Here is a 57120-nt window from a genome sequence, read left to right on the forward strand (position 1 = left end):
GGGCCCAACTCTCGAGACTCTCAGGGGCTTCGCCCCGAACCCCCGGGGGCAATGTGGGGGGGGGGGGCCCCCCACCCCCCAGCACAATTGTGGAGGGGAGTCACTCGGCGGAGGTTGGGGTTTGGGGGGGGGGGGGGGGCGTGGTCCTTGTGGGGGTGGGTGGCGGCCTGCCCCCGCGCCGCCCCCCCCCCACGGCCCGGATCAGTGCGCGGAGTACCCGCCGTCGACGAGGATGCTCTCGCCAGTAACGAACGAGGATTCGTCACTGGCGAGGAACAGCGCGAGGTTGGCGACTTCCTCGGGCTGGGCGATTCGCTTCAGTGGAGTGGCGGCCTCGATGCTGGCGATGAGTTCGGCCGGCAGGTTCGGGGTCATTCCGGTGCTGATGACGCCCGGCAGGATGGCGTTGGCGCGGATGCCGCGGTCGGCGTATTCCACGGCCGCGGTCTTGGTCAGCATCATGATCCCGGCTTTGCTCGCGCAGTAGGCCGGCATGTTCGCGAATGCGACGGTGGCGGCCATCGAGGCGGTGCTGATGATCGATCCTCCGCCGGTGCGCAGCATAGCTGGGATACCGAAGCGCATGCCGAGGAAAACGCCCTTGAGGTTTACTGCCAGCACACGGTCCCATTCTTGTTCGGGATATTCGCCGGTCGGGGCCTGGTCGCCGTCGATTCCGGCGTTGTTGTACAGCACGTCGAGGCGGCCGAACCGGTCCAAGGTCAACTGCACGAGGGACTCGACGTCGGCCGCGTTCGCGACGTCGGTGTGCACGGCCAGGGAGTGTTCCTCGAGTTCGTCGGCGACGGCCTTCTCACTGCCGGATACATCGGCGACGACCACGGCTGCTCCTTCGCGGCGAAACAGCCGGGCTGTCGCCGCACCGATGCCGGAACCGGCGCCAGTGACGATGGCGACTTTGCCGTACAGACGTGTGCTCATTGGTTCTCGATTCTCTGAGTGGGGCTCGGGCTGTGCGCTGCGCGGGCCCCGTGGGCGTCTTGTAGATGTCAGGCGAGCACGAACATCGCTGTCAGGCAGGTGCCTACGACGAGGCACCAACCGCCGAAGAGCAGCCGCAGCGCGAGCGGGGCGTGCCGCAATTCCATGAAATGGTCGCCGATCAATTGGACTTTCACGACGCCGACGACGATTACGACGATCGCGGCGTTCTTGGTGCTGTTTCCGGCGCCGAGGTGCCACGACAGTAGCGTTGCGGCCATCAGGGCGGCCCAGACGAGCAGTAACGTTCGAGCCTGTGGCCCGAGCGAGCGCCCGCTACTGGTGGACAGGAACTCGGTCACGGGTCACCTCGCGAGGTAGAGGAGGGGGAACAGGATGATCCAGAGCAGATCGACGAGGTGCCAGTAGATCGCGCCGGATTCCAAGGTGGCGTGGTCCTTGAGCGTTGCGACGCGGCGGCGGACCAGGCGCCACATGATCGTCAGGACCACCAGCCCGAGTAACAGGTGCAGCAGGTGGATTCCGGTGAAGACGAAGTAGTACATGTAGAAGTCGTTGGTGCCCGGTGTGTGTCCGGTGCTGACCTCACTGTGATACTCGATCGCTTTGTTCGCGACGAAGGCGGTGCCGCAGAGCAGGGCCAGCGCGATGAGCCTGGCCGCCGGCCGATCCGCGTTCGCGCGCACTGCATGGACGGCGAGCGCGACGAACAGCGATCCGGTGAGCAGCAGCAGGGTGTTGGTGGCGCCGAGGCACAGGTTCAGCGTCGTCCTGGCCTGTTCGAAGACCTCGACCTGGCTGGACCTGCTGTAGGCGAAGACACCGAAGAACACCGAGAAGACGATCATGTCGCCGAGGACGAAGACCCACACTCCGACTTCGCCCGGTACGGGCGGCCCGGATGAGGAGCGGCGCGCCGCGCCGTGCAGCGCATTCCGCGTCGCTCCTCCGAAGGGGTCTGCGAACTCGGTCTCGAACGCGTCGATAGATCGAGCTGAGTTCACGACTGTGGTCCTCCGATCGTCATCGCTCCGCCGGGAGGTCCTGGCTGTGGACCAGACCGCGGCGAACGTTGCGCATCGACAAGTAGCTGAAGGTCACCACCCAGATGCCGAAGATGATGAACACCTCCCACAGCGCGATGATGCCGTTCCAGCCGAACGCGCCACCCTTGAAGAACCAGGCGCCCGAACCGGGGATGTAGAGGATTCCGGTCCAGATGCTGAGGTAGCCACTCCAGCGGGGGAAGGCGGGCTCGTTGGTCTTGTCCATGAGGATGGCCAGGCCGAGCGCGATCGCCCAGATCGTGAACGGCATCCACGTTCCCAGCAAGAGCATCCAACCGAGATCGTTGAGCGTCTGGGTGATCTCGGGCGAGATCTCACCGGGCCGGAAGGCGGCCGCCGCCCAGACGCCGGCCATCACGACGATCTGGGCTGTGCCGGTGGCCATGCCGGTCAGCTGGACGTAGGTCAGGACCGGGAAGGCGCCTTCCTTGCGCCTGGTCTGGACCGCCATCGCCACGCCCCAGGTGCCCATCAGCCCGTAGGCGCAGGCGGTGAAGATGAGGCCGATTCGGATGCGTGTTGTGTGCTTGACGTAGAAGTCGGCGACCGTCTGCGCCGAGTCGCCCGGCAGGATCTCGGGCGGGAAGTAGCGGGCGAGCCAGACGCTGCCGATGCCGAAGAAGAAGATCATCAGCGGCCCACCCCAGGCGCACAGCAGCTGAGCTGTGCGGTTCATGCTCTGCGCCTCTGGCGAGCGGGGAGCAGCCGTATCGGTGGCGGCGAGTGTTTCGGCGGAGCGGCCCGCCACGGATTCCCTGAGACTCATGACGTCTCCTCTTGGTCGAAAGGGGTTGGCTCCGAATGGGTTCGGAATCGTGAGCCAGGTCTCAAGTGTCGGGAATCGGCCTCGCTCACTCGTCGTACCGGCGGGGGATTTCTGTCCCTCGGAGGTCGTAGGTACACCGGACCACAGAAACGAACAAACGTTTGTCGACGGCATTTGGCATCGTTCGACTCGCTTTGTGATGTGATTCACGGTCATGTGTTCTGCCGGTGCATGTCGCGTCGGCTGGCGAGTGACCGGCAGAAGGGAGACGCACCTCGGGCGATCCGAACCGACCAAGGCAGCAGCGTGAAATCGCGTTGCCACAAGGATCGCCGGTCTGCTGGTGTTGATATCGAAATGCGCCATGCGAGGAGGACCGACAGGGCGCGGGCGCACAGGGTTTCGACCCTGCGGAAGCCGATTCCGGCCGGCAAACGGATCGTCTACATCAGTTGTGGTGCGTGTGCGTGCGAGTACACCGGCCAGGTGCTGACAGGGGCTTCGGCGAGGCTATTGTGCTGCGGCCGGATGCGTTGGGCTACAACGGTTTCTCGCGCGGGAATTCGTGAGGCAACTGGCCGAGCTCGACAGTCTCGGGGTCCCTGATTTGGCCCCGCACACCGTCGGCGGGCCGGGCACCGGGCTGACCTTCACATGCCTGGACTCCTCCCTTCGAGGTCCTCGTCGATGTCCGTCGGCCGATCTCGATCGGCGTAGGGACGTTCGGACTATCCGGTAGTGGCGGCGTATTCGACCGTGTTCAGCAAGATATCGCGGAAGACTGCCCGCAGTGTGAGATGTGATTCGCTCGCGATCGGACAAGCGCAGATGGGCATCGACCAGATCACGTTCCCGCTCAACGATTACCCCGACGTCGAGGCGCTCGTTCTCGGCCTCGACGTTCTCGCGATCGGACTGTCCGACCGACTCGCGGGTCTTGGCGGGGGACACGGTCGAGCGCTATACCTACACGCCTGCCGGGTCGGGGGTCGAGGCGCTTGCCCAGGGTGAGCGCGCCGCGTCGTTGCCGAGCCCGCACCGCAGGTGGGATCTCGCCGCCGCGATAGCTCCCGTGTTCGTCCCGGTCGCTCGCTACGAATCTCGCCGGAGGTGTTGCCGTGGACGATCTGGGCTCACGATATCGCCGTGGTGTTCCGGGCGTCGGAAGGCCGAGTCGTGGTTGTCGACGACCACCAGCGGCAGTTCGCCCAACTGTGCGGCCGGTGAGCCGCTTCCGACGAGTCAGGGGATCGGATGACAAGCGAGACCGGGGCAGTCGAGTCGGTCATTTCGACTGCCCCGGTTCTCGTCCCGCACCGGGCTGCGGTGCCTACTGGGCGGTGAGACCGCCGTCCACGATGTGCTCCATGCCGCTGATGTAGGAGGACTCGTCGCTGGCCAGGAACAGGACCAGTTGCGAAACCTCATCGGGGTCCGCCATCCGGCGCAGTGGCACGTTCGCGGAGATGCCTCCGCCGTCGGCGTCGGTGGCTGCGGCCATCATGGGCGTCTTGATGTAGCCCGGATGGACCGAGTTGACGCGAATGTTCTGCGGCCCGAATTCGGCAGCGGTGTGCTTGGTCATGCCGCGGATGGCGAACTTGCTGCCGACGTAGGCGAGGTTGGGGGCGCCGACGATGGACACGACGCCGGCAACCGAGGAGATGTTGACGATCGAGCCCCCGCCCGCAGCCTGCATGGAGGGAATGACCGCTTTCATACCGTAGAACTGCGAGTTCTGGTTCACGGCGATGACATCGAGGTAATCCTTCTCGTCGATGTCGAGGATCGAGCTTATGGGGCCCAGGATGCCGGCGTTGTTGACCAGGATGTCAATGCGCCCGAAACGGCTCTCGGTGTCGGCGACGACCCGCTGCCAGTCGGCGAAGGAGGTGACGTCGTGGCGGAGAAACAGCGCGTTATCGCCGAGTTCGGCCGCGACGATGCGGCCGCGGTCTTCGTTGAGGTCAGTCAGGACGACCTGGGCTCCCTCTGCGACGAATCGGCGGGCGTGCGCTTCGCCCATGCCCTGTGCTGCTCCGGTGATGATCGCGGTCTTCCCGCTCAGACGTCCCATGGTTTTTCACCTCTATGCCGAGTGCGCCGCGGGGCGCGGGCCCGGCGGCGCGATGGTTGTAACGAGCCCGAACGGCTCCGCTTCAGCCTCGCATAACAAACGATTGTTTGTAAATGACGCAGAACGGCCAAGGTACCGCGGCCCTACGTCAGGGTGCTGTCAGCCCGTCGACGGCGGAGTCGGCCAGTGCTTCGCCGAATTCTTCGGTGCCCAAGCGGCCTTCGGGGGAGTACCACTCCGCCGCTGAGGTGAGCATGCCTATCACGGCCAGCACGGCGATCCGCTCGTCGCGTGCCTCCCGGAACGAACCCTCTCGGACACCGTCGCGGTAGATCTGTGTGAACACGTCCTCGTACTGTCGGCGCAGGGCGATGACACGCTCGCGTGGCTCGTTACTGAGGTATTGCCACTGATGAAACGCGACGCGTGTCTGCTGAACGGTTTTCGACAGCACCCGGACGTGGGCGCGGATCGCCCCGCGCATCCGTTCGGGCGCGGAATTGTCCGATTTGGCGAACGGTAGCAACTCGGTCAGGTAGTTCGTGATGCCCTCGGCGACGATATCGGCGAGGAGTTCCTCTTTGCTCGTGATGTGGGCGTAGAGGCTTCCCGGTAGCAGTCCGACGGCGTCGGCGATGTCGCGCATGCCGATCACCGGGAAGGTCTTGTCGCTGAACAGGGTCAGGGCGGCCTCACGGATCTGAACGATCGTCACGGGCCCGGTCTTGGTCGTGCTGCGTATGCGTTTGGCCCGCGGTGGCATTTACCCCTCCTGTTCGTGGTTCTCTTACTCGTCCACGTGCAGATTACACGTCTGCCCAACAAACAGTTGTTCCACGGTCGGCGTCGGTGGATACCCCGCAGCCAGAGCGGCCAGGAGAAAGTCGGCTATCGGCACATCGGTCGGCGCAGGCTCGAGACCGGTGGGCGCAACCCATTCCGGTGCCCAGTTCAGCGCTCCCAGTACTGCCAAGGTGGCGAACCGGATGTTGAGGTCGGCACGGAACGCGCCGGATTGCACACCATCGCTGATGATTTCGCGGTAGTACATCTCATAGCGGCGCCTCGATGCGACGACGTCGGCGCGTGCGCTCTCTTCAAGGAAGCGCCACTGGTGAAAGACGACCAGGGCACGTTCGGGATTCCCGGCGACCAGCGACAGATGGGCCGCGACAGCCTGTCGGAGCCGCTCACCGGGAGTCAGCCCAGCGTCGATGGAACCGACGGCGGCGAGGAACTCACGGATGCCGACGTCGACGATCTCGTGAAGCATCGCCTGCTTGCTGGTGACGAAGGCGTAGATGCTTCCCGGCAGCATGCCGACCGCACGCGCGATATCTCGGATCGAGACAGCCGGGTAATCCCGTTCGCCGAATAGTGTCGTCGCTGCGGCGAGGATCGTCTGCCGGGGGGGCGCCCCTGGCTCGGTGCTGATGTCGTTCACTGCGAAACTGATTGCGGGACAGTGGATTCCGGGTTCAATTTCCCTGATTGAAGCACGCGGGCCGTTTCTCGAGGAACGCCGTCACGCCCTCCCGTAGGTCAGGGTTGTAGTGCAGGGCGGCGATCGCCCAGTAGCTGCTGGTCATAGACGTGGCCAGGTCGACCTGCCAGCTCGATCGCAGCGCCTGTTTGGTGGCCTCCACTGCACGCCAGGACTTCGTGGCGATCCGGTGTGCAAGGGCGGTCGCCTGCTCGAGCAGCTCCTCGGCGGCGACGACGCGATTGACCAGCCCGATGTCGAGTGCGCGCTGGGCGTCGATGACGTCGCCGGTCAACGCCAGCTCGGCGGTCATCCCGGAGCCGATCAGCCGCGGCAGGAAGTAGGTTCCGCCGTTGCCGGGTGGCAGGCCCATGTTGATGTAGGTCTCGCCCAGCTTCGCCCGCTCGGAGCAGATCCGGATGTCACAGGCGAGTGCGAGGTCGAGCCCTCCGGCCGTGGCACCGCCGTTGATGGCGGCGATCACGGGCAGGCGTGAGGCGACGATGCGCTGGGTGAGCGGGAACAAGATACGCGCGTTGTAGGGCTCGTGGTCCACCTGGTGACGGTTGTCGAGGTAGTCCTTCATGGCCTTCAGATCGGCGCCGGCCGAGAACTGCTTTCCGGCGCCGGTGAGCACCAGCGCGCGCACCTCGCGATCGGCTTCGAGAACGTCGAGGACGCGCAGGAAGTCGCGAATCAGTTCGGGCACGACACCGTTGCCGCGATCGGGCCGATCGAGTGTGATGACGGCGATGTTGTCGATGCGATCGACGTACAGCGTCTCGAGTTGCTGCCGCACGATTGCTCCTTCGGTCGGTGGAGGACGGCCGTCCTCAACGGGTGAGAACGGTGGCCACTGTGGTGGCGTAGGCGCCGGCGAGCCATCCACCGGCGTTGACGGCCAGCGCCGCCCGCGCGCCCTCTACCTGCCGGGATCCTGCTCGGCCGGTCAGCTGGTCGAAAAGCTCTACGATCTGCGCGCATCCCGTGGCCCCGAGTGGGTGGCCCCGGCTGAGCAGACCTCCGCTCGTGTTGACCGGAACCCGGCCCCCAAGACTGGCTTGGCCCTTGCGGAGAAGCAGATGGCCCTCGCCCTCGGCACAGAGCCCGATCTCCCCGTACTGCAGGATTTCCGACGGGGCAGCGGCATCGTGAACTTCGACGACGTTGAGATCCTCCGGCCCGATTCCAGTGGCGTCGTAGACTGCGCGCGCGGCCCGAGCCACCGGTGCCGACCCCGCACCGGTGCCGGATGCCACGTCGATGCCGCGAATCTCACACCCGCTGATTCCGGCCCGCGCGCGGTACCGTTCCGAGACCAGGAGCACCGCCGCCGCTCCGTCTGTGGTGGGCGAGCACATCGGCAGTGTCAGCGGCTCCACGATCATCCGTGCCGCGAGTACATCTTCGACGGTTTGCGGTGCGGTGAACTGGGCGCGGGGGTTGAGGGCTCCGTGGGTGCGGTTCTTGACCGCCACGGCAGCGAAGTCCTCGACCGAGGCGCCGTACTCGACCATGTAGGTCTGCGCCTCCTCGGCGTAGACGTCGAGCAGCGCCGAACTCTTCAGCTCGCGGGAAGCGTCGTCTTCGTCGATGTCGGAGACGTCAGTGGCTCCGCGGATCGCGGCGAAGGTCCGGTGCTTGTCCTCGCTGGACAGCTTCTCCACTCCGACGGCCAAGGCCACGTCGCAGCGTCCTGCGCTGATTGCGTCGAAGGCGCCCAGAATCGCGCTGCTTCCCGAGGCGCAGGCGTTCTCGACGTTCACCAGCGGGATTCCCGCGAGCGGGGTGTGCCGCAGCGCGACCTGGCCCCGGATCATCTCCTGTCCGGTCAGCAGCCCGGCCGCGCCGTTGCCGAAGTAGAGGCGTCCCAGTTCCGACACCTCGATCCCGGCGTCGCGCAGCGCCTCCGCGGCGGCGGCACCGGCCAGGCTGCCGATGCTGCGGTCGGTCCGGCTGACGAATGGTGTCATGCCCACGCCGGCGATGAATACTCTGTTCACAGCTGTCTCCTGGGATTCCGGGACCGGTCAGGGTGTCGGCGCGGCGACACCGCGTGCGCCGCCGCCGACCTTGCGGTCGTGCCCGATCCAGTAGCGATCGCGAACCTCGCGTCGCAGGACCTTGCCGTACGCGCTGACCGGAAGATCGGGAACGAACTCCACGGCCTTGGGCTTCTTGTAACCGGCCAGGCTGTCGGCGCAGTAGCGGATCAGTTCGTCGGCGTCGGCGTGCTGCCCCTCTTCGATCACTACGACGGCGTGTACCGCCTCACCCCAGTACTCGTCGGGGATGCCGAAGACCACGACGTCGGCCACCGCCGGATGAGTGATGAGCACCTCTTCGACTTCACGCGGATAGACGTTGTTGCCACCGGAGACGACCATGTCCTTGGTGCGGTCGAGCAGGAACAGGTAGCCGCCTTCGTCGAGGGTGCCCACGTCGCCGGTGTGCAGCCAGCCGTCATGCAGGGTCTCGGCGGTCGCTTCGGGGTTGTTCCAGTAGCCGCGCATCACCACATCGCCGCGGACGATGATCTCGCCGGGCTCACCGGCAGCGACCGGCAGGCCGTCGGGATCCACCACGCGGACCTCGACATCGGTCCGCGCGATTCCGGCCGACCCCAGGCGGGGGTCGTCGGTGGCCGCGAACCGCGCATGCATCGCCCGGTCCAGCCCGGTCGCGGTGATCGGTGCCTCGCCCTGCCCGTAGATCTGGGAGAAGATCGGTCCGAAGGTCGCGACGGCGCTCTTGAGGTGTTCGAGGTAGATCGGTGCACCGCCATAGCACACGGCCTTGAGGGTGCTCAGGTCGAAACGGGCTGGATTGTACTTGTCGAGCAGCGCGACGATCTGTGTCGGCGCGAGGAACGCGATGTGCGAGACCTGATGCCGGGCAACGGTTTCGAACAGCAGCTCGGGGGAGAAGCTGAGGGCGTCGAGGATGACGTTGGTCGCTCCGCGTGCGATCGTGGGCAGCGCGACGATACCGCTACCGTGCGAGAGCGGCGCCGCGTGCAGCACGACGTCCTCCGCCCCGATGTTGTAGACATCGGAGAGGTAGTTCATCACCACGACCCGGCCGGTGCGGTGGGTCCAGGTCGCGCCCTTGGGCCGGCCGGTCGTGCCGGAGGTATAGAACAGCCAGCTGGCGTCCTCGGAGGTGATCTCCACCGGGGCAGGCAGGGCATCCGGCGAATTCAGCAGGTTCCTATAGTTCTCGGCTCCCGATTCGCCGTTGACCTCGAAGCGCCACTCGATCCCGTCGAATTCGGTGAGGTGGCGCTCGATCTCGGCGGTGAATGCCGCACTGTGGATGAGTACCCGGGCCCCGGAGGAGCGGGCGATGTAGGCCATCTCCTTGGCGTGCAGCCGGGCGTTCATGGGAACCACGACGAGTCCGGCGGCCAGGCAACCGAACACGGTTTCAAGAACCTCGGGGCTGTTGTGCAGCGCGAAGGCCACTCGGTCGCCGCGCTGCAGGCCGCGGCCGAGGAGTTCGCCGCCGATATTCAGGGCGCGCCGGTAGAGCTCGGCGTAGGTAATGGTGCGCGTGCCGTGCACGATCGCGGCACGGTCGGGATGGTGGGTCGCCGACTTGGCCAGGAAGGCGGCGATGTTCATCTCAGGAGTCGGCGTCATCTCCGTGTCCTTCCGGAACGAAGTAGGCGATGTGGCGTCCCCCATCCGGCGTGGCGTCGAAGCGCACCCGCATGTCGCAGCTGTAGTGGTCCCATTCGCCGTCGGCGCCCGGGCGCAACCGGGCCAGCAGTTGCACCCCCTCGTCGAGTTTGACCACGGCCAGGGTGTAGGGCAGGTCGGCCTCGAAACCGGTCGGCGAGCCGATTCGCTGGATGGTGAAACTATGCAGGGTGCCGCCGCCAGCGGCGGGAGTCCAGCCCAGATCGGTGCCGCCACACACCGGGCACAGGTACTTCGGGTACATGATCGGCGCGGCGCAGTCGCCGCACTGCTGGATCACGAGTTCCCCGCGCTCCAGCGCGGCGTAATACTGCTCGGTCAACGGTGTCGTCATTGTCTCTGCCTCACTTGTTCACGCGCTCGAGCAGGAGCACTTGGCTGTCCATGTATGTGCCGCCGGTGCCGCCGCAGACCGCTCGCCTGCAGTTCGGGATCTGCCGATCCGCTTCCGCGCGGCCGAGCAGCTGGCGGATGCCCTCGACGAGCAGGGCGGTCCCACCGCCGACGCCGGTGTGTCCGGCCGAGAGCAGGCCGCCGTTGGTGTTGACCGGCAGGCGGCCACCGGGAGAGAACTCACCGGCGGCGAACAGCCGTGCGCCCTCGTTCGGCTTGCACAGCCCGAGCCCTTCCAACCCGATGGTCAGCACCGCGGCGTAGGAGTCGTAGACCTCGGCGATGTCGGCGTCGTCGGGGCCCCAGCCGGCTTGCCCGTAGGCGCGATCACCGGCGGTCTTCCAGCCGAGCACCGCCAGGTCGTTCTCCTGGCCGATGCTGTAGTGCGAGACGCAGCCGCCGGATCCGGCGATCCGTGCCCACCGGTCGTGGTTGCGCCGGGCGTTGGCGGTGCTGGTCATTACGTATGCGGCCGCGCCGTCGGCGAGCATCGGGCATTCCATCGCGCGGATGGGATCGCAGATCATCTTGGAGGACAGGATCTTCTCGATGGTGAGGTCCTTGTCCTTGTACATCGCGTTGGGGTTGAGCCGAGCCCACTGCCGCAGTGCGACGCAGACCGCGGCCATCTCCTCGGCGGTGGAGCCGGAAGCGGCCATGTAGCGCTGCGTGATCAGCCCGCCGACCGCGTTGAATGTCAGCCCGGTGGGGCGTTCCCACTCGCGCGGGATTCCGTAGCGGCTGAGCATGTCGACCATGTCGGCCACCGGTGCCGAGCCCCACTTGTCGGCCTGGACGACCAGGACGTTCTTGGCCTGGCCGCTGGCGATGAGGCCGGCCGCTACCCGGGTGATGTTGTCGCTGGTCGAGCCGCCCGAGTGCAGCATCGCGCTGGCTTTGGCGCGGCCGTGGAGGCCGAGTTCTTCGATCACTCGGGAGAAGATGAGGTCGGCTTGGTCATCGGGCGAGTGCAAGCACGGGATGAGCAGCACGGTGTCGATGTCGGCGATCTGCAATCCGGCATCCTTGACGGCCGCCGCGGCGACCTGGACGAGCGAGCCGATGAAGGGCCGCTCGGGGTATTTGCCCGACGGAAGTTCGGCGACACCGATGAAGGCGGCTTCCAGCGGGCTGCCATCCATAGGGTTCGTGCCGAGATCGGTCGTGGTCATTGCTCAGCCTTTCAGGTCGTGACGACGTTTGGCCTGCAGAACCATCTGGACGGTCATGACCGTCTCGTCGTTCTGGTTGAGGATCGAGTAGTCGATTGAGAGAATCCCCTGATCAGGGCGTCGAGAGGGATCCGCGGCGACGACTTCGGCGCGCACCCGCACGGTGTCACCGGGGCGAACCGGCTTGAGGGCCCTGATGGAGCGGACCTCGCGCATCGCCACGATCGCGTCGCCGTAGAACCCGGCCAGGGCCACCAGCCCGACGGCGATCGAGAAGGTCAGAGGTCCGTGCGCGATGCGGGTCCCGAACTGGGTCGTGCTCGCGTACTGCTCGTCGGTGTGCAGCGGGTAGTGGTCACCGGTCAGGCCGGCGAACTGCGAGATGTCGCCGATATCGATCGTGCGCCCGCCGGTCGTGCACACGGTGCCGACCGGGAAGTCCTCGAATCGCCGTTCGGCTGCGGTGGCGCTTGCTTCGGCCGTGGTCACTGTTCTCCCATTCCGAGGTCGATGGCGGCCAGCGCTTCGTGCGCCAGCCCGTACCCGAGGTCGGCTTCGAGAAGGCGGCGCAGCGGGCGGGTAAGCACCTTGCGCGCGTAGCGGCGGGCCAGCAGGGGCTTCTCGGCGACGGTGCGCGCGACTTCCCACGCGCGCGGCAGCAGCGCGTCGGCGGCCAGCACTTCGTTGACCGCGCCGTACTCGAGCGCTGTGCGGGCGTCGAGTTCCCGGCCGGAGAGCAGGAAGTGGCGGCCGCGGTTGGGGCCGAGCACGTACGGCCACACGACGTGCGCGCCGTCTCCGGGGACGATCCCGGAGGGGAAGTGGGGGCCGTCCTGGAAGCTGGCCGACTCCGAGGCCAGGACGATGTCGGAGACGATCGGGATCTCGGGATGGTTCGTGACCGGGCCATTGATCGCGGAGATGACCGGGACTTCGATGCTGAGCAGGTTGTTGAGCAGTCGCTGGCCCTCGAAGATGATCTCGTCCCAGTCGTGGGGGGTGCCGAGGTTGAACGAGGTGAAGTCGATCTCGGCGCAGAACGACTCGCCGGCGCCGGTCAGGATGACGACTTTGTTCTCGCGATCGCAGGCGATGTGCTGGAAGCAGTAGGCGAGCTCGTCGTGGGCGGTCGCGGTCCAGACGAGGCTCTTACCCTCAGTGTGCACCGTGACGAGCAGGATTCCGTTGTCACGTTCGAGGCGGATGTTCTCGAACTGCGTCGAGTACTCGGAAAACGGTGTCGGGAAATGTTTCATGGGACTTCCTCCCAATGTAACGAACAAGTGTTTGTTTATGCACCATAACACTCAGTGAACTGGGCAACAAGGTTTGGCGATTACCACCGTACAAACGTATGTTTTATGGAATTGCCGGAAGCTTTCCCGGACGGCGAGGAGCCGAGATGACCCCATCGAACCGTGCTGCTGCACCAGTCGTTCGGACCGCGAAGCAGGATCAATTGATCCGCGAGGCGATCCGATTGTTCAGCGCGCAGAGCTACGCGGGCACGTCGATCCGTGACCTCGGCGAGGCGCTCGGTATCAAGCCCGGCAGCGTCTACGCCCACATCGAGAGCAAACAGGCGCTGCTGGTCCGGGTCGTCGAACAGGGCATCGATCAATATCTCGCGGCGACCGCGCACCTGACCGGCCCGCCGGCGCAGAGACTGCGCGCGTTGGTTCACACCCATATCGGCGTGGTCGCCTCCGATATCGACCAGGCGCTGGTCGTCTATCACCAGTGGCGCCACATCCACGAGCCCGACCGGCGTCGCATCGTGGGCAAACGCCACGCCTACGAACGGGTGATCGGGCGCATCCTCGACGAGGGCGTCGCGACCGGTGAATTCCGCCTCGCGGCCGACAAGGCATCCTCGGTCCGCGGAATTCTCGGCATCCTGAACTGGAGCCCGGAATGGCTGTCCCCGGACGGGCCTGCGTCGCTGGCGACCGTCGGAGAAGCGCTGGCCCGGATCGTGCTCGCCGGTGTCGGCGCTGATCATGGTGCGGGCCAGTTCGCGGTGGCGAGGACCGCTCCGGACAGCGCAGCAGGCACAGCCGAGTCGATGGTGCGCTTCCCGAACAGCCAACGCCGGCCGTCGTAGCGGAAAATATCGCGGTAGATGCCCAGCGCCAGAAGACGCAGCACCGACTCTTCGGTGCGCACTGCCAGGACCCGGGCGGTGCCGCGGGCAACACCTGGATGTTCCGCGTCGATCAGGACGTCGGTCACCATGTGCGAGCTGCCGTGTGAGCGGGCCGTTGCGACCGCGAAGAACTGCTCCAGGGCCGGCCGGCCGATGACAGGGGCCGCACCCGGCGGTGTGAAGACGCCGTCGGCGGTGAACAGTGCGGCACATGCAGCGGCGTCTGCGCGATCGAACGCGTGGGTGTAGCGCGCGTAGAGTTCGAGGAGCTCGAGACGGTCGGTGAGGTCGAACGCGCGCTGGACCGGATGGCGTGGATCCGGGGCATTGTCGGTCATCGTCATTGCCCCTCTGCCGGGGCGGGCTTGCGCAACGCCATTCGGTTCCTGATGAACTCGCGCGGGCTGTTGGAAGCGAATACGCCGGTCACGGCACCATCGACGACAACATTGGCGACGAAGGTGCCTTGCTCGAGGGAACCGGTGAGTACCTCGAGGGTGCAGCCGTCGGCGGCACTGCCGGCGAACTGCAGGCGATGTCCGAACTGTTCGGTCCAGAAGAAGCCATCACCGAGATCGGGGTCGTAGGGGGTTGCTGTCAGGGCATGGGCTGTGCGCTGGGCGCTATCGACGGCCGCGGTCCAGTGCTGGATGTCCTCGTCGATGAGTCGGTCGCGCACGCGGACTATATCGCCGACGCCGAAGATGTTCGGATCGCTGGTTCTCCCGTCCAGATCACAGATCAGGCCGCGGTCGACGGCCAGCCCCGCTTCGGCGAGCCAGTCGAGTTCGCGGGCCACACCGGCACCGACCACGACGAGATCGGCACTGCGCCAGGTGCCGTCGCCCAGCGTGACGGTGATCCCGGTGCTGTTGTCGGTCACCGAGGACACCAGCACCGAACTCGTTATGCGTACGCCGTTCGTCTCGTGCACCGATGCCACCCACTGCGACAGCTCCCGGCCGAGGATCGAGATCATCGGCCCTTCGTCGGCGGCGACGACATCGACCTCGAGCCCAAGACTGCGGGCAGAGGAGGCGACCTCGAGTCCGATGAAGCCACTGCCGATCACCAGCACCCGTTCAGCGGAGAGCAGTGCCTGTCGCAGCCGCGCGGCATCATCGACGGTGCGCAGGTAGTGAACCCGCTCGGACGGGTCGAGTCCCGATAGACGCCGCGCGGTCGCGCCGGTCGCTACGACGAGCTGCCCGTAGGGAACCTTGGTGCTGTCGGCGAGCCGAACCGATCGCCCGGCCCGGTCGAGCGCGGCCACTCGGTGCCCGAGATGAAGGGACAGATCCAGAGCGGCCGAGGTCTTCGAGTTGAGAAGCCCCAGGTCCTCGTCGGTGAGCTCGCCGAGCAGGTAGTCCTTCGACAGCGGAGGACGGTCGTAGGGCGCAGTGGTTTCCTCGCTAAGCAGATGGATCGGGCGGCCGTAACCGAGGTTGCGCAGCCCTTGAGCTGTCCGTACAGCGGCGAGGCCGCCCCCGACGATGACGATGTCATTGGCACTGTCGAGCATCTCTACCTCACCGTTTCGACTCGTGCTGCCAGGGCCTGGGCGGCCATGGTCACCAACTTGAATTTCTGTACCCGTCCGGTGACGGTGACCGGGAGATCGCTTTCGGCGATCACGAGAATGTGCGCAGGCACCTTGAAGCGGGCCAATAGTTCGCCGCAGTAGGCGATGAGCTCGGCTTCGTCGACGGTCCGGCCTTCGGCGGCGACGACGACGGCGCAGCCGACCTCGCCCAGACGGTCGTGAGGCACCCCCACCACATGGGCGACCCGGACCGACTCATGGCGATTCAGTACCGACTCGACCTCCGAGGGCAGGACCAGTTCGCCGCCGAAGCGGTAGGACTCCTTGATTCGGCCGGTGAGCGCCAGGTAGCCGTCCTCGTCGAGCCGGCCGAGGTCACCGGTGTGCATCCACCCGTCCTCGGTGAACAACGCGGCTGTCTCGGTCGGTTTGCGGTAATAGCCCGGAGTGACTGCGGGACCTCGCACGACCAGTTCTCCAACCTCGCCGACGGGGAGATCTGCGCCGGTATCGGTCGCGATCACCTTGTAGACCGCCATCGCGCCTTTGAAGTCCGGTGAACCGGCCGCGCCGGCCGGTTTGACGGTGCCGTTGGTCGTCTGCAGGCGTGAGAGCGGGTCGCCGGGTCGGGTGCACATCGTTGAAGCGGTGGTCTCGCTCTGGCCGTACGCGGTGAACAGTTCGTGCACACCGAGGACATCGAGCATCTGCTGCCACATCCCGGGGCTGTGCGGGGCGCCGGAGGAAAACATCGTCGACAGCACGGACAGGTCGAAGTCGCCTTCGGCGGCAGCTTCGAGCAAGCGGGTGGTCATCGCCGGTACACATATCAGCTCGTCGATGTGGAAACGAGCCACACTCTGCAGCATTTTCGCGGGGTCGAACACCACTTGGGGTGCGACCGCGCCACCGACATAGATAGCTGCGACCATGGCCTCGATGTAGCCGAATACGTGATACATCGGCAGCGCGTACCCGATCCGACGGCCGTCCTGGAAGGCGCGCGTGTAGGCCGAGGCGTAGGCGGTACGGGTGACCGCGTCATGGGTCAACATGACACCTTTGGGCTTACCCGTGGTGCCGGAGGTGTACAGGATGTCTGAGACCGTCCGCGTATCGGTGCTGCGGGTGAGCATCAGCACTTCGTCGTCGGTAACCGCTGCGCCGGCGGCCTCGAGGCACGACAACGGTGCTCCGCGGTGCGGTATCGCCGGATCGACAGGGCGCACGAAGATCTGCTGTAGCCGCGGGACCGTAACCCCACCCCCGGACTCTTCCCAGCTCGGCGCGATGCGGTCCAGGCAGTCCAGGTAGTCCAGCCCACGCAGACGATCCATCGTGATCAAGACCTTCGCGTCGGACTGGCGCAGCACATATGCCAGCTCCTCGTGGCGCAGCAGGTAGTTGATCGCGACCGAGACCGCGCCGAGGCGGGAGATGGCGAGCTTGAGGGAGATGAAGTCGGGCAGGTTCGCCATGTCGACGGCGACGTGATCGCCCGGTCGCACTCCGATAGTGAGCAGCCCGGCTGCCAGCCGCATCGACCAACGCTGGGTTTCGGCGTAGGTATAGGTCTGCTTATCGGTGAAGATGAATGGGCGCTGGGGGTGTTCGGCGGCGACCTCATCGAATAGTTGGGCAACGGTGCGGGTGTGCCACGGGGTGTAGCGAGCGTCGAGTGCAGCGCGGTGCTCGGTGGCGGATTCGATAGTCATGGTGGCGATCTCCGTCTCACGGAAGGGGGATCTCGGGGCGGGCGTGAGCCCGGATCTCGTCGGGGTCGAAGCCGGCTTCGCGTAGGACCTCTTCGGTGTGTTGTCCCAGCTTCGGGGGTGGCTGCAACCGGATGTCGCGGTTTCGATCAATCGGTAAACGGACCTGCACTTCGTCGGCGGGGAAGGACACAACCAGCCCGCGCTCGTGGGTCAGGGGGTGTGCGAGGGCCGCCTCGAGGGAATTGACCGGTCCTACCGGCACACCGGCGTTGGCGATGCGTTCGAGCCAGTACGCGCAGGTCTGTGTGGCGAAGACCGTGTCCAGCTTGGTATTGAGCAATTCGCGGTGGAGTACTCGATCCTCGACGTTGGCGAACCGCGGATCGCCGGTCAGATGCTCGAGCCCCATCGCTGTGCACAACTTGGCGAACAACCCATCGGTGGCCGCAGCAACCACGATCGAACCGTCACTGGCCATGTATTCCTGATATGGTGCGGTGCTCGGTGCCGCCGAGCCCAGCCGCTGTGGATGGTAGTCAGCTGCGAGCAGGCCGACGATCTGGTGCGACATCAGGAAAAGCGCGCTGTCGATCAGGCTCGATTCGAGCTTGATCGGTCCAGACCGTCGCCCCCTGTCGGCCAGTGCGGCCATCACCGACACCGTGGCCCACAGCCCGGTAGAGATGTCGATGGCCGAGGGGGCAGTGCGCGCCGGCCGCCCTGCCGGGTCCCCGGTCAGAGCCATGATCCCGGTGAATGCTTGGACCAGCGCGTCGTAGCCCGGACGGCTGCGACCCAACGAGCCGCTACCGAACGCATCGATCGAGCAGTAGATGACGCGGGGATTGACCGCGGAGAGGTCATCGAATCCGAGTCCGAGCCGATCGGCGACTCCGGGTCGGAACGATTCCACGAAGACGTCGGTGCCTTTGGCGATCCGAAGCACGGCATCACGACCGGCCGGCGTTCGGATGTCGAGGGCCGCGCTGCGCTTGTTGCGGTTGTAGGTGGAAAAGACCGTGCCCGTGCCGTCGTGCTGGGGTGGCAGCAGCCGGGTGGAGTCACCGCCGACGGGGCGTTCCACCTTGATGACGTCGGCGCCCAGATCGGCCATGATCATGCAGGCGAGCGGACCGGCGATGTTTTCGGTGAGGTCGAGCACTTTGATGTCCTCGTAGGTATCGTGCAGGCCCATCTGGCTCGTCATCCTTGGTAGGGAACGGGGGAGGTAATCATGGCTGTCTCTCAAAAAACAATCACTTGTTTATTGCTAGCACGACCAGCTAGTGTGGTCAACACCACAGCCGATCGGGCTGCGGGCCTACATCACTTCAGGAGGGTTCATGGACTTCCGTTTCACCGACGAGCAGCAGATGTGGTCCGATACTGTCCACACCTTCATGGACCGCGAGGTCGGTCTGGAGTACATCCGCAAGCACGACGAGTCGCGCGAGTTCCCTCACGACGCATACAAGAAGATTGCCGAACGCGGCTGGCTGGGGCTGCTGATCCCGGAGCAGTACGGCGGTCTCGAAGCCGATCCGGTGATGTACGCGATCTTCTGTGAAGCGATTGCCAAGTACAGCCTCGACTTCGCCGCGGCAATCATGACCTCGATGTTCACCGCCACCAATATCGCCTTCCACGGGAGCGACGCCCAGCGCGAGAAGTACCTGCCCGGCTTCCTCGACGGCGACACCAAGTTCAGTATCTCGATCACCGAGCCCAACGCGGGGTCCGACGCCGCCGGCCTACGTACCCGCGCGGTGCAGGACGGGGATTCGTGGGTCCTCAACGGCAACAAGGTGTTCTGCTCGGGCGCGCATCTGCCGAACACGGTCATCGCGGTCATGGCCCGCACCGCGGAGGACAAGCACAAGGGCTTGAGCATGATCCTGGTGCCCAACACCACCGACGGGGTCGACGTCCGCAAACTCGACACCATCGTGCGCCGCACGCTCGGCACCACCGAGATATTCCTGACCGATGCCCGCGTCCCGATCGAGAACATCATCGGTGAACCCGGCGACGGCTGGCAGGTCGTCGGCGGTCACTTGGAGTGGGAACGGTTGAGCCTGGCGGCCACCTACGTCGGCAATGCTCGGACGGCGCTCGACGATACGATCCGCTACACGAAGGATCGCACGCAGTTCGGCCGTCCGCTGTCGTCGTTCCAGGTGCTCAAGCACCGTATGGCGCAGGACGAGTGCGAGGTGCAGGCGGCTCGCCTGCTGGTCTACAGCGCGGCGACGAAGCTCGCCCGCGGCGAGAAGGTCCTGAAGGAGGTCTCGATCGCCAAGGTCTTCGCGGCCAAGACGGCCTTCCAGGTGGCCACCAATGGCATGCAGGCCCTCGGCGGCTACGCGACTCTGCCCGAGTACGACATGGAGCGCTACTTCCGGGAAGCCAAGCACGGCATGGTGGGTGGCGGCACCAACGAGATTCAGTACAGCATCATCGCCAAGCAGATGGGCCTGTGATCCGCTATCGGGCTACTTGGTCTTGACGAGGAGCGGGCAAACGTCCACTCTGGAAAAAACAAACGATTGTTATTGGTGGAGGCTGTTCATGCTAGGCAACACGGTGGTGGTCGATGCGGTCGTACATCCGTACGACCTCTGTTCCGCCAATCAGGCACCCGGTGCCGAGCGTCAGCTCGAGGCTGTCTATGGAGCCCATCGCCTCGCCTTCGGCGATCGGTACCGCGATCACGTGCTCACCAGGGAAGAGTTCTTCGCGGATTTCTCATACGAGGCGATGGCGGAGGCGCTCTTCGTCGAGAGCCCGGTGGATTTCGCGGTGATCCATTCCTTGCCCAGCTTGGGTTTCGTGCGCGATCACGTGACGAAACCGGCGCGGGCGGCGGCCTTGGTCGCGAAGTACCCGCAGCGATTCCAGATGTATGCCACTGTGGACGCGCCGCAGACTGATGTGGCAATCGCGCAGCTCGAACAGCAGGTCGCCGACTACCAGGTTATCGGTCTCAAGCTCTATCCGGCATTCTTCTACGACGGCCGCGGCGAGGGCTGGCGGATGGACAGCCTCGAATACGCGGCCCCGTTGTTGGAAGCCGCGCGGGATCTGGGATTGCGCAACATCGCGGTCCACAAGGCGCTGTGGCTCAAGCCCGCGCCGAAGGAAGCGTTCGCTATCGACGATCTGCACGAAGCGCTGGACCGGTTCTCCGATCTGCGCATCCAGATGGTGCACGCCGGCACCGCGTTCCTGGACCAGACCGTCGATCTGTTGCGTAATCACCCCAACATGTACGCAACGCTCGAGACGACCTTTCAGTACCTCGTCTCCAAGCCCGAACTGTTCGGCCGGGTGCTCGGAACGCTGCTGACCCACTGCGGCTCCGAGCAGCTGATGTTCTCGAGCGGGGTGAACCTGATGCACCCCGCACCGCTGCTGGCGGAATTCGCGGACTACACGATTCCTGAGGCCATTCTCGACGAATTCGACCTGCGCCAGATCTCCGAAGAGGACAGACGCAACATACTTGGGCGCAACAGCCTGCGCCTGCAAGGGTTGACCGACGAAGAGATCCTGGCCGGGATCGACGGTGATGGATTCAGCCGGCTTCGTGAATCCGACGACCGCATCGGCCCGTGGCACGCGCTTCGCGCCGGGACGACGGCCGGAGCAGTCTCGTGATCCCCACACGCCAGCAGGTGCTCGACAAGATCGACACGGTTCCCGAGCCCTGCTCGCTGCTCATGCACGACGCGATGAGCGTGAAGGAGATGGGCCTGGTCGACGAGGTGCGGATTCAGGACGGACGAGTGGAAATCGAACTCGTGCTGACCGATACCTCCTGCATCCATCTCACCTCGATGAGTCGTTACATCGCCGACGCCGTCGGGGAACTCGACGGTGTCGATCACGTGGAGGTCATCCCCTCCACCCGCAAACTCTGGACACCGGATCGCGTCCAGCGCGGTCTCCCGATCTCCCCGACCACGCCATACACCCGCCGCGGGCTGCCCGCGGTGGTGGGTGCCGACCACGGCATCGCGGAAAGGACATCGAAATGACCTACAGCGAAGCGAACCCCGCCAGCGCCGACTTCGAGCCCTACTCCATGGGGATGACCATGGCCGAGAAGCAGTACCCACTGCCGCCGGCCAAGGTCGACGTCGAGATCTACCGCGACGAGGGCCGATACCACCGGGAACTTGAGAACGTCCTGCTCGAGGCGTGGTTCCCGGTGCACCCGTCCTCCGACGTCGCCGCGCCCAAGGACTACATCGTCTGGGAGCAGATGGGCCAATCGGTCGTGATCACCCGGCGCGCCGACGGGACGGTGGCCGCATGGCACAACGTATGCCAGCACCGCGGCGCCCGCCTGGTCAACGGTTCCGGAAACTGCAAGATCGGTAAGTTCAAATGCCCCTGGCACGGGTTTGTCTACAACCTCGACGGCGAGGTGACCAGCGTCCCGCTGCGTGAATCGTTCGACGAGTGCGACCTCGAAGGGCTGCGAGCACCGGCGGTGCGCGCCGAGGAATGGGGCGGCTGGATCTGGCTGTCGTTCTCCGAACGGATCCCCGCACTGCGCGAATACCTGGGAACCATCGGCGACGAGCTCGAAGGGTACGACCTTGAGGAATTCACCACGGTCTATCGCACGAGCGTCACCTTGAAGGCGAACTGGAAGATCGTCGTCGATGCATTCAACGAGACCTGGCATGTGCCCTTCACCCACAAGGACACGCTCGCCGGAACGGTGATGTGGCGGGACGCCATCCTGAAGATCACCGAGCCCCACACGTGGATGACGATCCCGATCCGCGGCTTCACCGACAAGGCCGCGGAAGGCGCCGATCACCGCACGTCACACCTGTGCCACTACCTGGTCTTCCCGAACACCATCTTTAGCTGTTTCCCGACGCATCTGCAGATGTGGTCGGCCTGGCCGGTCTCGGTCGACGAGACAGTGCTGTGCGCGTACCAGATCGTGGGCCCGACTCCGCCCGGGCGGACCGACGAGAAATGGGCGAAGGCCAACAAACGGGACTGGGAGGCGTTCCTCGAGGTCGTGGGTGAGGACTCCGAGGTGATCAACGACTTCGCCCGCGTAATCGGATCGCGCGGCTTCACCCGCAACCTGTTCAACACTGCCGAGAGCCGGCTGACCTCCTTCCACGAGCAGGTCGAGAAGCGGCTGTAGAGGAGAAGAAATGCCGAACGTCCGCGTGAACCGGGAGAAATGCGAGGGCTACGGGAACTGTGTCCTGGCCTGCCCGGGAGTGTTTGACATCGATGACGGGGGACTGGTGATCTTCGACTCCGAAGCCGCCGCGTCGGCGTCGATGGAGGATCTGCGCCGCGGCGCCTACGACTGCCCGACCGAGTCCATCGTGATCGAGGACTGAGCCGAGACATCTGAACCGGTTGTGTGGGGAGCCGGTCATCGTACGGTGGTGAGGGCGCCGTCGCTATCACCGCCGCTTCCTCGCACCTTTAGCGGCACGTCTTGCCGCTTTCGGGGCATGTATGGATCAAGTGCCAGGCACGCGGTCGAGGTCCATATCGATCGCGGTGACCCAATCCGGTTCCGCTGCCAGCAGGCTCAACTCAGCGCCGGGTACATCGACGTCGACCACATATCGGAAACCCCCGGCCTGCGCGCCCGCAATCGTGGACCAGTCTCCGGCAGGCGCGGCGAAAATGATTCTGCGGCAGTGCGGGTCAGCGACTTCGATCGCAGAAGCGAGGACCCGCAGGACATCAGTGGTGCGTGAGGATGCCTCGTCGACTAGACGGATCTCGATGTCGTGCGCGTTCGCAGGATATGCGGCGCGCAGTCGTCCTGCTGCGCAGCGCTCCAGTTCGACGGTTGCTCGGATTCCAGAGTGATCGCAAATTTCGGCGAGAACCGTTGTGCGTCCTTGCCTTCGGACGATAAGTGTCCAGGGAGCGGCCAAGGCCGGTATGGGGATGGTTGGCATAGTCACGGCAGCGGGTCCTCCCCGATCAGGCGGCGGATGGCGATCTTGTCGAGTTTTCCAGAGGCGTTGCGCGGTACGGTCTTCACGATCGCGAGCCGCCGGGGGAGCTTGTACCGGGCCAACTTGTCGGCGGCGTGCTGCTGTAGATCTTCGAGAGTGAGCTGAGCACCGTCGGCGCAACTGATGACCGCGGCTACGGTTTCCCCCCATCGCTCGTCGAGAGTGCCGACGACGCCGATGTCGACCAGGCCAGGGAGGTCGGCCAGGGCGCTCTCGACCTCGGCGGGGTAGACGTTCTCGCCACCGCTGATGATCATGTCCTTGAGTCGATCGACGATGTAGAGGAAGCCGTCCGAGTCGAGGTAGCCGATATCGCCGGAGTGGAACCAGCCCTCGGCGTCGAAGGCCGCCGCAGTGGCCTTCGGATTGTTCCAGTATCCCGGAGTCACGTTGGGTCCCCGAACGACGATCTCGCCGCTGATTCCGGCTGGCACCGATGTGTTGGTCGACGGGTGGACCACCCGAACCTCGGTGTGGGGCATTGCAATCCCTGCGGATCCGACCTTGGTGAGAGTGAATTCGGCCGGTAGATGTGTCGCGAAAGGCGCGGTCTCGGTCAGCCCCCATGCCTGCTGCAGGGTGATCCCATGTGCTGCCGCATACAGTTCGATGAGGGAGGGCGGGACAGGAGCGCCGGCCACAACGATAGTGCGAAGCTGAGGAAGTGTGGTGTCGAACAGTTCGGGGACCCGCGCCAGCGAGGTGAGCATGGCCGGGACAGCGAAGAACGAATTCACCTCGTACTCGATCAGATCGCGCAGAAACGCCGGTGGATCGAAGCTGCGGCGGACTACCAGAGTGCCGCCTCGTACGAGGGTACGCAGCGCGAGAGCATTGAGTCCGCCGATGTGAAACAGCGGCGCGACCGCGTGTGTGACGTCTCCTCTGCGGGTGTCGAGGCGGGAGTCGACATTGATGCCGTTCCACCAGATGTTGCCGTAGGTGAGTGTCACACCTTTCGCAGATCCTGTTGTGCCGGAGGTGAACATGAGGATCGCGGGTTCGTCGAAACCGCGTGCCATTGGAGGACCGGCTGGTAGCGCGGCGGCAAGGACCGGACTCCAAAGCTCCCACTGCCCGCCAGGATCTGTGGCAGGAACCTGGTGGTCGTCGTCGATGAGCAGGAGGACGCGCAGTGCGGAACCCCGCCGGACTCCGTCCAGTACGGCACGGTGGCCTTCCTCGCAGACCGCGGCGATTGCGCCGCTGCCCGCCAGTACGGTGCCCAGTTCGGCTTCGGCGAGGCGGAAGTTGATCGGAACGAAAATCGCGCCCAGCCGGAATGCCGCGAACATGGTGACCAGGAAGGCGGAGCTGTTGAGGCCGAGATAGGCGACCCGGTCGCCCTCGCCGACGCCGCGGTCGGCGAGGACAGCGGCAAGGCGCGCGGCTCGATCGTCGAGTTGAGCGAAGTTGAGATCGCCTCCGGCGTATCGGATCGCGACCCGATCGGCCTGGTAGCGGGCGACGGCCGCGATCGAGGACGCCGGGTTGACATCCACCGCCGCACCGGAATTCGCAGAATGTGCCGTTAACATCGAATCTCCGTAGGGCTCGTCGGTGAGCTGGTCAGAGGTTGTCGCCGCCGGCCGCCGTGGCGAAGCCGCGCACGCCGATACCACCGTCCACCGAGATTGCCTGGCCGGTGATCGGGCCACTCTGCTCCCGGGAAGCGAGCAGAACGTAGGACCCCGTGAAATCGCGGGGGTCGGTGCTCGAGTCGTGCAGCGGGATGGGCGGCGGTGGAGTGTCAGTGGTCTTCTTGGAGAAGGACGCGGCCAGCGAACGTTCTTTCAGGGCAAGTGATTCGGGGCCGCGCAGGTCGGTGTTCATGCCGCCGCAGGCGACGCCGTTGACACGTACCTTCGGAGCCAGCTCGTAGGCGAGTTCGCGCATGAGGCCAAGGCAGGCGTGCTTGCTTGCCGTGTAGATCGGGCCGCCGCCGTTGACGTAGAAGGAGGCATTGGACAGGGTCATGACGATGCTGCCGCGGGTATTGACCAGTTCGCGCCAGGCGGCTTCCGCGGCCAACAAGTAGCCCTTGACGTTGATCGAGAACAGTTCGTCGAAGGTATTGGAAAGCTCTGCGGCCGTCAGTCGGGTGAGCTGGCGCTGGAAGTCCCAGATGCCGGCATTCGCGACGAGGGTGTCGAGTTTGCCGAAGCGGTCGACAGTTTCGGCGACCGCGGAATGGAGTTGGTCGGAGTTGCGGACGTCGGCCTCGACCGCGTGCATACGCTGTGGGTCGGGGGAGGCTTCGACCACTTCTTTCAGCCGGTCGATTCCGCGGCCCACGATGGTGACCGAAGCGCCTTCTGCTACAAAGCGTTCAGCCACAGCACGGCCGATCCCGGATCCACCGCCGGTGATGAGTGCGCTGTAGCCGTTGAGCCAGCCGGTCATGCCAGGTCTCCCAGGAAGTCGCTAACCAAACGTTCGAATTCGGCTGCCCGTTCCAGCTGCACCCAGTGGCCGCAGTTGCCGAAGACGTGCATCTGCACATTCCGGATGTTCTTGAGCATGATCTGTGCGCCGTCGAGAGTGATCGTGCGATCGTCGCGGCCCCACAGCAGCAGGGTCGGTGCCTTGATCTTGTGCAGGTCGCGCCACAGCGGGTCCATGCCGTGCCGTTTCGCGAAGGCTGCGTTGTAGTGGTGGTAGAACTCGATGTGGCTTTTGTCGAGTGAGGCTTCGTAGCGGGCTTTGACGACGTCTTCACCGAACTGTTTGTGGTCGAAGACCATTGTGCGGATGAAGTTGGCCATCTTCTTTTCGCTGGGTCCGCCGCCGTTGTAGTAGCGGAACATCTCCTTCTGGCCTTCGGTCGGTGTCGGGCCGAAAGGCAGCCAGCCGCCGCCGGGTGCCATGAGGACCAGGCCAGCGATTCGCTCGGGCTGTGCCTGCGCCATCGCGATTGCGGCCGCACCGCCGAGGCTGTTTCCGAGCAGATGGAACCGGTCGATGCCCAGGGAATCCAGGGCCTGGAACAGGGCATCGACGGTGATCTGGGTGATGGAGCGCGAATCGAGATCGGCTTCACCGGGGCGGTAGCTGCCGCCGAAACCCGGCTGATCGGGCAGGATCACGCGGAAGCGGGATGCCAGTGTCGGCAGATTCTGGTGGTAGTTGCTGACGCCGGAGGCGCCGGGACCGCCGCCGTGCAGCATGACCAATACCGGTCCGGACCCGGCCGCGGCGACGGAAATCTGGCCGAGAGAGGTGTCGACGGTGTGGTGGGTGAGCCGGATGTCACGCTGTCGCAAGGTGAGGTCGAGTTCGGTGATGGACACGGTTTGTCCCCTCGTATCAGAAGAAGGTGGAGATGTTCTTGGCCTGCAGGATGTTCTGATCCAGCAGGATGTCGCGCCGGGTCACGCGCAGTCCGTTCTCCGTGCGGCGCAGGATGTCGGTGCGTTGCCCGGCGAAGACGTTCTCCTCGCGTTCGAGCCGGTTGCGATAGACGAGGAAGGCCGAGCGCACCAGCAGGTCCTCGCTCGTGAAGCTCGGGTCTTCTTCCGGATCGGCATGGTGCACAACCACATTGGTGACCAAGTGCCGGGTGCGGGACGGCGGGTCCTCGGCCCACGCCATGCCGGAGTCGAAGCGGCGGATGCGCCAGGCGAGGCTGTCTTTGGTCTCGTCGTAGTACGCGGCCTCGCCCCGGGCGGCGATCGACAGAGCCTGCTGGCGACGTAACCGGTTGGTGCGGATGGGCATCCAGTAGGCCAGGTCTTCGGCAAGCAGATCCAGCCAGTCGCTGAACCGGCCGTCGTCGAGCAGCTGTGCCTCGAGGTAGTAGAACTGTTCGACCTCGAAATGGGTATCGCGGTCGGCCCGGATTCCGGCGAGCGACTGCGCTGTCGTGGTGCTCACGATGTCATTCCATCCCTTCTGCAGGAGATCGCCGAAGCGGTTGTGCCGCACAGCGGCACGTCATCCGCGGAGCAGTTTTCGAAGATCGATCGACGCGTCAGCGAGCTGGCTCGCATCGATGGCGACACCACGGTCGATGAGTCGCCGCGCGGCGCGCACGGCTTTGGAATCGTCGATGCTGACCGCACCGACGACCTGGTCGCCGACCAGGCCGAATACGGAGAACGCGAGTCCGCCGAGCATGCCGCGAAGTACTGTGCGTTCGGCGCCCGCCATCGTGCCGACGACCTCGATATGCCGATGGTGGCGATCGGTCCAGAACCACGACGCGGTGTCGGCCGGTGGAGTGGTGCCGAGGATGGTCGCGGCGGCCCGCTGCCCGTCGCGCTGCGCGGCTTCCCAGTGCTCGGTGCGGGGGAGCAACGCTCCGTCGCGGCGCAAGCGGGCGGGGTCTCCGACAGCGAGCACTGCGGGATTGGAGGTGGTTTGGGTCTGATCGACGACGATGCCGCGATCGATCTCGAGCCCGGCCGCATCGGCGAGCGCGGTCTCGGGCACCATGCCCACACCGAGGACGACCACGTCGAAAGTGGTGGCTTCATCGCTGCCGGACAGGCGGGCTTCGATTCCGACTGGGGTGTCGTGCAGACTTTCCACGCCGGCGCGCACCGTTCGGATGCCGCGGACGACGTGTTGGTCGTGCATCCACGTGGCGATCGTCGAGCCGACGGCTGCGGTCAGCGGTGGGCGAACCGGATCGACCAGGGTGACCTCGCATCCGAGCTCGACCGCGGTGGAGGCGACTTCGGCACCGATCAAACCCGCGCCGACGACGAGCACCCGCGCACCCGCGGTCAGCGCGGCCCGCAGCCGGGTCGCGTCCGTGGCGGTGCGCAACACATGCACACGCGGACTGGAACCACCTTTGATCGGAGGCCGGGCTGCCCGCCCTCCCGTCGCGAGCACGACACGATCCGCGGCGATCATGGTGCCGTCGAACAGTTCGACTTCACCGGACGCGGTGTGCAGAGCTGTGGCGCGCGACTCCGAGAAGAGACGAATCTTGTTGTCGTCGTACCACTGTGGGGGCTGCAGTGCAATTTCGGTGAGCGATTTGCGCCCTTCGAGGAAGTCTTTGGACAGCGGTGGCCGGTCATAGGGGAACTCACCAGAGTCCACTAGGGTGATGTCTCCGACGAATCCACCCATTCGGAGCGCGGCAGCGGTGCTGACACCGGCAATACCGCCTCCGACGATCACGACGCTGCCGATCACGGTGCCTCATTCGGGAACAGGAAGACCGCTCCGTCACGGACTTCGACACGGTGCGGGCGGGCATCCCGGGTAGCCGGAAGGCACTGCACCTCACCGCTTTTCAGGCAGAACTTGCTGGAGTGCATAGGGCATTCCACGAAGCCTTCTTCCACCCAGCCTTCGGCTAAAGAAGCGATCTCGTGTGGGCAGGTGTCGTCGAGGGCGTACACGGCGCCGTCGACGTCGCGCAGCAGAGCGATGTCGTCTTCCGTGCCGGTGACGGCTTTGCCAATCGCGATGCCCTCGCCGATCGGGATGTCATCGAGTGCCGCGACGTGAATACCATTGCTGCTCATCGGTTTTCCTTCTCATGCCAGGCGGGGGTGTTCATCAGATCGCGCCAGCGACCGTAGAAGGCGCGGCCCGCGGCATCGCTGTAGAGCTCGCTGGTAGTGCCGGGGTGACGGCCGTCTTCTCGCTCGGAGCCCAGTCCCATCTGATAGTTCAAAGGCACCGAGTTGGTGATGAAGCCGTGGGAGATCGCCTGAACCTCGCTCCAGTTCTCGCCGTCGTCCTGCTCGAAGATGCCGCTGGGACCGAAGGTGCGCAGGTTGTAAAGCCGTTGTGCTTCACGTACTTCCGGCGGCATCGACTTGTCGACCACGGTCCACGACCACACCTCCATCCGGTCGGGTCCCTTGGGATGCCAGACCCGGATGGTGCCTATCACCGGGAGATAGGAGAAGTTCGGGAAGACGGTGGCATGACCATCGGTGAGCGGACCTTCGACGCGCGCGTCGCCGAGGCGCTCACGGAGCGCATCGTAGTCGGTCCATTCATGGACTTTCTGCGCATTGAAGCGGTTCTTGGGATGCACCGGGAAACCAGCGCCGTGCCCGTTGGGGTCGAGGAACTGCCGACCGGTGCGGTGCACGATCTCGTTCTTCGGATTCTTGGTGGGCGACAACACCATCAGCGCGGACGCGTGGCTCATGTTGACGTGGTACCAGTCGGTGGCGAACTGCTCGGCCGCCAGTTTCCAGTTGCCATCCAGTACCCATTTGTGAACGCCCCCGACGACCGCGGTTCCCTCGTCGTCGTGATCGAGCATGGCGTCGAGGTACCAGGCCATATCGCCGAGGTATTCCCGCAACGGCGATGGCTGGGGGTTCCAAGTGCCGAAGATCAAGCCGCGGTAGGACTCCACATGCGGGACCTCGACCAGGCCCCAGTCCTTGGTGTCGAACGACTCCGGATAGCCGTCCTTGTTGGGGATGGAGACGAGCTTGCCGTCCAGGTCGTAGGCCCAGCCGTGATAGGTGCAGGTGAAGTTGCGGGTCGCGCCCTCATCGGCGCGGCAGACGCGGGCGCCACGATGACGACAGGAATTCAGGTAGGCGCGGATGCGCCGGTTCTTGTCCATCGTGACGATGACCGGGTCCTCGCCCATGTACGTGGTGAAGAAGTCGCCGGGTTTGTGGAACTGGTCGGTGTGTGCGAGAAACAGCCAGCTGGGGGCGAAGACACGGCGCAACTCTTGCCGGTACAGCTGGTCATCGGTGAAAATGGCCCGATCCAGCAGACCGGTGTCGCTGTCGACCAGCCCGGAGACATCGACATTGCGGACCAGCGCGGCCGGGCGGCGCAACGCGCCACACGGGGTGGCACAGGCGGCTTCGCGGCCGGTGGCAGGTTCGATGGTGGAGGTCATGTCCACCAGATAAGCCGTCACCCGGGGGTGATCTCCACCCGACGTTCCGTAGGGCGGCACGCGTGTCCGCAGGTCACGGGGGTGCAGATTGTCGCATCGCTGTGTTCCGCTGGGCGGCACGTCCGCTATCACCGGACTGGTCCGGCGCGCGACTGTGGCGGCATGCTCGCAGCACAGGCAATCTCCCAGAGTGCTACCGATCCGCTCGCAGGTCTGGTGGTGCGCGACATTCCCGTCCCGATCCCGAAGCCCGGATGGACACTGGTTCGTGTCGCGGCGGCGTCGCTGAACATGCATGATTTGTGGACGTTGCGGGGAGTCGGTCATCCAGCGGAGCGGCTACCCATTGTCCTCGGTTGTGATGCCGCGGGTTATGACGCCGCCGGTAATGAGGTGATCATCCACCCCGTGATCGCCGATCCCGACGCCGGCGGTGGCGACGAGACTCTGGATCCGAACCGGGCGCTGATGTCGGAGATGTACGACGGCACTTTCGCCGAGTTCCTGACTGTCCCGACCCGAAACCTGGTCCCGAAACCGTCGTGGTTGTCCTTCGACGAAGCCGCGTGCCTGCCGGTGGCTTGGACCACTGCCTATCGAATGCTGTTCACCAAGGCGGGAATTCGTTCCGGTGACCGGGTACTCGTGCAGGGTGTGGGTGGTGGGGTCGCGTCGGCGGCAATCAAACTCGCTGTCGGCGCGGGTGCTGTGGTCTATGCGACAAGCCGCAGTGCAGCCAAGCGACGGGAGGCACTGTTCTGGGGGGCGCACGCAGCCGTGCCTACCGGTGAACGCCTGCCGGAGAAGGTCGATGTGGTCATCGAAACCGTCGGCGCGGCGACGTGGGACCACTCGTTGCGATCGCTGCGCCCGGGCGGAGCGATCGTCGTGGCCGGGGCCACCAGTGGCACGCAGCCGCCGGCAGATCTCGCGCGGATCTTCTACCTGCAGCAGCGAATTCTCGGCTCCACCGGCTGTACTCGCGCGGAGTTGGTGTCGATGCTGCGCATGATGGAGTCCACCGGCGTGCGCCCGGTGATCGATAGGGCTTTGCCGCTCAGCGAGATTCACAAGGGCTTCCAGCTCATGATCGACGGCGATCTGACCGGCAAGATCGTTATCCACCCACCCGCTGTGGCGCAGTGATCGCCGCACCAACCTACGTCTCGAGGAATCGCTCATGACTGCAGCAGCCGTGGGCTTGTCCCATTCGCCGCTCATCGGAAAGAACGACCCGGAACCGGAAGTGCTGACCCGTGTGGGTGAAGCCATCTCGGCAGCAAGGGATTTCATCCAAGACTTCGATCCCGAGCTCGTCGTTCTGTTCGCGCCTGATCATTACAACGGCTTCTTCTACAAGGAAATGCCGCCGTTCTGCCTCGCCACCGAGGCGCACGCGGTCGGTGATTTCGACACCACGGCGGGACCGCTGTCCGTGGACGCCGGCGCCGCCAAGCTGATTGCACAGGGCGTACTGGACCGGGGCGTCGACTTGACCATCTCCTCGCGCATGACGGTTGATCATGGCTTCGCCCAGCCGCTGGAAATGCTGTTCGGCGGGATCGCCGAAGTTCCGGTGGTCCCGGTATTCGTCAACGGCGTCGCGACCCCGCTGGGGCCGGTAAGCCGAATTCGCGCTCTGGGAACCGCCATCGGTCAGGCGGCGGACGATCTCGACCTGCGCGTGCTGTATCTGGCATCCGGCGGACTCTCGCACGACCCGCCGGTACCGGTACTCCAAGGCGCGCCTCCGCGCGTGGCCGACGCGCTGATCGAAGGGCATACGCCTACGCCGGAGCAGCGTGCCAAGGGGGAGGAGCGGGTCGTCCAGGCTGGTCGTGACTACGTCGCCGGGACGTCGATTATGACCCCGATCAATCCCTCCTGGGACAACCACCTGCTCGATCTGCTGCAATCCGGTGCCCTCGCGGAATTCGACAACTGGACCGTGGAGGCGATGGCACGAGAGGGCGGCGGTTCCGCGCACGAGGTCCGGACCTGGGTCGCGGCGTATGCGGCACTCGCTGCCGGTGGTGATTACGAGATGAATTACCGCTTCTACGAGGCGATTCCAGCATGGATCGCGGGATTCTCGGTTACGACAGCTCGCCGGTGATGAGCTATCCGAATTACACCGACAGCGGTGCGGCTAGCGCTCAGGTCGTGGTGTTCATCGGTTCTCTCGGAACGACGCTGGCGATGTGGGATCCGCAGCTGCGAGCGTTCGGCAGCGATGTCCGGACCATCGCGGTCGATCTGCCGGGCCATGGCGGCAGTTCTATTCCCGCGACTTCCTGCACGGTAGCGGGATTCGCGGCCGAGGTGGTCCGGTTGCTGGATGTGCTCGGCGTCGGTCGCTTCTCGGTTGTCGGGTTGAGTTTCGGCGGTGCGGTCGCGCAAGCTCTCGGCGCGGGCTGGCCGGAGCGCATCGATCGGATGGTGATCGCCTGTGCGGCACCGCAATACGACGCGGCTTTCTGAGGCGCACGGGCCGCTCAGGCACGCACACACAGGTTCTCCGAAATTGTCCGCATAACGACCGGACGGCGCTTCTCCCCGGAGTTCGCTGAGCGGGCACCCGACGTGTGCGCCGCGTCCCTGCTGATGCTGTCGACGATGGACCCCAACGGATACGCCGCCTGTTGCGATGCCTTGGCCAGTCACGACGCTGAGCCACTGCTGCCGCGAATCACTGTGCCCACGCTCGTCGTGGCGGGTGAACAGGATCGGGTGACTCCACCATCGTTGGTGCGCGAATTGGCTTCGCTGATCCCAGATTCGACGTTTCGAATCATCCCGAGCGTTGGTCACCTGGCGAACGTGGAAGACCCGGAGACCTTCAACGCCTTGGTCGCGAGTCGCCTCACAAGCTCGGTTCAACCGGACATCTACGCCGGTGACCATGGCGTCGTTCACCGGTGAACCCGACGGCGTCATGCTGACCTTCTTGGCGTCCCTCGCAGGGTTCGCTTTCGTGGACTCTCTCCACGTCCTGAACGTAGGGATCACGGCCGCAGTGGTCGTCGACAGTCGGTTGGCCCGCCGCTCACCAGTGCCGGGAGCCTCAAGCTTCATCGCAGGAGTCTTCGCCGTGACAACGGCTTTCGGCATCTACACCGTGCTCGGGTTGAGCCGCTTGACAGATATCACTCATTTCGACATCACGCCAACTGTTCGCTCTTGGGGAGAACTCCTTGCCGGTGCAGTCCTGGTGATCCTTGGATGCGTCCGGTTACCGGCGAACAACGGAGCGATACCGCCCTGGGCGATCGAAGCCCGTCGGCGACCGTGGATGCTTGCCTTGATCGGAGCGGGCGTCGGCCTCGGCCAGGCATCGACCGCGGTTCCGTACCTGGCGGCGCTGACAATGCTCACGGTGCGAGACCCGCGCCCGCCACTGTTGGCCATTGATCGTGGTCGCGTATTGCTTGATCGCATTGTTGCCGCCGATCCTGGTGGTGTTCACGGCGGCTCGTCGCTCGGTGCGGTGCGGCGGCTTTACCGTGTGTTCGTCCGCGCGGTGAGCCGCTTCGGTCCCATGTCGGTTCGGGTGCTGTTCGTGGCCTTTGGGATGGTGCTCGTGGTGGACGCGTTCTGGCGCAACTGCTCTGTGTGGCATGAAAGATGATGTGCGGCATCCTTATTCTTTGTGAGGAGCAAAAGAGGCTGCCGTACGCGCCGAAGGTTGAAACTGTATGTCGTTCAGCTGATCTGGATGGACCGCTTGGCAAGGCCTGCCCAGAATCCGTCGATGACGGTACGCTGAGCGTGCAAATCCGACTCGCCGGCGCCGACGGTGACGAACAGTGGGGGCGAAGTGCTCGCTGCGTGGATGGGCGCGTCACGCATCGGGCGTGGCGTGCTGAAAATCCAGCAGTGCGTCGAGGTCGCCCGCGGCGAGGGTTTCTCGTCCGCACGCGTCGAACTCTTTCGACAACGCGGGCGCGTTGTCGACGCCCGCACTCGGATCGATCTCGCGCAGGTTACGGGTGAAGAATCCACTGCCGATGATCAAGACGCCTTCGTCGCGTAGCGGCGCGAGGCGACGCCCGAGTTCGTACAAGCCGACCGGATCCAGGGTCGGCATCGACATCTGCAGCACCGGGATATCGGCATCTGGGTACATCTCGACCAGCGGGACGTAGGCGCCGTGGTCGAGGCCACGGTCGGGAACCTCGTGTACCTCGTTGCCCGGCCTGCGCAGCAGACTGCGCACCTTGGCCGCCAGCTCCGGTGCTCCGGGCGCGGGATACCGCACCCGGTAGTAGTGCTCGGGAAATCCCCAGAAGTCGTAGACGAGCGGGACCGTGGTGGTCGCGCCGACTGTGACCGGTGCGTCTTCCAGTGGGAAGAGACGATGAGAATGGCTGTGGGCCTGGGTAGTTCGGCGGACCAGGTGGGGAGTTGTCCCAGCCAGATCGGGTCATCGGCCAACGGCGGAACACCGTGGCTCAGGTACAGAACCGGCATCGCATGCTCGTGATTACGCTTCGTCGGGGTGGTCATCGGAAATGGCTGCTCTAGATCAGAAAGTACACGGCGGGATCAGAACGCGTAGGAATCGAAACGGCCCCAGGCGACAGCAACCGCGACGACGATGAGGACGACGTTGATTCCCACTTGCGGGAACTCGCTCCGTTGGGTAAGCCGCGCGCGGAGCGCGCCGATGCCGTGCGTAACCGCCAACATCTACTGGTGACTGCGCGCCGCCTGCTCGCCGAGCAGGGGCCGGAGCGGCTCACAATGGACGGACTGGCCGAGCGTGCTGGTCTCGGCAAGGGCACCGTTTTCCGTCGGTTCGGCAGCCGAGCGGGGATCTTCCACGCGCTCCTCGATGACGACGAGCGCGCCTTTCAGGAAAGCGTTATGTCGGGGCCGCCACCCCTCGGTCCCGGGGCCGATCCGATGGCCCGCCGGCATATGGCGGGGCGCGGATCTCATTCCTGCTGGAGCGCTACGAGATTGCGCGCAATGCGCTCGATGGCAGCCAGCCCGTTCTCCAGGGAGTCGACACGATCTCGCGTGCTCACATCCGGGTGCTTCTCGCCACGGCAGAAGTGGACTTCGGGGACCTCGCCGCGCTGTCGTTGCAGCTCGCGGCGGCACTCGAAGGACCGATCATCCTCTACCTGCCCCCGACCGACCGGCCTGCCACCGCCCGCTCCATCGAGCGATTGTCACGGAGTTGGGAAGAACTCGTGCGAGCCTGCTTCGCTGCCGAATCCCAACGGGGCTCGCGTTGACGATCGGTCTCTGTCTTCCTTAACCAGGTCCCAGGATTCGGGATCGGCCGCTCGAGGCGGGTGCTCCATCCAACGCCTGCGTCCAGCTCACGGCCGTCGGATCCGTAAAAGGACGTGCTTGTGCCGCACAACGGAACGTGTGGGTGGGCCCCGATAGGTCTGCAGGACATGATCGTCTGGGCAGCAAGCAGGAGGACGTGAATTCAACTATGAGCACTACCGAGATCGACGCGAACATCGTCGGGCAGGCTGCCGACCGCATCACGAGCGGAGTCCGTGCGCAGCGGCCGGTGGAACCCGTGCGTGATCTGCTCGGCGTAGGCGACATCACAGTCGCTTACGCCGTGCAGGAGGAACTGACCCGCCGACGCGTCGCCAGCGGTGCGGTCGTGGTAGGACGGAAGATCGGGCTCACTTCACCGGCTGTACAGCAGCAACTCGGTGTCGACCAGCCTGACTTCGGCGTGCTTTTCGCCGACATGGACGTCTCTGGTGGGACGGCGGTGCCCTCGCGGCGATTGCTGCAGCCCAAGGCCGAGGCCGAGGTCGCCTTCGTCCTGAAGGACGACCTGGCGGACGGAGACCTCGACGCGGAGCAGATCCGCGCCGCTGTCGATTACGCCGTCGCCGCATTGGAAATCGTCGACTCGCGCATCGCGGACTGGGATATCACCATCACCGACACGGTCGCGGACAACGCCTCGAGCGGACTGTTCGTACTCGCCGAAAAGCAGCTCGCCTTAGCGGAATTCGAGCCACGCGACGTCACGATGAAGATGTACGCCGACGACGTGCTGGTGTCGGAAGGCACCGGTGCCGCCTGCCTCGGCGATCCGCTGCTGGCACTGGCCTGGCTCGCCCGAACCGCCAAAGAATACGGAAATCCACTGCGGTCCGGGCAGATCGTGCTTTCCGGCGCGCTCGGCCCGATGGTTCCTGCACCGCCGGGCACCCGCATCCGGGCCGACATCGGCCCCCTGGGCTCGGTTTTCGCCACGTTCTCCCCTAAGGAGGGGCAATGAGCACGCCTACTGGGCGCAAGACCAAGGTCGCCATCATCGGGTCCGGGAATATCGGAACCGACCTGATGATCAAGGTGATCCGGCTTTCCTGCAGCCTGGAAATGGGCGCGATGGTCGGCATCGATCCCGACTCGGACGGACTCGCCCGTGCGAAACGGCTCAAGGTGCCGACCACCCATGAGGGTGTGGACGGCCTGATCGGGCTGCCGAACTTCGACGAGATCGACATTGTCTTCGACGCTACCTCTGCCAAGGCGCATATGGCCAATGCTGCGAAACTGGAACCCTTCGGGAAGAAGCTCATCGACCTGACACCCGCGGCGATGGGGCCCTTCGTGGTACCACCGGTCAACCTCGAGCAGCACTTGGACGCCGGGGTCGGCAACGTCAACATGGTCACCTGCGGAGGACAGGCCACCATCCCGATGGTCGCGGCCGTTTCCGCAGTCACGCCGGTGCACTACGCGGAGATAGTGGCATCGATCGCGTCCAAGTCGGCGGGACCGGGTACCCGCGCGAATATCGACGAGTTCACCGAAACCACTTCGCACGCTATCGAATCCGTCGGTGGCGCCGCCCGCGGCAAGGCGATCATCGTCTTGAATCCGGCCGAGCCGCCGCTGATCATGCGGGACACCGTCTTCTGTTTGATCGGCGAGGCAGTCCATGACGACATTCGTGCTTCGATCGCCGAAATGGCTGATCGCGTGGCACAGTACGTGCCGGGCTACCGCCTCAAGCAGGACGTGCAGTTCACACCTATCGGTGCGGACGAGCCGATGCACACGTTGGTACCGGAGGGCGCGGGGCCGGTTACCACCCGGGTGTCGGTGTTCCTCGAGGTCGAAGGCGCCGCGCACTACCTGCCTGCCTACGCGGGCAATCTCGACATCATGACATCGGCGGCGCTGCGCGTCGCCGAATCGATCGCTCGCCGGAAGACCGTCGCTGCGGAGGCCGCCCGATGATTCACCAGCTCTATATGCAGGACGTGACCCTGCGCGACGGGATGCACGCCATCCGGCACCGCATCGATCCGCGCGACGTCGGCCGCATCGTGGCCGCCCTCGACGCGGCGGGCGTGGACGCCATCGAGGTCGCCCACGGAGACGGACTTGCCGGCGGCTCGGTGAACTACGGACCGGGTAGCCACACGGACTGGGAGTGGCTCGAAGCAGCGGCGGCCAATATCAACAAGGCCGTGCTGACCACCTTGCTGCTGCCCGGCATCGGCACCATCGTGGAGTTGAAGCGCGCATACGATCTCGGGGTTCGGTCGGTGCGGATTGCCACGCACTGCACCGAGGCGGACATCTCCGCCCAGCACATCGGTACTGCCCGGGAACTCGGAATGGATGTGTCCGGCTTTCTGATGATGAGCCACATGGCCGATCCCGCGCAGCTCGCCGCTCAAGCAAAGATGATGGAATCGTTTGGTGCGCACTGTGTTTACGTCACCGATTCCGGCGGCCGCCTGACCATGGACGGTGTGCGGGAGCGAGTGCGGGCCTACCGCGATGTGCTCGATCCGGGTACCGAGATCGGAATCCACGCCCACGAGAACCTCTCGCTGTCGGTTGCCAACAGTGTTGTCGCAGTGGAGGAAGGAGTGACCCGCGTCGATGCCTCGCTGGCCGGGCAAGGTGCGGGCGCGGGCAATTGCCCGATCGAGCCCTTCATTGCGGTCGCCAACCTTCAAGGCTGGGAGCATGGCTGCGATTTGTTCGCCCTGCAGGATGCCGCTGACGATCTGGTCCGCCCATTGCGGGACCGACCGGTACAGGTCGACCGGGAAACCCTGACACTCGGCTACGGCGGCGTCTACTCCTCGTTCCTTCGGCATGCCGAGATCGCCGCCGAACGCTACGGAGTCGACGCGCGTGCCCTGCTGCTCGAGGTCGGCCGTCGCGGTCTGGTCGGTGGTCAGGAAGACATGATCGTCGATATCGCCCTGGACATCATGAGCGGGAAAGTCGCGATCGCTGCCGTCTGACCAGCAGCCTCGCCTCGTATTGGCCTGTCTCGCAGACACGTTCATCGAATGCTGCGAGGCAGGCCATCGGCTTGTCGGCCGCAGGGTGCGCAAGGGCCAGGCAGGGAGTGATGCCTTGCCTTGAAATCGAGTGGACGGTGCCTCGACCGACCCTGACGGAGGTCACGCGAGGTCGGACCGACGGCAACTGATCCTACTAATCGTTTGCGCCGCATCCTCGCTCGGGCACTGAATATCAGCATGTCCGTGATCGGCAGCGTCGGCAACGGAACCGAACAGCGGGACCGGCGACCGGTAGTCCACCGCAGGATCATTAGTCCTGCGAATCAGGTGTCCACTATCCGGGGGGAGCCTCACCCGCCTTCCGTGTCAGGTTGATTGCGGCATCGAACTCCCGCTCGGCGCCAATCATGTCGAGCTGCTCGAACGCAGCGAGGCCCGCGACACACCGCCCGTACATAACTCCGAACGGGCCCTTTGCACAAGCGATGATACGGCGCTGCCCACTGCTGCCACCGGCGTGCGCGCGAAATCGAAACTGTTGAGTGCGTCGATGGACGCGAGGTTTGCGCAGTTGGTGGCGAAGACCCGACCGTCGAAACTTTGTCGCTGCTTGGTGACGCGTTAGAACTGACAGTCCGGCGTTGCCGCCGATCCGCGCATCGCTGCGGTGGTGGTGAAGGCAACGATGGTCGACGGGCGTGCCGCTCACGCCGACCTCGATCCAGACGGACCCGAGCGTGTGGGCATCCCCGCAGCGGATCTCTGATCTGCTGCGCTGCTACGGAATATGGCTCGCCGAGTGGGATTTCGGCTAGCCGGCGCGCCGCTCGGGTGTGAGGCCGAGGCTCGATATCACAGGTCGGCTCCTGGGCCGGTGGTATCGGTGCGGTCGGTTGCTTCGGGGCCGATCTCGGGTGAGGGGGTCCCGGATTCGATGCTGACAGCATCTCGGCGGAAGTGCCGTTCGATCTCTGCCGTGTTGGTGGTGAGGTGGAAGCGTCGCTGTTGTTCGTGCTGGAGTTGGTCCAATTCATCGATCAGCCAGTCGTTATCGGGGCTGGATGATGTGTCGGGTTGTGGCTGGGCGGGGCCGTAGAGAAGCGCTTCGGTGTCGGCGAGCGCCAGCCGGCGGGTGATGTGCTTGATGCGCTGAACCAGTTCGTCGTCGCTAAGCACACTGAAGAGATTCGTGGCGGCAGGATCGATGGCGGTGGCCGGGCTCGGAGGCGTGCCGGGATCGGTCAGGTGTTGTGTGACCCAGTTTTCGATCTGAGCGCGGATGTCGGCGGTGGGTGCGCTGTGCCAGTCACGTCGCAGCATCGTCAGCGCCGCAGGCGCGCGGTAGACCTTCGCAATGTGTGCGCATCGCGCCGAAACATGATCGCGCGGTTCGTGGTCTGGGATCGTGGGGGCGTTGTTGTCGCGGCATTCGCCGCACAGGCCGTCCTCGCCGCGGCGGCCCGGGGGCGGGGCGGCGTCGAGGACGGCTCGCTCGAGACCGCAGTGCACGCAGCCGAATCCGCGTGTGTCGGGTACGCCGGCGAGGTCGTAGTCCAGGGGATGCTGGCTCGGTCGCGGGTCGTGTGGGTTGGGGTTGTAGTAGCGGTGGGGCACGCCCTCGGGCAGTGGTAGGTGATGTGGTGCGACGTCGACGTCGGCTCGTGTATCGAGGTATTCCGCATTTTCACGGGCGGCAGCGATGTCGGCTGCGGTGGGTCGGGCGCGCGGCGGGCTGCCATCGATGCGGGGTTCGTGGTCGTGGGCGGCGTAGCTGGCGCTGCCGACGGTGCTCGGCTTTCTCGTGCCGAAATCGGGCTTGTAAGTGTGCGGGTCGGTGCGCGGGATGACAGCCTCGATGAGCGCGCGGTGCTGGGGAAACTGTTCGGCTGCCCAACGCAGCCGAGCCCTGGCGACCGGGTAACTGTACTGGTAGAGAGTGGTAGCGACACGATGGAGGACATCGAGTTCGGTGTCGGTCGCCGTGCGGGAGGCCGCGATGAGTGCGTCCTTGGCCTCAGCGACGCGGCCGGCGTGGAACAGTGCGGTGACGGCGAGAAGGTCTTCGGTGATCGCATCGTCGGCGTCGGTGTCGCGATGGCGATCGTGCTGGACGGCTGGACTCGGTTCGTCGGGACGTGAGGGTGCGGTGTCGTTGTCCTCAGGGTGGGGCATGAGATAATCCGAATCTGTTCCTACGCTGCGGTTTTCGCCAAGTTCTGTTGTGGTGGCTAGGGATGGGGTGGCGGGGTGGAGGAGTACTTCGATGCGCCAGGCGAGTGCGGTCGTGTACTGGTCCGGTCGCGGTCCCGGGTTGTTGTGTTGGGCGGCGGTGAGCAGTTCGTGGGCGGTGTTCAGCAGCTCGTGCGCGTCCCAGCCCTCGTCGGTGCCGTGGTCGACAGCAGCGACCAGGCGTGGCCAGACAGGGCTAACGAGGACGGTGTCGGCGAGATGCTCACCGAGTAGCTGGTGAAGATGGGCGGTCCAGTCTGGCCGTAGATGCATGGCATCGGTCGCGGTGTGCAGTGCCGAAGGGTCCAGACCGAGCCGGAACCAGAGTGCGGCAGCAGGCATCTCGTCAGGCAGGGGCCGCTCGGTCGCGGCGTGCGTGAGCAGGGCATCGATGTCGAGTCCGGTTCGGGCGGCGGCGTCGAGTTTGTCGGCTAGTTGCGGCCACCAGGGGTCATCGAGAACTCGCGCGTCGAGGCGTTTGGCCAGGGGCGACCACATGTCGATCGCGGTGTTGAGGTCGCCGAGCACCTCGGTGATGCGCGCGTCCAGCAGCCGTTGATAGTCGTGCTCGCGTACAGTGAAACCGGTTGGGCCCGTGGGCCGTAGGTCGGTGTCGACGGTGTGGCGGCCCGCGCGCCAGACTGCGAGGTCACCCAGCAGTGCGTCGTTGCCGAGCAACGGTCTCGCCCAGACCGGCGCCGTCGTGGCTGTCCAGACCCGGGCGTCGGCGCGGATCTGGTCGGCGAGGTGGGTGATAAGGCGTGTGCGGGCTTGCAGATGTTCGGACACAAGGCCCTCAGGCAGATGGCGTGGCAGCCCCCGCACCCAGGACAGAGGTTCGGCATCGCGGGGATAGGCGTGGCCGGTGTCGAGACGCCAGTGCAGCACGGCGGCGGGGTCGACGGCGGTGGTTAACTCCCGCGCTGCGAGCGCGGTGGCGAGTGCTTCGCCGGGCTCGCGGCCGGACAAGGCCATGAGCGACAGGACTTCACGTAGCGCCGGATAGGCGGGCGCGTCGGTAAGCCCTGGCCACACCTGTTCGGCGTGGGCGTCGAGAGCGGTCAGCGCCTCGGCGCCGAGCGCGTGCTCGGCGGCGAGAGTCAGAGCGTCGTGGTATTTGTCGATGGCGTACCCGAGGCGCTGGCGTGGGTCGAGTACGTCGCGTAGTTCGGTGTACGCGGAGCTGTTGGTGGTGTCGCGGGCGAGGATTCGTTGCAGGACTTCGACAGCGGTGCGGGAGAACAGGCCGGGTTCGGTCCAGAAGGATGCTTCGCTGCCGTCGATGGCGGTCGTGACGTACATGGTGTTGGTGGTGGCGCCGCGGGTGAGCGCGACGTAGAGCTGGTTACGGGATTCGCTGCCGGTGAGCACGATGTGGCAGGTCTCGGCAGTGATTCCTTGAGCGGAGTCGATGGTCATCGCGTATCCGAGCCGGACATGCTCGCGCACGTATTCCGCAGGGAGCATGGTGGTCTCGCCGGTGCGGCGGCCGGGGCGCAGGTGGGTGACGGTGAGGGCGCCGTCGGGGTGGGCGGTGGTGACGGTCCAGCGGTAGCCGTTGCGTATCCAGTCGCGTTGGCCCAGGCGCAGTCTGGGATCGTTGCGGCGGGTGCTGACGATGTCACCGATCGATGCGTGCAGTCCGTCCGATAGTTCGGCTTCCGCGCCGATCGTGGTGGTGCTGCGTGCGATGCGGTCGGCGCGGGCTTGGTCGTTGAGTGCGGTGACGATGCCGTTGGTGGCGGCGAGCATGATGGTGTCACGATCGGCCAGGTGGTCGGCGATCCATCCGGCATACGCCTGTTCGCGCACTGCGGCCGGTGATCCGGAGCGGACCCGCTGGTGGTCGAGGTAGAATCCGAGGGCACTCGGATCTCCCTCGCGCAGTGAGAGACTGGCGGAGGCCTCGACAGTGGAGCGGAAGCGCACGACGTGGGTCATGGTCGAGGCACGGGCCGCGTCAGCGGTGTCGGCCGCAGAGCCACCGGCTTCGATAGCCGGCAACTGGTGATTGTCACCGACACACCTCACCGCCGCCCGACGGTCGAGAAGGAATTCGAACAGCTGTAGCCGTTTGTCGTCCCCGAGGCGCACGTGCTCGTCGACGATGACCAACGTGCGCGCGTCGATCTCGAGCACCCACTGCGGCAGCGACGGCGGAAACGGCCGATCATAGGCCGAGTGCACGGTGGTGGGGGAGTGTTTGCGGAGTACGTCGAGGAGTTTGTCGACGGTTTCGGTGCGTGCGTGGATCGCTTCGCTGAGCACGACGGCCGCGGCGGCAGTGGGCGCCAATCCGAGGACGGTTCCGCCGTCGGCGCGCCAGGCGTCGGCGAGCACGCGCATGGCGGTGGTCTTCCCGGCACCGGCGGGTGCGTTGGTGGTGGTGATGAACCAGGGGGAGCGGGCGAAATCGGTGATGACCGCGATCTGCCCGGCGTTGAGCCGACGCCCGGCGTTGGCGGGATCGCGATGGTACGCGCGGATCGCGGTGTCGACGTCGTGATCGGCGGGGGTGTGGGCGCCGATCCGCAGCGACAGCTCGATCAACCGTTCGGTGGTGCCCAGCCGGTGCACGGTGGTGTAGGTCTGGGTACCGGCGCTGGTGTAGAAGCTGGTGTGATCGGCGCGCTGGTATAGCGGGGGAACGTCGGCGAGGACGGGCTCAGCGGTGACGTCAGGATCCCCTCGCGCGACCACGTGCACAGGTGAGAGTGCCTCGGCGACCACGGCTTCGACCGTGGTGGCCCAGTGATCCCTGTCCAACAGTCCGCGTAGCTGTCGCTCGGCTTCGGCGCGGACATGGTGCCACTGCCAGCTCGACCGCTCCGCGGACACGGTCGCCACAACGCGTTGCCCGATATCCGCGATCTCTGTGGACGTGAGACCGCGGCGTGGTGCGGGCCTGTGAGACAGGATGGTAGCCACCGTCTTCGACAGCAGTTCCGGTGAGCCGAGCACCGTTTCGGCTTGCCGGCGCCAGTCGGCGCGCTGCTCGGCCCAGGAGCGGGACCGGTGCCGAGTCGGTCGGGTCTCGAGGGTGGCGCGCTCGGTGAGCGCGAACATCTCCTTCGGCATCGGTTCACGCCCGACCTCACGCTCGAACCGGGCCGCGAGCACGCCGAGGCGAGCGGTGATCGCCGCGTCGCGCCGTGACCAGTACTCGATCAGCACCAGTGGGACACCGTCGATTTCACGGATAGGTCGCTTCGACGGGTCGGTGCCGAACCGTTCGCTGAACGACACGGCGAGGTCGTGTTCGAGATGGTGCTCCAAGCGAGTGTTGTAGATCTCGCTGACGGTCACCATCAGCCGGTAGATCACCGCGGCGTCGAGGGTCAGCCAACGGCCATCGAGCGTGCGTACCCGGTTGGCGATCAACAGGTGCGTATGCAAATCCGGATCCCCGCACCGGGATTCGCGGTGAACGAACCGCACGGCGACGATCCCCTCGACATCGACCTGCCGCACCCCATTGGCCCCGAGCCGCGAGAAGATCGCGTGCTGTTCCAGCCAGGCCACCGCGTCGTCGATGGCCTTGTCGTGCGCGGCGGCGATGGTGTCCGAGACTGCTTTCGGGGCGACCGCCCACAGCGCGGACACGCTCTTGACCGGGCTGAAGGTGATGTCGAATCCCGCGACCGCCGCCGAGTGCGGGCGCGAGTTGCGGGCAACCCACCCCGACAACTCCCGCGCATCCAACGGTGCCCGCCCGATCATTTCGGTGAACATCGTGGTGGCGACACGGCTGCGGATCCGGGCGCGGGTGTCGTCGGGAACAGCTGCCGACCGTGGGAGACCTTGTGCGGCATTGTGTTCAGCGAACGCGGTCCCGCAGCGTTCCCGGAACTCGTTGCCCCCGTCGTACACCCGAAACGGACGCCCCAGACGGGTGGCCTTGCTCGCTGCGCGCAGCGCGTCTTTGGGCTTGGCGCCCGCGGCGATCTCGCGGTCGATGACCTCGGTCTCGAGCGCGTCGGCGTTCGGATGGCGTCCCTCACCGAACAGGCTCTTCATCTGCGCTTCGGTGACCACGTTCCCGGCGGCCAAGCCCAGCGCGGACAGGCCGCTGCCGTGCCATCGACCTGGTGATTCACCCCGCGCCGAGTAGTAGTCGGCGAGCGTTCCGGGGCCCCGGTCGGTGGAATCGTCAGCGGCGACCTGCCGCAGGTAATACAGATAGCTGTTGCCGGCCAACACCTTGTGCAGCGTCGCTGTCACACATCCATCGAAACCCTGATCTACTGGAATGGCGATAGCCGAAGTTGGTAAGGGATTGACCAATTCGACCGTTTCGGCTGGTCGTTACGGAATTGAGGCCCTCTATGCAAGAGGTCTGCTTGCGCGAATAGGGAGAAAAAGGGGGGAGGCGTTGGGGTAGCAGCAGATAGGTGGTGAGGCGGGACTGCTGGTGTGGGGTCTACGGGGTAGGCAGGTATGCGTGATAGGGGCGAGGGGAGTGTTGAAGGAGTTCGGCAGGTAGGCACAGAGATTCGACTATCCGCCGAGCCGATTCCTACGGGCCGTCGCAGGCCGCTACGTCCGGCGGTCGACGGGAGCGCTTGCCGGACAGGTGATGTCGATCGCCGGGGTCAGATCGATGGGGAGGACATGGTTCAGGAGGTACGCGGTCAAGTAGAACGCGACGAATACCAGGATGCAGGTGAGGATGAAGCGCAAGACAGTGGCTACGTGAGACAAGGCGTGGCTCCCTTGTTGACGTCGTGCGGTGGGGTGGTGGCCGGTCCGCCGCAGGGGTTGATCACCGCGGCGGACCGGAGAACGGAACGCCAGGGTTCAGGCGGCGTGCTCGCGAGTGGCGGGCACGTCGAGACCGATCCAGACCAGGCATTGCGTGCAGAGGCTGTCGCTGTTGACGGCGGTGACGCGGGTGCACGCATCACAGCGGCCGGTGCGCTGACCCGCACCCAGGACCGGGCCGCGTCGACGCGGCTGCCGCTGCGCCGGAGCTGACGGCGGCTGCGGGTCGGGCTCGCTCGGAGACTCGCCGGGAAGCAGTGCGGTGGCGAGGAATTCGTCAATGAGCTGGATCAGCCATTGCGGCGCACGCCCGCGCACCTCGGCCAGCAGGCCACGCGCCGAGCTGGGGTAGGTGTCGGCGAAGAACCGGAAATAGGCGCGGGCGAGATCGCGTGCGGTGAAGCGGCCGGGAAGCGGTGGCAGGCCGGGGCGGTTGTCGGCGCGGCATAGGTCGCAGAGCCCGTCGTCGCTGCGGAGGCCTCCAGTGTGGGTGTGGGTCAGGTGTTGGTCGGTGTCGCTGCGTTCGATGAAGCAGGACACGCACCGCCACCCCCGGACCGGGGTCATGGCCTCGTGGTCGTAGTCGAGACCGTTGCCCTGGAACGGAATCGCGATGCGGCGATCGGTATAGCCGCGCAACGCGGTTCGAGTCGCGGCGTGGCCGAGAGCGTTGTCGTCGCTGACGGATGGTTTTCCGGCGAGGGCGAGTGCCTGCTGGTGTTGCTCGGCGACATAGTTGACGTAGGCGTGGTTCCACAGCGCGCGGGCCTCCTCGGAATCGAGGGGCGGCTTGTCCCCGGGGAAACGTGGCGTCCACGAACTCGATGCGGGTTGGGCGAGCAGTCCGCGTTCGCGGGCACGGTTTTCCGCGGCGCGGGCGTCGGTGAGTTCACTGTCGACAGTGTCGGTGTAGAGACTCTCCGCCACATACTTGGTGACGATCTCGGGCTCGGTTTCAACCGGGCGGCGCTTGCCGCGGCGCAGGGCACGGTACTTGATCTGTTCGGGAGCCCGGCGCGACTTCTCGGTGTCGCGGCTGGGGGCCAGGTAGGTGCGTGCGGGTGGATTGCGCCACTGCCGCATCGGCGTACGCGGAAGCTCCGCAGTCGGCAAGGCGGCGTGTGTGGCGGAGTATTCGTCCTCGACGGTGGTGTTGTTGCGCGCCGCGAGTGCCTGGATTTCGGCCAGCCGGTCGGCGCGATCACGGATGTAGAGCCCGGGATCGGAGTCCGGCACCAAGGCGACCAGGCGGTGCTGGTTGTCGGGCTCGCTCGCATGCTGGGCGGCAAGGCGTTTCATGGCCGACTCGAACGGATAGAGGGTGAAGGTTTCCACGAGCCGATCCAGGAACTCGCGATCCTGCGGGGTCGCGAGGGTAAGTGCGGCGGGGAAGGCGCGGCGTGCGGCGCGGCGGTCGGTGATGAAGGTGATGTCGAGTGCGGCGATGGCGTCGAGGAATGCGCTGTGTTCGGTCACGAGAGTTCCTGTCAGGATGATGATGTCGGCGAGCACCCCGGCGCGTGAGCAACTTCGGCAGCCGGGATGACCGGCTGGTCTGGGCGACCAGCCGAGGGCGCACGACCGGGACCGGGCGCGAGGCGCCGGCGGAGAACGCGCCGGGGCGTGCGGAAACGAATTCCCGTGCGCTCAGAAACGCGACGGGTGATGACGGATCAGAAAGCGCGCACGAGAATTCGATTGCGCCGAGCGCGGGCTCCGTGGCGCGGCGCTCTTGGGGCCGGTAGCCCTCGAGATGGCTGGTCGCCCAGACCAGCAGGACATCCCACCCGCCCCCTGTACTTGGCCGGAGCGGCCAGTACAGGAAGGTCGGTGGAGCAGGGTTTAGAAGTCCGGATCGTCGGTGCCGTTGGACCCGACCACCGCGAGTGCCGGTGCACGCCACGGACCCTGATCAGTGGGCTGCTGATCGGAACCGTCTGCGGGCTGACCGAACCCGTTCCCGGCGGCGGTGCGTCCACCTGTTCCGGGGCCGTTGCCGGTGCGGTTCCTCGTTACCTTCGCGGTGGCGTAACGCAGGGAGGGACCGACCTCGTCCACATCGAGCTCCACGACGGTGCGTTTCTCGCCTTCTCGGGTTTCGTAGCTGCGCTGCTTCAATCGTCCCGAGACGATCACACGCGCTCCGCGAGTCAGGGTCTCGGCCACGTTCTCCGCGGCCTGTCGCCAGATGCCGCAGCGCATGAACAGTGCCTCGCCATCGCGCCACTCGCCGGAGTTCCGGTCGAAATAGCGTGGTGTGGACGCGACGGTGAAATTGGTGACCGCTTCACCGGCCGGGGTGAAGCGCAGCTCGGGGTCACCGGTCAAATTCCCGATGACCGTCAGAGTCGTGTCCAGAGCCATGGTGCAGTTCCCTTTCGAAAATAGTAGGTACGACACCGCTTCGGGGCGGTAGTCGGTGATGGACCGCGCCGTGAAGGTCGCGGGGGATGCGCGGAGGAATCCCGGCAGGTCAGGCAGCGGCGTCGAGGTCGACGGTGACGTTGGTGCCGAGGTCGATGTCGTGGAAGTCGATGAGTCCGGCGGCGGCTTGTTCGACGTCGACGAGTTCGAATTCGAGTTGCTGGCCGACGGTGGCGAGGAACCGCAGATACCGTTGCAGGCCGCGGTCGTTGTAGCGCCAGGAGTCCTTGCCTGCGCGGGATTCGAACGCGCCGAGCACCATGGCCAGCACGATCACCCATGCCCGGCTCGCGGTCGCGGACTGGATCGAGGCGACCAACTCGGTGGTGAACCCGGAAACACCGAGCAGGTCCAGGGCCGTCTTCGGTGCATGGAACGACCCCAGCAGATCCGACTCCCAGGCCAGGGATTCGGCCACGAACTGCCCGGCCTGCGGGGGCGGGGTGCGCCGGGCCAGCAACCGGTGCAGGAATTCCACGCGACGCTGCTTGGCGGCGAGTCCGCGCTTGTTCAACTCCCGTACCCGCCGCCGTTCCTGCCGCGCGGCTTCCCGTTCGGCCGCGGCCTTCTCCGAGGCAAGCAACTGCTCAGCCTGCTCTCCGCCGGGTGTTTCGTTGCTCGGGGTGAGAGGCCGCATCCGCAAGCCGGACTCGGCCAGTTGGTCGGTGGGAATGAAGTACCGCGGAATCCAGCGGTCTCGATGTTCCACCGAGTCGGCGTGACGCAGTCCCTCGGCAGGATGGGAGGCGGTGTTGCCCTTGGTATCCCAATCGACGCGGTCGGGATCGACGAGTTCACCGGTGACCGTGTCGACGAGTTGACCGTTCTCCTCGACATCGACATACACCAGCCACCGATCGGCGGCTGCGGTGACCAGGTCTTCGGTGATCGGCGTGGCGTCGACGGTTTCCAACATCTCGGCAGGCAGGAGTTGCGGTGTGGGCGAACTGGTGTCGGGCTCGACGGTGAGTACTCCGAATCCGAGGGCCGCGTACATCACGGATGCTTCGAGGCGTGCGCGGATTTCGCGTCGTTCGGCGGAGATCCGATTCGCTATGTAGGTGAACCGCGACCGGCGCTCCTGCAGCAGGCGCTCGACTGCTTCTGTGTCGCCGAGGGTTTCGTATTCGGCGATGACTGCGAGCTGGTCGAGACTGTAGGTATTGGAGTCGACGAGTCCGCGGGCGGTCGCCGATGCCGCGATTGTTGCCGCGTGCTTGATCTCGGATCGTTTGCGCTGCAATCCGCTCGCCACGCGGGTCACCGAGGCCCCCAGGTCCAGCATCAACGCCACGCCGCCAGCACGGTCTGCGGCGGTCATCGCCACGCGCCGGTCGTTGACGTTCATTTGCTTGAGGGTCGTGCGGATCCGGCGCTCGTTCTCGGGAACATCCGGGTCGGCGTCGGTCATCCAGACCGGAACCTTCGCGGTGCCGACCTCGACGGCGATGAGCGTGCGCAGTTGCCCCTCGGTGACATGGAGGCTGCCGTCGGGCTGTCGTTCGGCGATGATCGGGGCCTCGACACCGAATTCCTTGATGGAGTCGATGAGTTCGGGATGCTCTGCGATGTCGAAGGTCTTGCGCACGTTCTGAGCGATCACCAATTCCGACGGGCGCACGTACAGCGCCTCGACATTGGGCAGCGCTTCCACATCGTCATCGGGTTCTGGCGTAGTGGAGAGTTCGACGTGCGCGGCATCCACGACATCTGCTGTGCTGGGGACGGTGTCCCCGTCGAGGACGGCCGCGGTGGTCTGGGAGGGAACGGATTGCATGGGGCAGACCTCCTGAGAGACAAGAATGCGGGGCCACCATGCGCCCGGAGTGGCGGCTATGTAGTGGCCCCGCGGAGTGAAACGGCGGGTGAGCGAGATCGGTCAGGCAGCGATCGGGCGGCGCTCGGCGCGGGAGACATTGAGCGGGCGAAGCCGGAGTACGCCGTGATCGTCGGCAATGAATGTCCAGTGGCGGCCACGCCAGTCGGGGTGATCGGCGCGCCAGCGATCCAGCACAGTGGTGGCCTTGATCGCCGGGACAGCCCCGGCGCGGCCACGATGAACCAGCTGCTCGTACTCGACGCGCGAGATGCGAGTGACAGCAACGGAATTGACGGACATGGGTAACCTCCGGAAATGATGGGTGGTTGATGGGTGCTGTGGAGAGAGCGGAAGAGCGGAACGTGTCCTGTGTGATCGCGCAGGGCACGGATTCCAACGGCAACACCCTCGCCTCGAAACAGGCGCGGCAAGACCCGAATCCGAGGAAATGTCACCGCGCGAGTACGCTGAGGACGTCGTGCGCGTCGACGACCAGTTGCGCACGGCCTGTGCGAATGAAGTTGTGGCAGCTGCGTGAGGCCGCCGAGTCGATGGCGCCCGGTACGGCGGCGACCGCCCGATGCAGTTCGTTGCCCCAGCGGACGGTGTTGGCGGTGCCGCTGCGAAGCCCTGCCTCACACACCACGATCCCGGCCGCCAAAGCCGCAACGATCCGGTTGCGCTCGAGAAAATGCGGTCGGCTGGGCTCGACGCCCGGCGGGTACTCGCTGACCAGGAGACCTGTTTCCTCGACGCTGGCCAGCAGGTGGGCGTTGCCGTGGGGGAACAGCCGATGCAACCCGGCGGGCAGCACCGCTACCGTGGGCCATCCGGCATCGAGAGCAGCTTGATGAGCGGCGGCGTCGATCCCGAACGCTCCACCCCTGAGGATGGTCCAGCCTTGTGCCGCCAGACCTGAGGCGATGGAGGTAGCGACCTTCTGGCCGTAGCTGGTGCACGCGCGGGCACCGACGACGGCTACGCGTGTTCGGTCAGCATGTTCAGCTGTCCCGGTCCGCGGGTCCACAATGCGATCGGTGCTAGAGCGCCGATGGTGTCGAGGTCGGCGAGCACGCTCGGCCAGCCGGGGGCCTCACGAGTCAGCAGCCGGCCGCCGAAGCGGTGCGCGCGATCGAGATCCTGTGCGGCCACAGCGCGGGTCTGCGGGCCGAAGCGTGAAATTCGTGCGTCCGCGGCGATTCGCTCGGCCGCGTCGAGCGGACCGTGCGCCGCGAGCAGACCACGCACGGCGGCCGGGGCGGCCAGCGCGGCCCGCGACACAAGCGCCCACGCCACCAAGTGCTCGTCAGGATCGGTCATGATCGAACTCCTGTGTCTGTGAATCGGGTTATGCGGCACCGATATCGACGCGTAGTTCGACGGCGGCCTCGATCCCGGTACGGCACAGTCGCTGCAGTCGCTGCGGTGGCATGACGCTCGACAATGCGATGCCGAGCAGATGCGCCATCCGGTGTTCGGGGTCCGAAGACAATGCGGCGTCGACGGCGATGCCCGCGAGCACCCCGTCACCGCGCAGGTAGGCGTTGAACGCGAACAGTGTGGCGGCTTCGGCGCGGTCCGGGTCGGGCAATGCTCGGGTCAGGATCGACCACAGGTGTTCGGCACGCGCGGCGTGCTCACCGGCAGCGACACCGAACATGACATCGCGCACCGCGGTATCACGCAGGGCGACAGCGACTTCGGCCAACGCGCGGGGTTCGGGTACCTCGAGGCCACAGGCGTGTTTGATGACGTGTATTAACTGCCACAACGCCTGTCTGGTGTAGCCGTCCGGATCACCGATGAGCACGGTTCGGGCCAACCGTCGATGCGCGTCAGCGGCGGCCTCCGGTAAGGCCGCGGTGACGCGATCGCGCAGCGCAACATCGACCTCGACCAGTTCGGTGAGTTCGGCGCGGTTGTGGTGGATCTGTCGACCGTTACCGGCGAGTTCGGCGGCGACCAGTGAGGTGGCCGGATCGGGTAGGTGCCCACTTTGCTCGGGTGCGAGCTCGTCCCACCATTGAACGTTCGTGGTGATGGATTGCGCACTCCAGGCTTCTGCCAATGCGAGGCCCTTCGATTCCAAGTTCTGTCTCAAAGCATCGAGTATCGAGCGCCAACGCTCATCGATCGGGGAGGTTTCGGTGGGGCGAGACAACCTGTCGTCGATCAGGACCGCCAGCACGGCGAAGTCTTCCGCGTGCAAGCACCCGCGTATCGCGGCTTGTCCGATCTCGCTGTCCGGCATCCGGGTTTGCTCGAGCGGCGATGCTGTGCGAAGGATGGCTTGCACCGATGCTGCTCCAGCGCAGGAGGTGTCGTACTTCAAGACGATGAGGACCAGCGACCGGGTCGGTGTGAAGCCGAGCAGAGCGGGCACGGCGGCGATGAGGTCGCCGGGTTTACCGATGGACACAGACAACGGCATGACAGAAACTCCTCCTGGCGGGTTGAAAGCGAATCGGGTGGAGGACAATTGGCAAGGCCATATCCGCTCAGGTGCGCGGGGCAATATGAGGTGAACGTGAATTGCGCAGGGCGGCTGGACTCAGCGCCGCTGTAGTCGAAGTCCGCGTAACGGATTGGCGGCAGTCTCGGTGTCGCGGCCTCTGATCGGTATCGTGGCGTGCGCGAGGGACTGATCAGGTTGGCATACGCCTGTCAGGAGTGGTTCGCCATGACCGAAGCCCCCCGTCCGCGCCGCACTCGTTCTCAGGCTCGTTCACCGGAACTTGTTGCGCGACTGCAGCGCTCACGCAAACGCAGCTTGCGACGCCGCGCCGACGCCGCTGCACGAGAGAAGGCCATCACCCGCGCAGTGGGTGACTACCTCGCCGCCTGGAGCGCGATCACCCACGCCGAGCAGTCCCGCGATCGTGAAGTGGCCGCGCTACACGCACAAATCAACACCGTGATCACCCGCGCGGCGAACGAGATCACGACCCACGAAAACGCGCAGGCGTCGGCCGCGGCCGCTGTGCGCGCGCACGTACAGACCGATGAAGAACTGGCCGATCTGCTCGAGATCACCGTCAAACGCGCACGCCAGCTCCTGGCCGGCTCCCGAACAACCAACCCCGAACGGTCCAGACGCAAGACACCGTCGAAAAAGACAGACCCCACGAGCCCGCCGACAGGAATTGTCCCAGCATCTCGAAACCTACTCGTAGACAAGGCCTCCACCACGTCGGCCGACGGTAGGCCGTCGCAGATGACCGAGTAAGGACGCGGCTGGCTACATTGGCGAATCCTGACCCCGCCCATCGGCGAATTTTGGCCCCGATCGGCGAGGCTGAGTTCTGCTGGTACCGGCGGAGGCTGACGTCATCGGCGAGCGTGTCCGGCGCGCCTGGGTTCGTCCGGTGCACCATTATCAGCATAAGGCGTTTTGTGTCAAGGCATCAAAGCCCACTAGGTCACCCCGCACCTGACGAAATATCTGCTCAGGCTGCCGCCCGATGCGCCGAACCCTGACCTGGGACCGCGGCCGGGAAATCGTCGGCCACAAGGCCATCACCGCGGCGACAGGCACACCGATCTACCTGTGCAAACCTCGAAGCCCGTGGCAACGCGGCACTAACGGGAACACCAATCGCATACTGCGCCAATACCTGCCGAAGAATGCCGACCTGCGCCGCGGGAGCCAAAGCGACCTCGACACCATCGCCCACGAACTCAACCACCGCCCCCGCAAGATCCACGGATACCCCAGTCCCGCCGAGGTCTATGCTGACCAGCTGAACAGCGATGACGCACTGACCGTTTGAGCCCGCCATCGTTTTCCGAACGCCCGGTTCGAGGGCGGGTGGGGTCAAGCTGGCTGCGTGTTCGGCGAGACCCGCGATGGTGGTGGCCTTGAAGTCCAGCGAGAGCCAACCGGCTCTGGAGTGCCGCGGCGGTCAGCCAGCTCGGCAGCGTGGTCACATCTGCCGCTCCACGGTCGTACGGTTCGAGGCGGTGGGCACACGGGCCACGGTAGGGGACCAGGGTCCTACGCTGATCGCGATCCTGGTCGTTGATGCCTCGGGCCTGCACGTCGCGGGAGTTCCGGCGCAAATGCCCGATCGTGATCTACGGCCCGCCTCCATCGCCGCTGGCGGGCTATCAGCTACGGGACGGGATTCCGGAGCGTCACGATGATGCGACCGTTCGGTATCTTTCGTGGGTAGCGTTCGGCATATGGTGCGCCATCCGGCGCCGATGCTCGCCACGCCCGGGCCCGCTCCCGCCGACGACGACACCCGGAACGCCTACGAATGGAAGTACGACGGAATCCATTGCTTGGCATGGATTTCCGACGGCGCGTGCCACATGGTCAGCCGCAACGGCAACTCCCTCAACGCGGCCTTCCCCGAGATCTCCCACGCCCTGGTGTCGCTGGCGGCAGGGCGGGAGATCACCCTCGACGGTGAGCTCGTGGCTCCGGACCGCGACGGGGTGCGGCGGTTCTCCCGGATCGGGCGCCGCATGGGCGTAACAAAACCGAGCCCGGCACTGATCCGGGCGGTGCCGGCGTGCCTGTACGTGTTCGATCTGCTGGGTTTCGGCGGCGGGGACCTGCGCACGCTGACCTACCTCGACCGCCGTGAGCACCTCGAACGGCTGGGCCTGCCGCACGGCCATGTCCTGCCCGCGCCGTCCTACCGCGACATCCCGGTCTCGCGGATGCTGGAGGTCGCTGCCGAGGACGGTATCGAGGGCGTGATCGGTAAGCGCATGGACAGCATCTATCGGGCCGGGCGGTCACAGGCGTGGCGCATTCTCTGCACCATGCAAGCCGATACACCGGTCGCGATGATCTAGCGCAGATTCTTTAGCTGCTGAAGCGCTTGGAGAAGCATGATCATCGTGTCCATCTGGGTGACGACCAAGACGACCAACGCAGCGATAACAGCATTGCGGACCTGTCGAAAACGGCGATGGTTGCGGCAATCCTCGTCATCCAGCTCCGCGCGCGAGATGCCGTGGAGCGGTGCTGCCAACGAGGCGATTGCCCCGCGAGACCGCTGTTCCCTGAAGTCGATCGTCTCAGGGAGATTACACAGGTCGACCCAGGACGGCTCGACCGTGAATCTGCCCTGGAGTGTCGTCGGCAGCGCGGTGGTTATTTGCTAGTTGAAATCCCCTGCGTCACTGTCCCATTGAATGCGGCCATCACTGACCGCAATGAGGATCCGGTCGTGGCCGTGAGCCTTGAGCCGATACTCGGTATCCTGTGAAACACAGGAAGGCATCGACGCGCCCGGAGAAGCAGCAGGATCATCCATTTCGAGTGGCTCAATGCGTCGTTGATCTGGCCCGCAAGGTCGGCGCCTGCCGCAATATGGTTGTGATTCATGAAGATGCGTAGTGCCGGGCTCGGCGCCGGGGCTTCGCGAACTGGCTTAGCCGCCCGCAACCACTCCCACCCGATGCTCTCGCCCCGGATAAATCCGCCGACGTCCTCGTCGGGGATCTGCAGGGGGCGGCCGGAATACAGGAAAAACGGGGGCAGTTCGGTGTGGAGAGGTCACGGGTGATATCCAGGCCGAAGCCGCTGGATGATCCAGTGATGAACCGACCGCTGATTGTCTTGTGTTCAGGCAGTGTGCAGGTCGAAGGCCGCGCGGTTTTGGGCAATGAAGCCCTCGACGTCGAGGGGTTCGCTGCCGCCGATTGTCTTCACCAGGTCGTTGGTGCCGGCGAAGACGCCGTTGCGGTAGTCGACGGCCACGGCGAGCAGGTGCTGGATCAGGTGGTCCGGCGCGCCGCGCCCGTGCAGGATGGCGGCGAATTCGTCGAGTTCGATAGGGACGTAGGTGACTTCACGGTCCAGGGCCCGCGACATTTTCTCGGCGATCTCGTAGTGGTTGAGTTCCTCGGCTCCGTAGAGCGGGTAGATCTGGCCAGCGTGCGGGGTGGGGTCTTCCAGGATGGCTGCGATCACCTTGGCTTGGTCGCTTTCCGCGATGGGGGCGTGGCGTCCGTCGGCGAACGGCAGGCGCAGTTCGCCGGTTCCGTCGGCCCAGGTATCGATCAGCCACTGGGCGAAGAAGGTCGGGCGGATGTGGGTGACGGGGACCGGGGAGTGGTCCAGGACGCGTTCGGCGACCCAGTGCTGGCGTGCTGCGTTGCTGGCGGTTTTGCGGCGGGCGGAGATCTGCGACATGTTCACGATCGCTTGGACGCCGTTCTCTTCTGCCGCTTGGGCCACGTTCGCGGTGGCGTCCATCAGGCCGGGGCGGATCGGATAGGTGAAGTACAGGGCATCGGTTCCCTTGGTCGCCTGGGCCAGGGAGTCGAGGTCGAGTACGTCGCCTTCCACGATGTCGGCTCCGAGGGCGGCGAGCCGCTGGGCGCGTCCGTCGAGGGTGTGGACGAGTGCGCGGACGCGGTGCCCGCGCTGGAGCAGGAGTTCGGTGGTGTGGCCGCCGGTTTTGCCGGTGGCCCCGATCACGAGGAGGTTGCGTTCCATGATGGTGATCTCCGTTGCTTGAGAGGGCATCTGAGAACTCGGTAGTCGGTGGGCGTGTGATCCCTGTGTCAGTGTCGCTTTTCTGTTCGTGTTCGTCGTGCCCGCCTGCGGCGAGTCGCCGCGGTGCCCGTTCTGTCCTTCCTCGTCGTTGACCGACCAGGTTTCGCGCGGTGCGTCATGTCTTCGCGGTTCGTCCGAAGCGGTTGCGGTAGTCCTGCGGCGAGACGCCCAAGATCTTCACGAAGGCCCGGCGCATGCGCTCGTCGTCTCCGAATCCTGCACGGCGTGCGACGGTGTGCACGGGATCGTGTCCGGTTTCCAGCAGTCGTCTGGCTGCTTCCACGCGGATACGTTCCACGGCACGTGCCGGGCTTTCGCCAGTTTCGCGGACATAGACGCGGGCGAAGTTGCGGGGGCTCATGTGTGCGACGTTGGCCAGCACGGGCACGGATATGTCCGTGGCGAGGTTGGAGCGGATCCAGTGGTGCAGGCGATCGAACCGGCCGTTCGCCCCGCTGATCTGTTGTCGCAGTTCGGCACTGAATTGTGATTGTCCGCCGGGGCGTTTGAAGAACAGCACCATGCCACGCGCCACCTCCAGTGCGGTCCGATGGTCCAGGTCCTCTTCGATCATCGCCAGCGCCATGTCGATACCTGCCGACACTCCCGCCGAGGTCCACACGCGCCCGGAGGTGACGAAGATGGCATCCGGGTCGACGGTGACGGCGGGGCAATGCTGGGCGAGTCTGTGGCAGAAGGCCCAGTGCGTGGTCGCCCGCAGGCCATCCAACACACCGAGATCGGCTAGGATGAACGCTCCCGTGCAGATGGAACCGAGCCGGCGAGGTCGATTGACGTACTTGGCCAGGCAGGTGCGCAAACTTTCTGTGGTTGCCGGAGGACCGTCGAGGTCCCCACCAGAGACGAGCAACGTGTCGATGCTCCGTATCGCTGCGGTGTTCAGCGGCACTGTGTCCAGGATGACGCCGGTGTCGGTGGTGATCGGGCCGCCGGCTTCGGAGGCCAGGACCAGGTAGTAGGCACGGCGGCCGTCATCGAAACGCGCCTCGCTGAACGCCTGCATCGGACCACAGATGTCCATCAGGTTGGCGCCGTCGTAGCCCACGATCACCACCTTGCGGGCGCGCTGACCTTTGAGACTGGCCGTGGCTTGTTTCGAGGGCATAGGGCATTCTATGCCACGCCGACAGCCGCGCCGTTCCGCCGCCGGGTGGGGGCCTATGACCTAGTGGCCGTCCTGTCGGGCGCGAGAACTGTCGGCTTGGAAGAC

General features: G+C 65.4%; 52 protein-coding genes and 3 pseudogenes. 17 read left to right on the forward strand and 38 right to left on the reverse strand.

What is annotated here, in order from left to right:
• Positions 1-201: 201 nt before the first annotated feature.
• The 14 genes from ABZV44_RS42325 to ABZV44_RS42390 all read right to left on the reverse strand — a co-directional run bounded on the left by ABZV44_RS42325 (position 202) and on the right by ABZV44_RS42390 (position 12878).
• Complete coding sequence (locus ABZV44_RS42325) at positions 202-942, reverse strand: SDR family NAD(P)-dependent oxidoreductase (protein WP_354849976.1); 741 nt, start codon at positions 940-942, stop codon at positions 202-204.
• A gap of 68 nt (positions 943-1010) precedes the next feature.
• A complete protein-coding gene (locus ABZV44_RS42330) occupies positions 1011-1304 on the reverse strand; it encodes a cytochrome C oxidase subunit IV family protein (protein ID WP_354849979.1) in 294 nt (97 codons plus the stop codon).
• Positions 1305-1307: 3 nt separating this feature from the next.
• Entirely contained in the window at positions 1308-1967 is a 660-nt protein-coding gene (locus tag ABZV44_RS42335; RefSeq protein WP_354849982.1) for a cytochrome c oxidase subunit 3, read from the reverse strand.
• Positions 1968-1986: 19 nt separating this feature from the next.
• Positions 1987-2796: a hypothetical protein gene (locus tag ABZV44_RS42340; protein ID WP_354849985.1), complete on the reverse strand. Its 810-nt coding sequence runs from the start codon at positions 2794-2796 to the stop codon at positions 1987-1989.
• Positions 2797-4126: 1330 nt separating this feature from the next.
• Entirely contained in the window at positions 4127-4873 is a 747-nt protein-coding gene (locus ABZV44_RS42345) for a glucose 1-dehydrogenase (RefSeq protein ID WP_354849988.1), read from the reverse strand.
• Positions 4874-5021: 148 nt separating this feature from the next.
• The gene (locus tag ABZV44_RS42350) at positions 5022-5588 is read right to left on the reverse strand and encodes a TetR/AcrR family transcriptional regulator (RefSeq protein ID WP_354849991.1); all 567 of its coding nucleotides are present in this window, start codon (positions 5586-5588) and stop codon (positions 5022-5024) included.
• 72 nt (positions 5589-5660) lie between these two features.
• The gene (locus ABZV44_RS42355) at positions 5661-6317 is read right to left on the reverse strand and encodes a TetR/AcrR family transcriptional regulator (RefSeq protein WP_354849994.1); all 657 of its coding nucleotides are present in this window, start codon (positions 6315-6317) and stop codon (positions 5661-5663) included.
• A gap of 34 nt (positions 6318-6351) precedes the next feature.
• Entirely contained in the window at positions 6352-7155 is an 804-nt protein-coding gene (locus ABZV44_RS42360) for an enoyl-CoA hydratase/isomerase family protein (protein ID WP_354849997.1), read from the reverse strand.
• A 34-nt stretch (positions 7156-7189) separates the two neighbouring features.
• Positions 7190-8359 carry a thiolase family protein gene (locus ABZV44_RS42365; protein ID WP_354850000.1) on the reverse strand — a complete coding sequence of 390 codons (1170 nt, stop codon included), beginning with the start codon at positions 8357-8359 and terminating at the stop codon, positions 7190-7192.
• 27 nt (positions 8360-8386) lie between these two features.
• Positions 8387-9997: a long-chain fatty acid--CoA ligase gene (locus tag ABZV44_RS42370; RefSeq protein WP_354850003.1), complete on the reverse strand. Its 1611-nt coding sequence runs from the start codon at positions 9995-9997 to the stop codon at positions 8387-8389.
• Positions 9981-10391: an OB-fold domain-containing protein gene (locus ABZV44_RS42375; RefSeq protein WP_354850006.1), complete on the reverse strand. Its 411-nt coding sequence runs from the start codon at positions 10389-10391 to the stop codon at positions 9981-9983. Before ABZV44_RS42375 ends, ABZV44_RS42370 begins: the two co-directional genes overlap by 17 nt.
• A 10-nt stretch (positions 10392-10401) precedes the next feature.
• A complete protein-coding gene (locus ABZV44_RS42380; RefSeq protein ID WP_354850009.1) occupies positions 10402-11622 on the reverse strand; it encodes a thiolase family protein in 1221 nt (406 codons plus the stop codon).
• A gap of 3 nt (positions 11623-11625) precedes the next feature.
• The gene (locus tag ABZV44_RS42385; RefSeq protein WP_354850011.1) at positions 11626-12111 is read right to left on the reverse strand and encodes a MaoC/PaaZ C-terminal domain-containing protein; all 486 of its coding nucleotides are present in this window, start codon (positions 12109-12111) and stop codon (positions 11626-11628) included.
• On the reverse strand, positions 12108-12878 hold the full coding sequence (locus ABZV44_RS42390; protein WP_354850014.1) for an enoyl-CoA hydratase/isomerase family protein: 771 nt from the start codon (positions 12876-12878) through the stop codon (positions 12108-12110). Before ABZV44_RS42390 ends, ABZV44_RS42385 begins: the two co-directional genes overlap by 4 nt.
• A gap of 146 nt (positions 12879-13024) precedes the next feature.
• Between ABZV44_RS42390 and ABZV44_RS42395 the strand changes: the two genes are divergently transcribed.
• The gene (locus tag ABZV44_RS42395; protein ID WP_354850017.1) at positions 13025-13726 is read left to right on the forward strand and encodes a TetR/AcrR family transcriptional regulator; all 702 of its coding nucleotides are present in this window, start codon (positions 13025-13027) and stop codon (positions 13724-13726) included.
• Here ABZV44_RS42395 and ABZV44_RS42400 read toward each other — a convergent pair.
• From ABZV44_RS42400 to ABZV44_RS42415, 4 genes are read right to left on the reverse strand one after another with little or no spacing between them, the layout of a single operon-like run.
• Entirely contained in the window at positions 13621-14106 is a 486-nt protein-coding gene (locus ABZV44_RS42400; RefSeq protein WP_354850020.1) for a nuclear transport factor 2 family protein, read from the reverse strand. The two genes, ABZV44_RS42395 and ABZV44_RS42400, sit on opposite strands and share 106 nt — an antisense overlap.
• 2 nt (positions 14107-14108) lie before the next feature.
• Positions 14109-15290, reverse strand: a complete 1182-nt coding sequence (locus ABZV44_RS42405) for an FAD-dependent oxidoreductase (RefSeq protein ID WP_354850022.1) — start codon at positions 15288-15290, stop codon at positions 14109-14111.
• A gap of 2 nt (positions 15291-15292) precedes the next feature.
• Positions 15293-17026 carry an AMP-binding protein gene (locus ABZV44_RS42410; RefSeq protein WP_354850024.1) on the reverse strand — a complete coding sequence of 578 codons (1734 nt, stop codon included), beginning with the start codon at positions 17024-17026 and terminating at the stop codon, positions 15293-15295.
• A gap of 16 nt (positions 17027-17042) precedes the next feature.
• Positions 17043-18233 carry a CoA transferase gene (locus ABZV44_RS42415; protein WP_354850027.1) on the reverse strand — a complete coding sequence of 397 codons (1191 nt, stop codon included), beginning with the start codon at positions 18231-18233 and terminating at the stop codon, positions 17043-17045.
• Between the two features lie 136 nt (positions 18234-18369).
• On the opposite strand from ABZV44_RS42415, the gene ABZV44_RS42420 reads away from it, so the two are divergent.
• The 5 genes from ABZV44_RS42420 to ABZV44_RS42440 all read left to right on the forward strand — a co-directional run bounded on the left by ABZV44_RS42420 (position 18370) and on the right by ABZV44_RS42440 (position 22404).
• A complete protein-coding gene (locus ABZV44_RS42420; protein WP_354850030.1) occupies positions 18370-19506 on the forward strand; it encodes an acyl-CoA dehydrogenase family protein in 1137 nt (378 codons plus the stop codon).
• Between the two features lie 88 nt (positions 19507-19594).
• Positions 19595-20683: an amidohydrolase family protein gene (locus ABZV44_RS42425; protein ID WP_354850032.1), complete on the forward strand. Its 1089-nt coding sequence runs from the start codon at positions 19595-19597 to the stop codon at positions 20681-20683.
• On the forward strand, positions 20680-21063 hold the full coding sequence (locus tag ABZV44_RS42430) for an iron-sulfur cluster assembly protein (protein WP_354850034.1): 384 nt from the start codon (positions 20680-20682) through the stop codon (positions 21061-21063). Before ABZV44_RS42425 ends, ABZV44_RS42430 begins: the two co-directional genes overlap by 4 nt.
• Positions 21060-22199: an aromatic ring-hydroxylating dioxygenase subunit alpha gene (locus ABZV44_RS42435; protein WP_354850037.1), complete on the forward strand. Its 1140-nt coding sequence runs from the start codon at positions 21060-21062 to the stop codon at positions 22197-22199. Before ABZV44_RS42430 ends, ABZV44_RS42435 begins: the two co-directional genes overlap by 4 nt.
• Before the next feature lie 10 nt (positions 22200-22209).
• The gene (locus ABZV44_RS42440; RefSeq protein ID WP_354850039.1) at positions 22210-22404 is read left to right on the forward strand and encodes a ferredoxin; all 195 of its coding nucleotides are present in this window, start codon (positions 22210-22212) and stop codon (positions 22402-22404) included.
• Positions 22405-22530: 126 nt separating this feature from the next.
• Here ABZV44_RS42440 and ABZV44_RS42445 read toward each other — a convergent pair whose 3' ends face one another.
• From ABZV44_RS42445 to ABZV44_RS42480, 8 genes are read right to left on the reverse strand one after another with little or no spacing between them, the layout of a single operon-like run.
• A complete protein-coding gene (locus tag ABZV44_RS42445) occupies positions 22531-22986 on the reverse strand; it encodes a hypothetical protein (protein ID WP_354850042.1) in 456 nt (151 codons plus the stop codon).
• Positions 22983-24578 (reverse strand): AMP-binding protein, encoded by a 1596-nt coding sequence (locus ABZV44_RS42450; RefSeq protein WP_354850045.1) that lies wholly within the window; start codon positions 24576-24578, stop codon positions 22983-22985. Before ABZV44_RS42450 ends, ABZV44_RS42445 begins: the two co-directional genes overlap by 4 nt.
• A 31-nt stretch (positions 24579-24609) precedes the next feature.
• Entirely contained in the window at positions 24610-25443 is an 834-nt protein-coding gene (locus tag ABZV44_RS42455; protein WP_354850048.1) for an SDR family NAD(P)-dependent oxidoreductase, read from the reverse strand.
• Positions 25440-26324 (reverse strand): alpha/beta fold hydrolase, encoded by an 885-nt coding sequence (locus ABZV44_RS42460; RefSeq protein WP_354850137.1) that lies wholly within the window; start codon positions 26322-26324, stop codon positions 25440-25442. Before ABZV44_RS42460 ends, ABZV44_RS42455 begins: the two co-directional genes overlap by 4 nt.
• A gap of 22 nt (positions 26325-26346) precedes the next feature.
• Positions 26347-26916 carry a 3-phenylpropionate/cinnamic acid dioxygenase subunit beta gene (locus tag ABZV44_RS42465; RefSeq protein ID WP_354850140.1) on the reverse strand — a complete coding sequence of 190 codons (570 nt, stop codon included), beginning with the start codon at positions 26914-26916 and terminating at the stop codon, positions 26347-26349.
• A 57-nt stretch (positions 26917-26973) separates the two neighbouring features.
• On the reverse strand, positions 26974-28188 hold the full coding sequence (locus ABZV44_RS42470; RefSeq protein WP_354850051.1) for an FAD-dependent oxidoreductase: 1215 nt from the start codon (positions 28186-28188) through the stop codon (positions 26974-26976).
• Positions 28185-28523, reverse strand: a complete 339-nt coding sequence (locus tag ABZV44_RS42475; protein ID WP_354850054.1) for a non-heme iron oxygenase ferredoxin subunit — start codon at positions 28521-28523, stop codon at positions 28185-28187. The genes ABZV44_RS42470 and ABZV44_RS42475 overlap by 4 nt, the downstream gene beginning before the upstream one ends.
• Positions 28520-29878, reverse strand: coding sequence for an aromatic ring-hydroxylating dioxygenase subunit alpha (locus tag ABZV44_RS42480; RefSeq protein WP_354850142.1), 1359 nt, complete (start codon positions 29876-29878; stop codon positions 28520-28522). Before ABZV44_RS42480 ends, ABZV44_RS42475 begins: the two co-directional genes overlap by 4 nt.
• Before the next feature lie 162 nt (positions 29879-30040).
• Here ABZV44_RS42480 and ABZV44_RS42485 point away from each other — a divergent pair, with 162 nt between their 5' ends.
• The 4 genes and pseudogenes from ABZV44_RS42485 to ABZV44_RS42500 all read left to right on the forward strand — a co-directional run bounded on the left by ABZV44_RS42485 (position 30041) and on the right by ABZV44_RS42500 (position 33506).
• Positions 30041-31024: a zinc-binding dehydrogenase gene (locus tag ABZV44_RS42485; protein ID WP_354850057.1), complete on the forward strand. Its 984-nt coding sequence runs from the start codon at positions 30041-30043 to the stop codon at positions 31022-31024.
• 34 nt (positions 31025-31058) lie between these two features.
• Complete coding sequence (locus ABZV44_RS42490; RefSeq protein ID WP_354850060.1) at positions 31059-31994, forward strand: 3-carboxyethylcatechol 2,3-dioxygenase; 936 nt, start codon at positions 31059-31061, stop codon at positions 31992-31994.
• A pseudogene (locus ABZV44_RS42495) lies at positions 31994-32800 on the forward strand (alpha/beta fold hydrolase). Before ABZV44_RS42490 ends, ABZV44_RS42495 begins: the two are co-directional and overlap by 1 nt.
• 13 nt (positions 32801-32813) lie before the next feature.
• A pseudogene (locus ABZV44_RS42500) lies at positions 32814-33506 on the forward strand (GAP family protein).
• A 74-nt stretch (positions 33507-33580) separates the two neighbouring features.
• Here ABZV44_RS42500 and ABZV44_RS42505 read toward each other — a convergent pair.
• Positions 33581-34348 (reverse strand): annotated as a pseudogene (locus ABZV44_RS42505) (class III extradiol ring-cleavage dioxygenase).
• Positions 34349-35330: 982 nt separating this feature from the next.
• On the opposite strand from ABZV44_RS42505, the gene ABZV44_RS42510 reads away from it, so the two are divergent.
• From ABZV44_RS42510 to dmpG, 3 genes are read left to right on the forward strand one after another with little or no spacing between them, the layout of a single operon-like run.
• Positions 35331-36143, forward strand: a complete 813-nt coding sequence (locus tag ABZV44_RS42510) for a fumarylacetoacetate hydrolase family protein (RefSeq protein ID WP_354850145.1) — start codon at positions 35331-35333, stop codon at positions 36141-36143.
• Complete coding sequence (locus ABZV44_RS42515) at positions 36140-37111, forward strand: acetaldehyde dehydrogenase (acetylating) (protein ID WP_354850063.1); 972 nt, start codon at positions 36140-36142, stop codon at positions 37109-37111. Before ABZV44_RS42510 ends, ABZV44_RS42515 begins: the two co-directional genes overlap by 4 nt.
• A complete protein-coding gene (gene dmpG / locus ABZV44_RS42520; RefSeq protein WP_354850066.1) occupies positions 37108-38136 on the forward strand; it encodes a 4-hydroxy-2-oxovalerate aldolase in 1029 nt (342 codons plus the stop codon). The genes ABZV44_RS42515 and dmpG overlap by 4 nt, the downstream gene beginning before the upstream one ends.
• 855 nt (positions 38137-38991) lie before the next feature.
• On the opposite strand, the gene mobF is transcribed toward dmpG, so the two are convergent.
• The 9 genes from mobF to ABZV44_RS42565 all read right to left on the reverse strand — a co-directional run bounded on the left by mobF (position 38992) and on the right by ABZV44_RS42565 (position 51803).
• Complete coding sequence (mobF, locus tag ABZV44_RS42525) at positions 38992-44589, reverse strand: MobF family relaxase (protein ID WP_354850069.1); 5598 nt, start codon at positions 44587-44589, stop codon at positions 38992-38994.
• Between the two features lie 315 nt (positions 44590-44904).
• Positions 44905-45069, reverse strand: a complete 165-nt coding sequence (locus ABZV44_RS42530; RefSeq protein ID WP_354850072.1) for a hypothetical protein — start codon at positions 45067-45069, stop codon at positions 44905-44907.
• Positions 45070-45165: 96 nt separating this feature from the next.
• The gene (locus ABZV44_RS42535) at positions 45166-46605 is read right to left on the reverse strand and encodes a hypothetical protein (RefSeq protein WP_354850075.1); all 1440 of its coding nucleotides are present in this window, start codon (positions 46603-46605) and stop codon (positions 45166-45168) included.
• A 366-nt stretch (positions 46606-46971) separates the two neighbouring features.
• Positions 46972-47493: a single-stranded DNA-binding protein gene (locus ABZV44_RS42540; RefSeq protein ID WP_354850078.1), complete on the reverse strand. Its 522-nt coding sequence runs from the start codon at positions 47491-47493 to the stop codon at positions 46972-46974.
• 109 nt (positions 47494-47602) lie between these two features.
• Positions 47603-49330, reverse strand: a complete 1728-nt coding sequence (locus tag ABZV44_RS42545; protein WP_354850081.1) for a ParB/Srx family N-terminal domain-containing protein — start codon at positions 49328-49330, stop codon at positions 47603-47605.
• Positions 49331-49432: 102 nt separating this feature from the next.
• Positions 49433-49672 carry a hypothetical protein gene (locus ABZV44_RS42550; protein WP_354850084.1) on the reverse strand — a complete coding sequence of 80 codons (240 nt, stop codon included), beginning with the start codon at positions 49670-49672 and terminating at the stop codon, positions 49433-49435.
• Positions 49673-49823: 151 nt separating this feature from the next.
• Complete coding sequence (locus tag ABZV44_RS42555) at positions 49824-50399, reverse strand: DNA-processing protein DprA (protein ID WP_354850086.1); 576 nt, start codon at positions 50397-50399, stop codon at positions 49824-49826.
• On the reverse strand, positions 50351-50692 hold the full coding sequence (locus ABZV44_RS42560; protein ID WP_354850088.1) for a hypothetical protein: 342 nt from the start codon (positions 50690-50692) through the stop codon (positions 50351-50353). The genes ABZV44_RS42555 and ABZV44_RS42560 overlap by 49 nt, the downstream gene beginning before the upstream one ends.
• A gap of 28 nt (positions 50693-50720) precedes the next feature.
• Entirely contained in the window at positions 50721-51803 is a 1083-nt protein-coding gene (locus ABZV44_RS42565) for a DUF4192 domain-containing protein (protein WP_354850091.1), read from the reverse strand.
• 249 nt (positions 51804-52052) lie between these two features.
• Between ABZV44_RS42565 and ABZV44_RS42570 the strand changes: the two genes are divergently transcribed.
• The 4 genes from ABZV44_RS42570 (at position 52053) to ABZV44_RS42585 (ending at position 54594) form a co-directional block, all read left to right on the forward strand.
• Entirely contained in the window at positions 52053-52598 is a 546-nt protein-coding gene (locus tag ABZV44_RS42570; RefSeq protein ID WP_354850094.1) for a hypothetical protein, read from the forward strand.
• A 235-nt stretch (positions 52599-52833) separates the two neighbouring features.
• Positions 52834-53142 (forward strand): IS30 family transposase, encoded by a 309-nt coding sequence (locus tag ABZV44_RS42575; protein WP_354850097.1) that lies wholly within the window; start codon positions 52834-52836, stop codon positions 53140-53142.
• 412 nt (positions 53143-53554) lie between these two features.
• On the forward strand, positions 53555-54178 hold the full coding sequence (locus tag ABZV44_RS42580; protein ID WP_354850100.1) for a hypothetical protein: 624 nt from the start codon (positions 53555-53557) through the stop codon (positions 54176-54178).
• 26 nt (positions 54179-54204) lie between these two features.
• Positions 54205-54594: a hypothetical protein gene (locus tag ABZV44_RS42585; RefSeq protein WP_354850103.1), complete on the forward strand. Its 390-nt coding sequence runs from the start codon at positions 54205-54207 to the stop codon at positions 54592-54594.
• A 359-nt stretch (positions 54595-54953) separates the two neighbouring features.
• Here the strand turns inward: ABZV44_RS42585 and ABZV44_RS42590 are convergent, their stop codons facing one another.
• Both ABZV44_RS42590 and ABZV44_RS42595 read right to left on the reverse strand, forming a co-directional pair.
• Positions 54954-55829: an NmrA family NAD(P)-binding protein gene (locus ABZV44_RS42590; RefSeq protein ID WP_354850106.1), complete on the reverse strand. Its 876-nt coding sequence runs from the start codon at positions 55827-55829 to the stop codon at positions 54954-54956.
• 175 nt (positions 55830-56004) lie between these two features.
• Positions 56005-57015: a helix-turn-helix domain-containing protein gene (locus tag ABZV44_RS42595; RefSeq protein ID WP_354850109.1), complete on the reverse strand. Its 1011-nt coding sequence runs from the start codon at positions 57013-57015 to the stop codon at positions 56005-56007.
• Positions 57016-57120: the final 105 nt, after the last annotated feature.

It is taken from the genome of Nocardia sp. NPDC004860, from assembly GCF_040609015.1.
Lineage (GTDB): Bacteria > Actinomycetota > Actinomycetes > Mycobacteriales > Mycobacteriaceae > Nocardia.

What these genes read in the sequence shown, in the direction of transcription:
- ABZV44_RS42325 (WP_354849976.1), bottom strand. Translation starts at nt 942, where the DNA reads ATGAGCACACGTCTGTACGGCAAAGTCGCCATCGTCACTGGCGCCGGT.
- ABZV44_RS42340 (WP_354849985.1), bottom strand. Translation starts at nt 2,796, where the DNA reads ATGAGTCTCAGGGAATCCGTGGCGGGCCGCTCCGCCGAAACACTCGCC.
- ABZV44_RS42345 (WP_354849988.1), bottom strand. Translation starts at nt 4,873, where the DNA reads ATGGGACGTCTGAGCGGGAAGACCGCGATCATCACCGGAGCAGCACAG.
- ABZV44_RS42370 (WP_354850003.1), bottom strand. Translation starts at nt 9,997, where the DNA reads ATGACGCCGACTCCTGAGATGAACATCGCCGCCTTCCTGGCCAAGTCG.
- ABZV44_RS42375 (WP_354850006.1), bottom strand. Translation starts at nt 10,391, where the DNA reads ATGACGACACCGTTGACCGAGCAGTATTACGCCGCGCTGGAGCGCGGG.
- ABZV44_RS42380 (WP_354850009.1), bottom strand. Translation starts at nt 11,622, where the DNA reads ATGACCACGACCGATCTCGGCACGAACCCTATGGATGGCAGCCCGCTG.
- ABZV44_RS42390 (WP_354850014.1), bottom strand. Translation starts at nt 12,878, where the DNA reads ATGAAACATTTCCCGACACCGTTTTCCGAGTACTCGACGCAGTTCGAG.
- ABZV44_RS42395 (WP_354850017.1), top strand. Translation starts at nt 13,025, where the DNA reads ATGACCCCATCGAACCGTGCTGCTGCACCAGTCGTTCGGACCGCGAAG.
- ABZV44_RS42400 (WP_354850020.1), bottom strand. Translation starts at nt 14,106, where the DNA reads ATGACCGACAATGCCCCGGATCCACGCCATCCGGTCCAGCGCGCGTTC.
- ABZV44_RS42405 (WP_354850022.1), bottom strand. Translation starts at nt 15,290, where the DNA reads ATGCTCGACAGTGCCAATGACATCGTCATCGTCGGGGGCGGCCTCGCC.
- ABZV44_RS42410 (WP_354850024.1), bottom strand. Translation starts at nt 17,026, where the DNA reads ATGACTATCGAATCCGCCACCGAGCACCGCGCTGCACTCGACGCTCGC.
- ABZV44_RS42415 (WP_354850027.1), bottom strand. Translation starts at nt 18,233, where the DNA reads ATGACGAGCCAGATGGGCCTGCACGATACCTACGAGGACATCAAAGTG.
- ABZV44_RS42420 (WP_354850030.1), top strand. Translation starts at nt 18,370, where the DNA reads ATGGACTTCCGTTTCACCGACGAGCAGCAGATGTGGTCCGATACTGTC.
- ABZV44_RS42425 (WP_354850032.1), top strand. Translation starts at nt 19,595, where the DNA reads ATGCTAGGCAACACGGTGGTGGTCGATGCGGTCGTACATCCGTACGAC.
- ABZV44_RS42435 (WP_354850037.1), top strand. Translation starts at nt 21,060, where the DNA reads ATGACCTACAGCGAAGCGAACCCCGCCAGCGCCGACTTCGAGCCCTAC.
- ABZV44_RS42440 (WP_354850039.1), top strand. Translation starts at nt 22,210, where the DNA reads ATGCCGAACGTCCGCGTGAACCGGGAGAAATGCGAGGGCTACGGGAAC.
- ABZV44_RS42450 (WP_354850045.1), bottom strand. Translation starts at nt 24,578, where the DNA reads ATGTTAACGGCACATTCTGCGAATTCCGGTGCGGCGGTGGATGTCAAC.
- ABZV44_RS42455 (WP_354850048.1), bottom strand. Translation starts at nt 25,443, where the DNA reads ATGACCGGCTGGCTCAACGGCTACAGCGCACTCATCACCGGCGGTGGA.
- ABZV44_RS42475 (WP_354850054.1), bottom strand. Translation starts at nt 28,523, where the DNA reads ATGAGCAGCAATGGTATTCACGTCGCGGCACTCGATGACATCCCGATC.
- ABZV44_RS42480 (WP_354850142.1), bottom strand. Translation starts at nt 29,878, where the DNA reads ATGACCTCCACCATCGAACCTGCCACCGGCCGCGAAGCCGCCTGTGCC.
- ABZV44_RS42485 (WP_354850057.1), top strand. Translation starts at nt 30,041, where the DNA reads ATGCTCGCAGCACAGGCAATCTCCCAGAGTGCTACCGATCCGCTCGCA.
- ABZV44_RS42490 (WP_354850060.1), top strand. Translation starts at nt 31,059, where the DNA reads ATGACTGCAGCAGCCGTGGGCTTGTCCCATTCGCCGCTCATCGGAAAG.
- ABZV44_RS42510 (WP_354850145.1), top strand. Translation starts at nt 35,331, where the DNA reads ATGAGCACTACCGAGATCGACGCGAACATCGTCGGGCAGGCTGCCGAC.
- ABZV44_RS42515 (WP_354850063.1), top strand. Translation starts at nt 36,140, where the DNA reads ATGAGCACGCCTACTGGGCGCAAGACCAAGGTCGCCATCATCGGGTCC.
- dmpG (WP_354850066.1), top strand. Translation starts at nt 37,108, where the DNA reads ATGATTCACCAGCTCTATATGCAGGACGTGACCCTGCGCGACGGGATG.
- ABZV44_RS42540 (WP_354850078.1), bottom strand. Translation starts at nt 47,493, where the DNA reads ATGGCTCTGGACACGACTCTGACGGTCATCGGGAATTTGACCGGTGAC.
- ABZV44_RS42545 (WP_354850081.1), bottom strand. Translation starts at nt 49,330, where the DNA reads ATGCAATCCGTTCCCTCCCAGACCACCGCGGCCGTCCTCGACGGGGAC.
- ABZV44_RS42550 (WP_354850084.1), bottom strand. Translation starts at nt 49,672, where the DNA reads ATGTCCGTCAATTCCGTTGCTGTCACTCGCATCTCGCGCGTCGAGTAC.
- ABZV44_RS42560 (WP_354850088.1), bottom strand. Translation starts at nt 50,692, where the DNA reads ATGACCGATCCTGACGAGCACTTGGTGGCGTGGGCGCTTGTGTCGCGG.
- ABZV44_RS42565 (WP_354850091.1), bottom strand. Translation starts at nt 51,803, where the DNA reads ATGCCGTTGTCTGTGTCCATCGGTAAACCCGGCGACCTCATCGCCGCC.
- ABZV44_RS42570 (WP_354850094.1), top strand. Translation starts at nt 52,053, where the DNA reads ATGACCGAAGCCCCCCGTCCGCGCCGCACTCGTTCTCAGGCTCGTTCA.
- ABZV44_RS42575 (WP_354850097.1), top strand. Translation starts at nt 52,834, where the DNA reads ATGCGCCGAACCCTGACCTGGGACCGCGGCCGGGAAATCGTCGGCCAC.
- ABZV44_RS42580 (WP_354850100.1), top strand. Translation starts at nt 53,555, where the DNA reads ATGGTGCGCCATCCGGCGCCGATGCTCGCCACGCCCGGGCCCGCTCCC.
- ABZV44_RS42590 (WP_354850106.1), bottom strand. Translation starts at nt 55,829, where the DNA reads ATGGAACGCAACCTCCTCGTGATCGGGGCCACCGGCAAAACCGGCGGC.
- ABZV44_RS42595 (WP_354850109.1), bottom strand. Translation starts at nt 57,015, where the DNA reads ATGCCCTCGAAACAAGCCACGGCCAGTCTCAAAGGTCAGCGCGCCCGC.